The sequence below is a fragment of the Deinococcus arboris genome, from assembly GCF_009755355.1.
In the GTDB taxonomy this organism is placed as follows: domain Bacteria; phylum Deinococcota; class Deinococci; order Deinococcales; family Deinococcaceae; genus Deinococcus; species Deinococcus betulae.
Map to the genome: position 1 here is coordinate 1 of NZ_WQLB01000026.1, position 54,412 is coordinate 54,412.

Annotated in this window: 66 protein-coding genes and 1 other RNA gene (1 of these 67 cut by a window edge); 49 read left to right on the forward strand and 18 right to left on the reverse strand. The window is 66.5% G+C overall.

The features are described 5' to 3' along the window. Positions 1–63: 63 nt before the first annotated feature. From GO986_RS16120 to GO986_RS16260, 29 genes are all read left to right on the forward strand, one after another. The gene (locus GO986_RS16120) at positions 64–279 is read left to right on the forward strand and encodes a hypothetical protein (protein ID WP_157460332.1); all 216 of its coding nucleotides are present in this window, start codon (positions 64–66) and stop codon (positions 277–279) included. Then, positions 276–530 carry a hypothetical protein gene (locus GO986_RS16125; protein WP_157460333.1) on the forward strand — a complete coding sequence of 85 codons (255 nt, stop codon included), beginning with the start codon at positions 276–278 and terminating at the stop codon, positions 528–530. Before GO986_RS16120 ends, GO986_RS16125 begins: the two co-directional genes overlap by 4 nt. Then, positions 527–712: a hypothetical protein gene (locus GO986_RS16130; protein ID WP_157460334.1), complete on the forward strand. Its 186-nt coding sequence runs from the start codon at positions 527–529 to the stop codon at positions 710–712. The genes GO986_RS16125 and GO986_RS16130 overlap by 4 nt, the downstream gene beginning before the upstream one ends. Before the next feature lie 35 nt (positions 713–747). Beyond that, positions 748–1,650 (forward strand): hypothetical protein, encoded by a 903-nt coding sequence (locus GO986_RS16135; RefSeq protein ID WP_157460335.1) that lies wholly within the window; start codon positions 748–750, stop codon positions 1,648–1,650. Positions 1,651–1,726: 76 nt separating this feature from the next. Continuing rightward, positions 1,727–2,056, forward strand: a complete 330-nt coding sequence (locus GO986_RS16140; protein WP_157460336.1) for a hypothetical protein — start codon at positions 1,727–1,729, stop codon at positions 2,054–2,056. Positions 2,057–2,525: 469 nt separating this feature from the next. Continuing rightward, positions 2,526–2,735, forward strand: coding sequence for a hypothetical protein (locus GO986_RS16145; RefSeq protein WP_157460337.1), 210 nt, complete (start codon positions 2,526–2,528; stop codon positions 2,733–2,735). Between the two features lie 144 nt (positions 2,736–2,879). Then, positions 2,880–3,650, forward strand: coding sequence for a terminase small subunit (locus GO986_RS16150; RefSeq protein ID WP_157460338.1), 771 nt, complete (start codon positions 2,880–2,882; stop codon positions 3,648–3,650). Next, a complete protein-coding gene (locus tag GO986_RS16155; protein ID WP_369409424.1) occupies positions 3,647–5,008 on the forward strand; it encodes a phage terminase large subunit in 1,362 nt (453 codons plus the stop codon). The genes GO986_RS16150 and GO986_RS16155 overlap by 4 nt, the downstream gene beginning before the upstream one ends. After that, positions 5,005–6,402 carry a hypothetical protein gene (locus tag GO986_RS16160; protein WP_157460339.1) on the forward strand — a complete coding sequence of 466 codons (1,398 nt, stop codon included), beginning with the start codon at positions 5,005–5,007 and terminating at the stop codon, positions 6,400–6,402. The genes GO986_RS16155 and GO986_RS16160 overlap by 4 nt, the downstream gene beginning before the upstream one ends. Then, the gene (locus tag GO986_RS16165) at positions 6,399–6,680 is read left to right on the forward strand and encodes a hypothetical protein (protein WP_157460340.1); all 282 of its coding nucleotides are present in this window, start codon (positions 6,399–6,401) and stop codon (positions 6,678–6,680) included. Before GO986_RS16160 ends, GO986_RS16165 begins: the two co-directional genes overlap by 4 nt. Before the next feature lie 3 nt (positions 6,681–6,683). Continuing rightward, entirely contained in the window at positions 6,684–8,009 is a 1,326-nt protein-coding gene (locus GO986_RS16170; RefSeq protein WP_157460341.1) for a hypothetical protein, read from the forward strand. A gap of 44 nt (positions 8,010–8,053) precedes the next feature. Then, complete coding sequence (locus GO986_RS16175; protein WP_157460342.1) at positions 8,054–8,416, forward strand: hypothetical protein; 363 nt, start codon at positions 8,054–8,056, stop codon at positions 8,414–8,416. Positions 8,417–8,491: 75 nt separating this feature from the next. Further along, positions 8,492–9,586: a phage major capsid protein gene (locus tag GO986_RS16180; protein WP_157460343.1), complete on the forward strand. Its 1,095-nt coding sequence runs from the start codon at positions 8,492–8,494 to the stop codon at positions 9,584–9,586. A gap of 92 nt (positions 9,587–9,678) precedes the next feature. Beyond that, entirely contained in the window at positions 9,679–10,032 is a 354-nt protein-coding gene (locus GO986_RS16185) for a hypothetical protein (RefSeq protein ID WP_157460344.1), read from the forward strand. A 15-nt stretch (positions 10,033–10,047) separates the two neighbouring features. Next, complete coding sequence (locus GO986_RS16190; RefSeq protein ID WP_157460345.1) at positions 10,048–10,449, forward strand: hypothetical protein; 402 nt, start codon at positions 10,048–10,050, stop codon at positions 10,447–10,449. Then, a complete protein-coding gene (locus GO986_RS16195; RefSeq protein ID WP_157460346.1) occupies positions 10,449–11,177 on the forward strand; it encodes a hypothetical protein in 729 nt (242 codons plus the stop codon). The genes GO986_RS16190 and GO986_RS16195 overlap by 1 nt, the downstream gene beginning before the upstream one ends. Positions 11,178–11,190: 13 nt before the next feature. After that, a complete protein-coding gene (locus GO986_RS16200) occupies positions 11,191–11,559 on the forward strand; it encodes a hypothetical protein (RefSeq protein WP_157460347.1) in 369 nt (122 codons plus the stop codon). Positions 11,560–11,567: 8 nt separating this feature from the next. Next, entirely contained in the window at positions 11,568–11,960 is a 393-nt protein-coding gene (locus tag GO986_RS16205; protein ID WP_157460348.1) for a hypothetical protein, read from the forward strand. Then, positions 11,957–12,334, forward strand: a complete 378-nt coding sequence (locus GO986_RS16210; RefSeq protein WP_157460349.1) for a hypothetical protein — start codon at positions 11,957–11,959, stop codon at positions 12,332–12,334. The genes GO986_RS16205 and GO986_RS16210 overlap by 4 nt, the downstream gene beginning before the upstream one ends. An 11-nt stretch (positions 12,335–12,345) precedes the next feature. Beyond that, the gene (locus GO986_RS16215) at positions 12,346–12,825 is read left to right on the forward strand and encodes a hypothetical protein (protein ID WP_157460350.1); all 480 of its coding nucleotides are present in this window, start codon (positions 12,346–12,348) and stop codon (positions 12,823–12,825) included. After that, on the forward strand, positions 12,825–13,058 hold the full coding sequence (locus GO986_RS16220) for a hypothetical protein (RefSeq protein ID WP_157460351.1): 234 nt from the start codon (positions 12,825–12,827) through the stop codon (positions 13,056–13,058). Before GO986_RS16215 ends, GO986_RS16220 begins: the two co-directional genes overlap by 1 nt. Then, positions 13,055–13,738 carry a hypothetical protein gene (locus GO986_RS16225; RefSeq protein WP_157460352.1) on the forward strand — a complete coding sequence of 228 codons (684 nt, stop codon included), beginning with the start codon at positions 13,055–13,057 and terminating at the stop codon, positions 13,736–13,738. The genes GO986_RS16220 and GO986_RS16225 overlap by 4 nt, the downstream gene beginning before the upstream one ends. Positions 13,739–13,785: 47 nt before the next feature. Next, complete coding sequence (locus GO986_RS16230) at positions 13,786–14,142, forward strand: hypothetical protein (protein ID WP_157460353.1); 357 nt, start codon at positions 13,786–13,788, stop codon at positions 14,140–14,142. A 126-nt stretch (positions 14,143–14,268) separates the two neighbouring features. Then, positions 14,269–14,577, forward strand: coding sequence for a TM2 domain-containing protein (locus tag GO986_RS16235; protein WP_232337851.1), 309 nt, complete (start codon positions 14,269–14,271; stop codon positions 14,575–14,577). A 59-nt stretch (positions 14,578–14,636) separates the two neighbouring features. Next, positions 14,637–22,376 (forward strand): phage tail tape measure protein, encoded by a 7,740-nt coding sequence (locus tag GO986_RS16240; protein ID WP_157460354.1) that lies wholly within the window; start codon positions 14,637–14,639, stop codon positions 22,374–22,376. 14 nt (positions 22,377–22,390) lie between these two features. After that, the gene (locus GO986_RS16245) at positions 22,391–24,019 is read left to right on the forward strand and encodes a hypothetical protein (protein ID WP_157460355.1); all 1,629 of its coding nucleotides are present in this window, start codon (positions 22,391–22,393) and stop codon (positions 24,017–24,019) included. Then, positions 24,016–24,441 carry a hypothetical protein gene (locus GO986_RS16250; protein ID WP_157460356.1) on the forward strand — a complete coding sequence of 142 codons (426 nt, stop codon included), beginning with the start codon at positions 24,016–24,018 and terminating at the stop codon, positions 24,439–24,441. Before GO986_RS16245 ends, GO986_RS16250 begins: the two co-directional genes overlap by 4 nt. A gap of 8 nt (positions 24,442–24,449) precedes the next feature. Then, on the forward strand, positions 24,450–24,803 hold the full coding sequence (locus tag GO986_RS16255; RefSeq protein ID WP_157460357.1) for a hypothetical protein: 354 nt from the start codon (positions 24,450–24,452) through the stop codon (positions 24,801–24,803). Beyond that, positions 24,800–27,280 (forward strand): hypothetical protein, encoded by a 2,481-nt coding sequence (locus GO986_RS16260; RefSeq protein WP_157460358.1) that lies wholly within the window; start codon positions 24,800–24,802, stop codon positions 27,278–27,280. The genes GO986_RS16255 and GO986_RS16260 overlap by 4 nt, the downstream gene beginning before the upstream one ends. Before the next feature lie 6 nt (positions 27,281–27,286). Here GO986_RS16260 and GO986_RS16265 read toward each other — a convergent pair whose 3' ends face one another. Continuing rightward, positions 27,287–27,460 carry a plasmid mobilization protein gene (locus GO986_RS16265; protein ID WP_157460359.1) on the reverse strand — a complete coding sequence of 58 codons (174 nt, stop codon included), beginning with the start codon at positions 27,458–27,460 and terminating at the stop codon, positions 27,287–27,289. A gap of 132 nt (positions 27,461–27,592) precedes the next feature. Here GO986_RS16265 and GO986_RS16270 point away from each other — a divergent pair, with 132 nt between their 5' ends. From GO986_RS16270 to GO986_RS16315, 10 genes are all read left to right on the forward strand, one after another. Next, a complete protein-coding gene (locus GO986_RS16270; RefSeq protein WP_157460360.1) occupies positions 27,593–28,084 on the forward strand; it encodes a hypothetical protein in 492 nt (163 codons plus the stop codon). Between the two features lie 76 nt (positions 28,085–28,160). Continuing rightward, positions 28,161–28,556, forward strand: coding sequence for a hypothetical protein (locus GO986_RS16275; protein WP_157460361.1), 396 nt, complete (start codon positions 28,161–28,163; stop codon positions 28,554–28,556). Then, positions 28,543–28,995 carry a hypothetical protein gene (locus GO986_RS16280; RefSeq protein WP_157460362.1) on the forward strand — a complete coding sequence of 151 codons (453 nt, stop codon included), beginning with the start codon at positions 28,543–28,545 and terminating at the stop codon, positions 28,993–28,995. Before GO986_RS16275 ends, GO986_RS16280 begins: the two co-directional genes overlap by 14 nt. Further along, positions 28,985–29,305, forward strand: a complete 321-nt coding sequence (locus GO986_RS16285; RefSeq protein WP_157460363.1) for a hypothetical protein — start codon at positions 28,985–28,987, stop codon at positions 29,303–29,305. Before GO986_RS16280 ends, GO986_RS16285 begins: the two co-directional genes overlap by 11 nt. Then, positions 29,302–29,916, forward strand: a complete 615-nt coding sequence (locus GO986_RS16290; RefSeq protein ID WP_157460364.1) for a glycosyl hydrolase 108 family protein — start codon at positions 29,302–29,304, stop codon at positions 29,914–29,916. Before GO986_RS16285 ends, GO986_RS16290 begins: the two co-directional genes overlap by 4 nt. A gap of 2 nt (positions 29,917–29,918) precedes the next feature. After that, positions 29,919–30,413 (forward strand): hypothetical protein, encoded by a 495-nt coding sequence (locus tag GO986_RS16295; RefSeq protein WP_157460365.1) that lies wholly within the window; start codon positions 29,919–29,921, stop codon positions 30,411–30,413. Next, positions 30,410–30,754 (forward strand): hypothetical protein, encoded by a 345-nt coding sequence (locus GO986_RS16300; RefSeq protein ID WP_157460366.1) that lies wholly within the window; start codon positions 30,410–30,412, stop codon positions 30,752–30,754. Before GO986_RS16295 ends, GO986_RS16300 begins: the two co-directional genes overlap by 4 nt. Further along, positions 30,751–32,649, forward strand: a complete 1,899-nt coding sequence (locus tag GO986_RS23365) for a collagen-like protein (RefSeq protein WP_157460367.1) — start codon at positions 30,751–30,753, stop codon at positions 32,647–32,649. Before GO986_RS16300 ends, GO986_RS23365 begins: the two co-directional genes overlap by 4 nt. Before the next feature lie 204 nt (positions 32,650–32,853). Further along, positions 32,854–33,141: a hypothetical protein gene (locus GO986_RS16310; RefSeq protein ID WP_157460368.1), complete on the forward strand. Its 288-nt coding sequence runs from the start codon at positions 32,854–32,856 to the stop codon at positions 33,139–33,141. Between the two features lie 97 nt (positions 33,142–33,238). Beyond that, positions 33,239–33,949 (forward strand): hypothetical protein, encoded by a 711-nt coding sequence (locus GO986_RS16315; protein WP_157460369.1) that lies wholly within the window; start codon positions 33,239–33,241, stop codon positions 33,947–33,949. A gap of 73 nt (positions 33,950–34,022) precedes the next feature. On the opposite strand, the gene GO986_RS16320 is transcribed toward GO986_RS16315, so the two are convergent. The 3 genes from GO986_RS16320 to GO986_RS16330 are packed head-to-tail and all read right to left on the reverse strand — an operon-like array spanning position 34,023 to position 35,132. Continuing rightward, positions 34,023–34,244: a hypothetical protein gene (locus GO986_RS16320; protein WP_157460370.1), complete on the reverse strand. Its 222-nt coding sequence runs from the start codon at positions 34,242–34,244 to the stop codon at positions 34,023–34,025. A 31-nt stretch (positions 34,245–34,275) separates the two neighbouring features. After that, a complete protein-coding gene (locus tag GO986_RS16325; RefSeq protein WP_157460371.1) occupies positions 34,276–34,599 on the reverse strand; it encodes a hypothetical protein in 324 nt (107 codons plus the stop codon). A gap of 17 nt (positions 34,600–34,616) precedes the next feature. Then, positions 34,617–35,132 carry an ASCH domain-containing protein gene (locus GO986_RS16330; RefSeq protein WP_157460372.1) on the reverse strand — a complete coding sequence of 172 codons (516 nt, stop codon included), beginning with the start codon at positions 35,130–35,132 and terminating at the stop codon, positions 34,617–34,619. A gap of 26 nt (positions 35,133–35,158) precedes the next feature. On the opposite strand from GO986_RS16330, the gene GO986_RS16335 reads away from it, so the two are divergent. Further along, positions 35,159–35,395 (forward strand): DUF7669 domain-containing protein, encoded by a 237-nt coding sequence (locus tag GO986_RS16335; protein ID WP_157460373.1) that lies wholly within the window; start codon positions 35,159–35,161, stop codon positions 35,393–35,395. Between the two features lie 8 nt (positions 35,396–35,403). Here the strand turns inward: GO986_RS16335 and GO986_RS16340 are convergent, their stop codons facing one another. From GO986_RS16340 to GO986_RS16385, 10 genes are all read right to left on the reverse strand, one after another. Further along, positions 35,404–36,375, reverse strand: coding sequence for an ASCH domain-containing protein (locus GO986_RS16340; RefSeq protein ID WP_157460374.1), 972 nt, complete (start codon positions 36,373–36,375; stop codon positions 35,404–35,406). Then, positions 36,372–36,920: a hypothetical protein gene (locus GO986_RS16345; RefSeq protein ID WP_198170748.1), complete on the reverse strand. Its 549-nt coding sequence runs from the start codon at positions 36,918–36,920 to the stop codon at positions 36,372–36,374. The genes GO986_RS16340 and GO986_RS16345 overlap by 4 nt, the downstream gene beginning before the upstream one ends. Positions 36,921–37,088: 168 nt before the next feature. Continuing rightward, positions 37,089–39,311, reverse strand: coding sequence for a DNA cytosine methyltransferase (locus tag GO986_RS16350; RefSeq protein WP_157460375.1), 2,223 nt, complete (start codon positions 39,309–39,311; stop codon positions 37,089–37,091). 149 nt (positions 39,312–39,460) lie between these two features. Further along, positions 39,461–40,318, reverse strand: coding sequence for a DNA adenine methylase (locus GO986_RS16355; protein WP_157460376.1), 858 nt, complete (start codon positions 40,316–40,318; stop codon positions 39,461–39,463). After that, positions 40,315–40,857, reverse strand: coding sequence for a hypothetical protein (locus GO986_RS16360; protein WP_157460377.1), 543 nt, complete (start codon positions 40,855–40,857; stop codon positions 40,315–40,317). The genes GO986_RS16355 and GO986_RS16360 overlap by 4 nt, the downstream gene beginning before the upstream one ends. Beyond that, a complete protein-coding gene (locus tag GO986_RS16365) occupies positions 40,854–41,141 on the reverse strand; it encodes a hypothetical protein (protein ID WP_157460378.1) in 288 nt (95 codons plus the stop codon). The genes GO986_RS16360 and GO986_RS16365 overlap by 4 nt, the downstream gene beginning before the upstream one ends. After that, positions 41,138–41,884: a hypothetical protein gene (locus GO986_RS16370; protein ID WP_157460379.1), complete on the reverse strand. Its 747-nt coding sequence runs from the start codon at positions 41,882–41,884 to the stop codon at positions 41,138–41,140. Before GO986_RS16370 ends, GO986_RS16365 begins: the two co-directional genes overlap by 4 nt. 184 nt (positions 41,885–42,068) lie before the next feature. Continuing rightward, positions 42,069–42,215 carry a hypothetical protein gene (locus GO986_RS16375; RefSeq protein WP_157460380.1) on the reverse strand — a complete coding sequence of 49 codons (147 nt, stop codon included), beginning with the start codon at positions 42,213–42,215 and terminating at the stop codon, positions 42,069–42,071. Beyond that, positions 42,215–42,469, reverse strand: coding sequence for a hypothetical protein (locus tag GO986_RS16380; protein WP_157460381.1), 255 nt, complete (start codon positions 42,467–42,469; stop codon positions 42,215–42,217). Before GO986_RS16380 ends, GO986_RS16375 begins: the two co-directional genes overlap by 1 nt. Continuing rightward, positions 42,466–43,137, reverse strand: a complete 672-nt coding sequence (locus tag GO986_RS16385; RefSeq protein ID WP_157460382.1) for a hypothetical protein — start codon at positions 43,135–43,137, stop codon at positions 42,466–42,468. The genes GO986_RS16380 and GO986_RS16385 overlap by 4 nt, the downstream gene beginning before the upstream one ends. A gap of 100 nt (positions 43,138–43,237) precedes the next feature. Between GO986_RS16385 and GO986_RS16390 the strand changes: the two genes are divergently transcribed. Together GO986_RS16390 and ssrA are read left to right on the forward strand one after the other, a co-directional pair. Continuing rightward, the gene (locus GO986_RS16390; protein WP_157460383.1) at positions 43,238–44,734 is read left to right on the forward strand and encodes a hypothetical protein; all 1,497 of its coding nucleotides are present in this window, start codon (positions 43,238–43,240) and stop codon (positions 44,732–44,734) included. A gap of 278 nt (positions 44,735–45,012) precedes the next feature. Next, positions 45,013–45,368, forward strand: a transfer-messenger RNA (tmRNA) gene (ssrA, locus tag GO986_RS16395). A 30-nt stretch (positions 45,369–45,398) separates the two neighbouring features. Here ssrA and GO986_RS16400 read toward each other — a convergent pair. From GO986_RS16400 to GO986_RS16410, 3 genes are all read right to left on the reverse strand, one after another. Beyond that, complete coding sequence (locus tag GO986_RS16400; protein ID WP_157460384.1) at positions 45,399–46,043, reverse strand: ribonuclease HI; 645 nt, start codon at positions 46,041–46,043, stop codon at positions 45,399–45,401. After that, entirely contained in the window at positions 46,040–48,967 is a 2,928-nt protein-coding gene (locus GO986_RS16405) for an AfsR/SARP family transcriptional regulator (RefSeq protein ID WP_157460385.1), read from the reverse strand. The genes GO986_RS16400 and GO986_RS16405 overlap by 4 nt, the downstream gene beginning before the upstream one ends. Before the next feature lie 237 nt (positions 48,968–49,204). Next, the gene (locus tag GO986_RS16410; protein WP_157460386.1) at positions 49,205–49,762 is read right to left on the reverse strand and encodes a helix-turn-helix domain-containing protein; all 558 of its coding nucleotides are present in this window, start codon (positions 49,760–49,762) and stop codon (positions 49,205–49,207) included. A 129-nt stretch (positions 49,763–49,891) separates the two neighbouring features. On the opposite strand from GO986_RS16410, the gene GO986_RS16415 reads away from it, so the two are divergent. Then, on the forward strand, positions 49,892–50,152 hold the full coding sequence (locus GO986_RS16415) for a helix-turn-helix domain-containing protein (RefSeq protein ID WP_157460387.1): 261 nt from the start codon (positions 49,892–49,894) through the stop codon (positions 50,150–50,152). After that, positions 50,149–50,655, forward strand: a complete 507-nt coding sequence (locus GO986_RS16420) for a hypothetical protein (protein ID WP_157460388.1) — start codon at positions 50,149–50,151, stop codon at positions 50,653–50,655. Before GO986_RS16415 ends, GO986_RS16420 begins: the two co-directional genes overlap by 4 nt. Positions 50,656–50,947: 292 nt before the next feature. Here GO986_RS16420 and GO986_RS16425 read toward each other — a convergent pair whose 3' ends face one another. After that, positions 50,948–51,916, reverse strand: coding sequence for a tyrosine-type recombinase/integrase (locus GO986_RS16425; protein WP_157460389.1), 969 nt, complete (start codon positions 51,914–51,916; stop codon positions 50,948–50,950). 122 nt (positions 51,917–52,038) lie between these two features. Here GO986_RS16425 and GO986_RS16430 point away from each other — a divergent pair, with 122 nt between their 5' ends. The 5 genes from GO986_RS16430 to GO986_RS16450 all read left to right on the forward strand — a co-directional run. Continuing rightward, positions 52,039–52,206, forward strand: coding sequence for a hypothetical protein (locus GO986_RS16430; RefSeq protein WP_157460390.1), 168 nt, complete (start codon positions 52,039–52,041; stop codon positions 52,204–52,206). Between the two features lie 46 nt (positions 52,207–52,252). Next, positions 52,253–52,615 (forward strand): hypothetical protein, encoded by a 363-nt coding sequence (locus tag GO986_RS16435; protein WP_157460391.1) that lies wholly within the window; start codon positions 52,253–52,255, stop codon positions 52,613–52,615. After that, entirely contained in the window at positions 52,615–53,391 is a 777-nt protein-coding gene (locus GO986_RS16440) for a hypothetical protein (protein WP_157460392.1), read from the forward strand. Before GO986_RS16435 ends, GO986_RS16440 begins: the two co-directional genes overlap by 1 nt. 115 nt (positions 53,392–53,506) lie before the next feature. Then, positions 53,507–53,812, forward strand: a complete 306-nt coding sequence (locus GO986_RS16445) for a hypothetical protein (RefSeq protein WP_157460393.1) — start codon at positions 53,507–53,509, stop codon at positions 53,810–53,812. A 142-nt stretch (positions 53,813–53,954) separates the two neighbouring features. Next, positions 53,955–54,412: the 5' portion of a hypothetical protein gene (locus GO986_RS16450; RefSeq protein ID WP_157460394.1), read on the forward strand. Its footprint extends 79 nt past the window's final position; the window shows 458 of its 537 coding nt (coding positions 1–458); its start codon is at positions 53,955–53,957; the stop codon falls past the right edge of the window.

A 54,412-nucleotide genomic window follows, 5' to 3' on the forward strand; every position in this document is an offset into this window, starting at 1 on the left:
GGGCTTTCGCGTGACCGTCGCCTACACCCTCGACCAGGCCCTGGCCGCCGCTCAGGAGGAACTGTGCGCACCCAGCTATTGATCGTTCCAGCGCCGTTGACGTTGCCCGGTGAATTTCAGGGGACCGTGACTCTACGCGCCACAGCGGAGGGTGGGGCCGAAGTGCTCGCCACCGGGGCGGGCACCCAGTACAACCGCCTTCCGCCTCACGCTCTGGACGCCCTGCGGGACTGGCTGTGCGAATTGCGGGGCCTGCCCAGCGGGGGAGGGGAGAGGTGAAACCCCCTTCTCGACGGCAAATGGACCGTGAATACGAGCAGGCGCTGGCGGCCACCGATGACCCCGTGCTGCAGGGCCTGGTCACGGCAGCGTACCAGCGGCTGCGGCGTGGGTATGTGCGGGCGAACGACACCGCCGGCCACTACACCTACGACATCGGCTTGCTGCCCCAGTTGTCTCAGTCCTTCGAGCGGCCCACGAACCTCCCACCCATCATTCGCACGCGCGCTCGGCGCCCGAGGTTTGCATGACTGACGCTGAGAAGATTGCTTCCCTGGAAGAAGAGAACGCCCGGTTGGGCCGGCGTGTGGCGGCGCTGGAGACCTGGGCCCAGACCGTGGGGCCGCTGGTCAATCAGCTGCAGGGGGCTGTGAAAGTCCAGGCCAACCCGCTGGCGGATCTGCTGAACCTCTCGAACCGGCGGCGCCCTTGACCGCTGCTCACCGCCCTGCCCGCCCTGAGGTGCCCATGCCCAAAGCCAAGACCACTGCCCCTCGCCGCCCGCGCCTGCCGAGTCTGGAGGCGGCTGAGAAGCGTGTGCGGGCCCAGTGGCTCAGCCCCACGGAAGAGGGCCTGCGCGAGGTCCGCCGCAGCCTGGTGCGGGCGATGTGGCGGGCTCGCCGAGCGGGCGCCCGAACCTTACGACGTCAGCTGCGGGCCCTGTACCGCCAGATCCTCATGGCCCAGCAGGCTCAGGATTGGCAGATCAGTCCTCAGGAGCGCGCCACGCGGGCCCGGAATGTGCAGGACCCGGCGCAGTACGCGCGTGAACAGGTGCAGGGCCTGCCCGGGCAGAGCGCCCTGTTGACCATCAGCAGCCCGGGCCGGCGCTACCAGAAGCCGGGGCCGCCCCCACCGCCAGCGCCGCCCCTGGGCCAGACACACACGCGGATCGTGCATGACGAGTTCAGCGGGAAGAACCGCCGGGAACGGGAGCGGGCGGCCCGTGAAGCCGCAGAAGGCTATTACCAGGCCTTGCGGACCTGGCGGGTGTGGCAGGGGAGGCTGGAAGAGCTGCCCAGAGAACGGCGTGAGGGTGGAGACGGCCGCATGCGCCCGGTGGTGGGGAACTGGGCCAGTGCGCCGTATGACCTGCGGGCCAGGGAGGTTGAACTGCCCGGCCGCCGCACAGTGCCTGAGAGCGCCCTGGCGGCGCTGGTGAACGCGGATGAGACGCTGAGCGCGATTCGGGAGGGCCGGACGCTGGCAACGCTGCTGGATCCACGCGGGGGGTGGCATCCGAGCAGGCCACAGGCGGTGCGTTACGCCCAGGCCGTGCTGAGCCTCGCCTTCACTGTGGGTGACCTCGAAGCGCAAGAGCATTTGCGCAACATCCCATTGCACAAATCCAATGGTGACCCCATAATTTAGATAGGCTGGACAACAAAGTCGAAATCACGCGCCGTTCCTTCGGGGGCGGCGTTCTTGTTTGGCCTTTGGAGGTCGTATGAAAAGACTGTTGCTGCTGCCCATCTCCCTGCTGTGCGCTGTCCCCGTTGCTGCCCAGGTGGCCAGTCCGCCGGAGAAGCCGCCGGTCATGACGAGTGCGTGGGATGACCCGTTCGCTTCCTTCTGGTCCGGCTGCGCTCGCCAGGTCAAGGCCACAATGTGCCATTACCAGCTGGCCAGTGACGAGGAGCGCCTGACCCGGAACGACCTGAGCGCGCCGCGCCTGCCCTTGCTGGCCCGGGTGACGCAGCGCCTGACGCGCGTGCTGCTGGACCAGCGTCCGCACCTGCGCACCTTCACCGTGGCCCGCGCCGACTTCGCGTACTGACCGAGCCCCGCTGGAACCACTCGCGCCAGCCGCTGTGCCCTGCCGCCCCAGGGTGAACAGCGAACCCCAAAGACGGATCGCCCGCGTCCACCTTGCGAGGTGTGTGATTCAGAAAGCCGCTCCACAACCTGCTGCGCCCCCCGCGCACGTGGATTCACGCCGACGAGACTGGCGTGCGGCAGCGGGGGACGTTCTTTGACGGAAGCCCGACTGCTCTGACCGCGAGACCCTACGAATGGAGACGCTGACCGCCCGGACAGACGGGCTTGCTGGAGGAAGCGCGCCAGCACCGTGTACGCACGGCCCGAGACGCTTTGCTGGCCAGGGTCTTCACCCTCTGGCCGGTGCGAGTTTGACCCCAGCCGCGCTACCGTGGAATGCGTGCGGCTGGGTTTCTATCAGGGCAGCAGCCTGACGCCGGTGCGACTCCGGCAGCCCTGAGCACAGCGCTTCCCCGTACCCTGTTCGCATGGCTACCCTGACCCTGCACTTGACCGACGACACCACGCACACCTTCACGGGCTCTGACGAGTGGGTCACGAAGGCCGCGCAGCAGGCCCAGGCCGTTCAGGGGCACCACAACCGCATGTTCTGGTTCACCGACACGGCGGTGCAGCCCACGGGGTTCAGTGTGTCGGGCGTGTTGATTCGAGAGATTGCCCACCAGCTGGACACCTGAGCAAGCCGCTTCGTTAACCACAGACCCCACGCGGCCCCGAGTGTTCTGCGTGCCCGCCCCACCCCACCGCCGGTGCACCCCTTCCCTAAACGAGGAGGAGTGCGCCGCTTCGTTTGCTCCGGCCACCCCAGGAGGTGAGCAGCCTTGACGCAGCCCGACACCGACACCCCGAAAACGTACAAGCAGCTGCTCGCCGACCTGACGCCGAAACAGAAGAAATTCGTGCGAGAGTACGTACGCGAACCAAATGGAGCGAAAGCGGCGATTGCGGCTGGCTACAGCGAGGACAGTGCGCGGCAGATCGCCAGCGAGAACCTGACAAAACCGAACATTGCGGCGGCCGTGGAAGCGGGCTTCGAGCAGGTCATGGGCCGCAACGAGGTTCGGGCCCGCACGGCTGAGGTGGCGGCTGGCTCGATGGAGGATTTCCTGACCATCGAGCGCGTGCCTTATCTGGAGCCCGTGCATCTGCCGGCGGAAGAGGCCATTGATCTGCTGAATGACACTATCGCGGAGCTGAGCGAGGAACTCGACAGCGCGAAGGAAGACCGCTCGGACTGGATCACAAAGGAACTGCGCCGCCTGAACCGGGCGGTTCGCAAGTGTGAGCGGGCCCTGGCCAAGGCAGACCCTGAAGAGGGCGATCCGGAAGTCAGCATTGAGGCCGAGTGGAAAGAGCGCGTGGTGGTCCGTATCGATCTGGAGAAGGCGAAGAACGCCGGCAAGCTGCACTTGGTCAAGAAACTCAAGGAAACCAAGTTCGGCCTGGAGATTGAACTCCACGACGCCGCCGCCGCCCGCGAGTTGTTGGGCAAGCACTACCGCCTCTGGGGCGACCGCCTGGCCCTGGAGAACCCGGACGGCAGCCCCCTGCCCATCAAGTTCATCGTGGGCATTCCCCAGGACGCGCTGTGACTGGGGCCGTGCACGTCAGTGGGCAGCAGTACCCGCCGGGCGCCCTGGTCTATGAACCCTTCGGCGCCGCCCGCGAACTCTTCTTCGCGCGGGACCCGGAGGTGGTGCTCGACGGCCCGGCTGGCACGGGCAAGAGCCGGGGCCTCTTGGAGAAGCTGAACGCCCTGGCGCTGAAGTATCCCGGCATGCGTGGCCTGATCGTGCGCAAGACACGGGCCAGCCTGACGGACACCACGCTCGTGACCTGGGAGGATCACGTGCGCCCGGCCTGCGATACGGAAAATCAGCAGCGCAACGTGCGGCGGTCCTACAAGTACCCGAACGGCAGCGAGCTGGTCGTGGGGGGCATGGACAAGATGATCAAGATCATGTCGTCGGAATACGACGTGATCTGCGCCTTCGAGGCCACCGAGTTCCACGAGGAAGACTGGGAGGCCTTCACGACCCGCCTGAGAAACGGCGTGATGCCGTACCAGCAACTGTTAGCCGACTGCAATCCAGGGGCGCCCACGCATTGGCTGAATCAGCGCATGCGACGGGGTCAGACGCGGCGCATCCTCTGCCGGCATGAGGACAACCCCCGCCTCTTCACGCCGGCGGGCCAGTTGACCGAGTACGGCGCGGCGTACATCAGCAAACTCGATCAGCTCACGGGTGTTCGGTACAACCGCCTGCGCAAGGGCCAATGGGTGGCAGCCGAGGGCATGGTGTACAGCGGCTGGGATGACAAGCTGAACATCATTGACCAGCGTGAGCTGCCTGCTGAGTGGCGCCGCATCCGCGTGATCGACTTCGGGTACACGAACCCCTTCACCTGTCAGTGGTGGGCGATTGACCCGGACGGGCGCATGATCCTGTACCGCGAGTTGTACCGGACGCAGCGCCTGGTGGAAGACCACGCCAAGCAGATCAAGGCGCTGAGCGAGGGCGAGCGCTTTGAAGCGACGATTACGGATCACGACGCTGAGGACCGCGCCACCTTGGAGCGGCACCTGGGCGCCGTGACCACGGCGGCCTTCAAAGCGGTCAGCCCGGGTATTCAGGCGGTGGAAGCCCGCATCCGGCCTGCACCGGACGGCAAGCCGCGCCTGATGATCATGCGGGACAGCCTGGTCGAAACCGACCAGAACCTGGTGGAAGCGAAGAAGCCGACGAGCACGCTCGAAGAGCTACCGGGGTACGTGTACCCCACGGTGCGAGGGAAGACAGAGAAGGAAGCGCCCGTGAAAGAGAACGACCACGGCATGGACACCATGCGCTACGCCGTGGCCTACGTGGATGGTTTGGGCCGTGAATCAGAGCCCAAGCCCAGTGCGGTGCGCGCGGCCTTCCGGGGCGGCGCGAGGAGGAACCGGTGAACATCATTCAAAGTGTCCGGGCCCTCCTGGGGGGCCAGCCCCCACCCCAGGCCCCAACGTCCAACGTTGCTCACGCGGCCCTGCGGCGCCTGCGAACGCAGCTGGCCCGGGACCCGAACGCCCGGGTCAGCCGGGACCCCAACGACCTGGCGGGGCTGCTGTCGTTTTTCGAGGACACGCTGGCCGGGTATCCAGGGGACAGTCGCCGTCGGATCGTGGGCGTGCTGCGGGGCCTGGCCGAGAGTGACGACGACGTGGCCGGCTCGCTCGGGGACCTGCAGGCCCTCTGCGGGGCGGGCTTCACGCTGGACTTCACGGGCGGCAGCCGGGCCAGCAAGCAGGCGGAGTTCGAACTGGAAGCCTGGAGTGAAGCCATCTTCCCGGAAGGTGGTGGGCTCTCGGGCCTGATCGCCAACCAGGTGGGCGAACTGGCACTCGCTGGGGCCAGCAGCTGCGAGTGGTATCCCGAGCGCAGCCGGCGGGGCGTGGCTGGGGTGGCGGTGGTGCCGGCCGAAGAGGTTCGGATTCGCCGCGACCGCGAGACGCAGGCGCTGATTCATGAGCAGAGCGCCCCGGGCAACGCGGTGCTGCTGCACCCCCGCACCTACCTGTACGCGGCCCCGCGCACTGCTGGGCGTTCCCCGTACGGCCTGCCGCTCTTCCTGGCCTCCCTGTTCGCCCTGGACCGCAAGCGGCAACTGCTGGGGGCTGAGCAGCGCGTCATCAACCTGATGGCCCGCAGCGCGCTGGTGCGGGCGACGGCTCCCATTCCGCCGCCGCAGGACCTGGGGTGCACCTCAGTCAATGACCCGGGCTATGACGAGGCGGTCAGCGCTTACTTCTCCGATCTGGCCGATGTCATTGTCAGTGGCAGTGCCAATGGCGTGTACGTCGGGCCAGATAAGACCGATCTGCAGGTGGTGCCCATCAATCAGACTGCGAGCGGCGCCCCGGAGATTACCAAGGGGAATCAGAAGCGCGTCTGGGGGGCGCTGCGGACCCTGCCGTTCCTGCGGGGCGAGATGGACAGCACCACGCAGGCCCTGGCCCAGGTCACGCTGCCCATCGTGCACGCACAGGCGGTGGCCATTCAGCAGACGGTGGCCCGGCAGCTTCAGTTCGGCATGAACCTGCACCTGGCTTTGCGGGGCATTCCCGCCCAAGCCTGGGTGCGCTTCACCCCGCCGGCCAGTCCCTTCGCGCTTGACGAGGCGAGGGCGGCTCTCTTCAAGGCCCAGACCGATGAAGCGCTGGTGCGGGTGTTCGGCCCGGCCTGGGCCGCGCAGGCCATGCGGCGCTGGGACGTGGTGACCGAAGACGCCGACCGCGCGCCGGACTGGTGGAACCCTGGTGCCGGCCCCACACCACCCCCTGACACTGGAGGTTCTTCATGACACAGCAAAAACCCAGCCTTGGCCGAGTCGTGCACTTCGTCGCGGGCGACGGCCAGCACCTGGCCGCCACGATCAGTCAGGTCTATACCCCGTACAGCGGCACTGTCCCACGCGAGCCGGAGGAAGAAGCGCGCCGGGCCACCCTGTGCGAGGCCCAGGCGGTGGACGTTCATGTCCTTTATCCGGACCATCAATCCCCGATGCAGTTCGTGGAGGGCGTCCGCTATGACGAAGCAGCCGGGCCACTCTCCTGGCACTGGCCGGAGCGGGAGGGCTAAGCCATGACCCGACATCAAGCCGCGTTCTCGCTCGCCCTGGTCCTCGCGGACGGGGCGAGCACCGCTTTACCGGATGGTCACCTGGAGCAGATCAATGCGCTGCAGGCCCGGCGGGGCAAAGCGGCGCTGACCGCCGAGCAGATCCTCGTGCGGCCCGTGCGCCTGTACGGCAACAAGCTCACCAGCTACTTCACCCGCAGCCCGGACGGTGACCTGCGCCTGCTGGCCAGCCAGATCAATGACGGCGGTGGCCCGGTGCTGAGCGCCCACGTCACCGACAACACGCCGCTGGGCAGCTTCTATACAGCGGCCGTGGTGGAGGGTGCCTTTACGGCCACGCCAGACCTGGGGCAGCCGGCGCAGGAGCTGTGGCTCGACACCTGGTTCTATGTGCTGAACGACGCCGAAGGCCAGCGCCTGGTGGGCCTGATCGATGGGGGCGTGATCAACGAAGCCAGCATCGGCTTCTTCTACGACAAGGCGATCTGCTCCATCACCGGGGGCGATTACTACGACAGCCCTTACTGGCGCGGGCGGGTCTACACCATCACGGACCCGGAAACGAACGTCAGTGTCCAGAAGCTCTGCTTCGTGTGGACGACGGGCAACGTGCAGTTCGGGGAAGGCTCGCTGGTCTACCGGGGAGCGTACCCAGGCACCCGGGTCGGGGGGGACGCCGGTAGCGGCGGCGTCCTGGCCGCGTCGGCACCCTCGCCCATTTCTGCTCCGCCCATCCCCACCCGCTTCCAGCTCGCCGCCAGCAAGGACATGCAGGCGACGTTCGAGAAGGCCGCTGCCCAGCCGGACAGTGGCGCGCCCCCTCCCCCGCCGAGTCTGGCGGCCACGACAGGAGAAGACACTGTGAAACTTCGTCTCAAGCTGCCTGACGGCTCGGTCAAAGAGATCGACGCCACCCCCACTGAAGCCCAAGCCCTGCTAGACACGCAGATTGAAGACGCGGTAACCCGGGGCGGGCAGACCCAACTGGAAGCGCACGCGACGGCCCTGGGCCTTGAGCCGAAAGAGGTGACGGCCATGCGCCTTCAGGCCCTGGCTTCCGAGGCTAGCGACGGCCGCACCTACCGGCAGGACCTGCTGAACGACCTGCACGCGCTGACCCTCTCGGTCAGTGGCAATGACGAGGCTGGGCGCGCGGCGGCCGACCGCACGAAGAAGGCTTTCGGCACCCTGGAGCTGGCGGACATCCGGGCCGAGGTTCAGCGCCTGACCGCCCAGCGCGACGCCGGGCTGCCCAATGTCCGGCTGAGTGAGGACGCGCCCGAGGCGCAGGGAGGCAAGAAGGCCAAAGCCAATTTCGACGCGGTGTAAGCAGCGCTTTAAGACACAAGCATGAATGACACTCAGGAGTTGACATGAAAATCCCCGGAACGAACATTGAAATGGGAGGCCAGCATAACAGCGGCCTCACTTTTGTTTATGACAGCGGTGTCGTGATTGGTGACGCTGTGACGCAAACGGCAGCAGGTACGGCGGGCCGTGGGGCCGCCGATGGGCCGCTGCTGGGTAAGGCCGTCAGCAAGGAATCGGACGGCGTGGGCACCGTGTTTACGCGCGGCGTGATTGTGGTGCCCTGGACCGGCGCCGCTGTATATGGCCTTCAGAAGATCGGAGTGGACGGTACTGGCAAGGCCAAGGTCAGCGCCAGCACGGGCCGCAACGCGCAGGTGCTGGGCGTGGATACCAGCGCCAACCTGGCCGCCATTGACCTGGGCTGAAGACAGCCCGCCCACCCTCTTTCGCCTCGTGCTTGGCCTGCCAGTGGCAGGCCAATGCCTTTTCAGGAGCCATCCATGACGAAAATTACGAAGCTGAGCAATCTCGAACTGGGGTTGTACCAGGATGCCGCCCGCGAGGGTATGACCCTCAGCCAGTACCTGAACGAAATGGGCCGCAAGGGCGACATTGCCGAGGAACTGTTCCAGCCCAACGCGAAGAACAGCCAGGGTGAACCTGTGGACGCCTTCAAGCAGCTGCTGGCCGCTGCGGGCATCCGTACGAAGGGGGAGTTTGCGCAGACGGGCGACGCTTTCCTCTCGGATCCCACCAACCGCGTCCTGTTTCCCGAGTTCATCGTGCGGGAGTACCGGGACGCCGAGCGTGACGCCGTGAACGTGCTGCAGACCAGCGATCTGGTCAGCACTCGCCTGGGCATTCAGAACAACACTTACCGCACTGGTGTCATTCAGGCTGGCCAGGAGAAGGATCTGGAGTTCGGGCGCGTTTCGGAACTGGGCGAGCTGCCGGCCTACACCATCAAGCTCAGCGACAAAGCGGTGAATGCCCAGAAGTACGGGGGCGTCCTGCGCATGAGCTACGAGTCGGTGCGCCGTGCCCGTCTGCCCATCATTAGCCGGTACGTGGCGAAGATCAGCCGCGCGCAGAACCGCCGGAAGACCAAGCAGGCCCTGAACACCGCGCTGAACGGCGACGGCAACAGCAACCCTGCGCCCGCCAGCACAGCAGCGACGGGGACCACCTTCACCCTGCAGGACATCATTGCCCTGCAGATGGACGGCTTGGTCAACGGGGTGCAGTTCGGCATCATCACGGCCGACGCGGCGGACCTCGCAGCGATTCTGAACCTCGACATCTTTACGGGCGTGGCGGCCACGGCGGCCGGGGCAGACTTCCGCGACACCGGCAAGTGGCCCAACATCCTGGGCATGCAGCCCAAGATGGCCATGACCGACAGTGCGCTGCAGGGCAGCAAGAAGCTGCTGGGCATCGACCAGACGAACGGCCTGGAAGAGTTCTACGAGGAAGGCAGCGAGATCGTGGAGAGCGAGAAGCTCATCACCTCGCAATTCGAAATCATCGCCATCAGTGAGGTCGTGGGCTGGGCCAAGCCCGACACCCAGGCCTTCCGCACCAAGGCTCACGCCTGAGCCAGGTGTGAAGAGGGGCGCCTCCAGACGGGGGCGCCTCACCCTTTCGGCAGTGGGACTGGTGCCCAGCGCAGCACCAACAGGAGACCGACATGGCAAAAGCAGACACGATCCGGGACATTGAAGCCGCCAATGGGCAAAAGGTGCCGGACACCCTCAATCAGAAGCAGCTGGACGAGCTGCTGGCACTGGCCAAGCGCGACGGCGCCGAGCAGCGCGACGCCTTTGACGGCAAGCTGAACGAATTCCAGGGCAAAGGCAGCGGGAAGGCTGCACCCAAGGAAAAAACGGTCACGGTGCGTGTGAATGACGCCATTGCAGCGTACGGCGGCGAGTTCACTGATCCGGGCACCCGCGAGGTGATCGGCAAAGAGCCTACCGAAGTGCCCCTGTCGCCCTTCGTGCGCGAGAAGCTGCGCAGCGAAGAGCTGATCGAAGCGGACTGAGCCGTGCAGGCGCTTGTGCCTGCGGACGTGCCCACCCTCATTCCTGGGGCTCCCATTCCTGAGGCTGCCTTCCTCAATTTGGCGGCCATCTGGGCCAGTGGGGAGGCCACCAAGCGGCGAGCAGACCTGGCCAGCCTGAGCGGCCCAGCGGCAGAAGCGGCCCGCACCGCGATTGCGGCTAAGAGCTTGGGCTTCAAGGCTGGCCTGGGCGGGGTGCTCAGTCTGGAGGAAAGTACCGGCGGCGGCTTGAAAGGCATCAAGTTGCCGGGCTTGGAACTGACACTGAACCCTTCGGGAACGGATGTTCATGGACGGGCCACGGTTGCCGCTGAGGAATGGCACGCCTTCGCTGCGCAGTTTCTTGACCTGGCGTTGCCAGGAGCGCCGCGCCGCCGGCCAGTCGGGGTCAGCCGCTGATGCTGGATCTCCTGAACGCCGCGGAGGCTCAGCTCGCGCAGGTGGGCCCGGTCATCACGCAGGTGCTGGCCTCAGACTTGGCCCGGCCGTTGACCCTGACCCGCTTCGGGCAGGCGGGCGTGCCGGTGCGGGCGCTGCTGGGCGAGGAAGAGGACCGGTCGAGCATCGGGCCCGACATCGACGCCCCGGAGGTGGCCAGCCGCACGTTCACCGCCCTCCTGCCGCCGCTGGAGGTGGCGCGCACGCTGGGCTGGATGCTGACGGACGGCACGGGGCGGGTGTTTGTCCCGGTGGCCGTGCCGCTGGACCCTGGCGGCCGGGGCTTCTGCCTCGTGGCCAGAGTGGCGCCCTTGCCTGAGCGCACCCGCGTCCACGACCTCGTGTTCCAGGTGCCGAGCACCGGCACGGTCATCCAGCCGGGCACGGGCAACCAGGTCCCAGCTCCACCTACACCCTTTCCGATTCAGGCCCGCCTGTCGGCCACCACCGACCCGCGTATTCGGGACTCGGTGGGCGCCGATGCGGCCGAAGTCGTCTTGATCGGCCGCTGGGGCAGCCTGACGGACCCGAAATCCCATCCCCCCAGCCTGCGCTGGGGCCTGAAAGCACCCCTGAGCCTGCAAGGGCAAAGCGGGACGCTGACCCTCAAACTCGCCTCTCCCGATGAGGACCTCGCCACCGAAGCGCAATTCGGCGGGCGCTTCTTGGCCCTGTGGTCCACCCCCTGAACTGGAGGTTTCTATGAGCAGAACGAAGAAAAAGACCGAGCCCGCCCCCTTCGCTGGCCTGCTGGAGCGCGTCACCGTCGCCGAGGTCCCCGACCAGGAAGAGGACGTCACCTACGCGCTCGACCGCGAGGCGGGGACCGCCGTGGTCAATGTGCGGCCCGATGTGGACCCCGAGGCGCGCCACACGGCCCAGCTGCGCGGCGCCCTGAAGCTCACCCTGAGTGGCTACGGCGCCTACAACGAGGCCATCACGCGCAAGTACGACCGCTTCCCCAGTGAACAGGACTTGCACGATCAGGCCGAAGCTGACGCGCTGGACGCCTTAGAACCCCTGCTGCTGCAGGTGCATCCGTACACCCCCGCCCCCGCCAGCGAGGCCTGATCGTGGGGGTGCGCGTTACCACCGACCTGCGCGCGCTCGAAGCCCGCGCCAGCCGCGCCTTAGCCGGCACCGCTGAGCAGGTCGCCAAGCGGGCCACGGCTCTGATGAATGCCCGTACCTGGGCCTGGCCCGGCACCACCCACCGCCAGAACGGTACGGTCGTCGGCCGGAAGCGCAACATCGTAGACACCGGCACGCTGCGGGACAGCCTGCAACCACCCCGGCGCGTTGCTCAGCTCAGCGTGCAGCTGACCTGGAATGCCGAGTACGCCGCCGCCGTGTTCCTGGGCGCCGTGTTCCGCAAGCGCCAGTACAGCCTCCCCGCCCGCAATGCCCCGCTGCAGGCCGTCCGCAGCCTGAACATGCCCCAGGTCCTCGCGCGGGCCTGGCGGGACGCATGATCCAGGCCAGCCTCCCAGACGTCCGTGCAACGGTCGCCACGTCGCTTCAGAATGCCGGCATCCTGCTGGGCACGTACATCCTGACCAATGGGGCCAGCACGCCGGCCCTGCACGTGGGCGACCCAGACGAGGGCGTCACCGTGCAAGGCCTGGAAGTGCTGATTGCCCCCACCGCCGAGCCGACCGTCATCAAGACCTTCGCCGGGCCGATCACGATTGACCATTACCAGATTCGGCTGGTCGCGCATGACGGTCAGTCCCTCTCACCGGCGCTGAACGCGCTGCTGGGCGTGTTTCGTAGTGCCACAGACGTGAACGTGCTGCAGGCAACGGAGCGGTACCCCGACCAGCTCGTGTTCACCGTCACGCCTTAAAGGAGCCAGTCATGGCCACATACACGAAAGCTGAACTTCAGTCAAAAGTCACTCTAGGCGCTGCGGCAATCTTTGAAGTGGCGCCTCTGGGCGTGAATGGCGCCATGCCGGCGACGAACGCGTACAAAGTGCTCAGCTTGGGCAGCGAAGTCACCGTGGGGCACGAGAACCGCACGATCAGCTTCACGAATTTTGCGAGCGGCGGTGATGAGGTCGAGATGCCCGTGGGTGCCACGGGCACCGTGGACCTGAGCGAAATGCAGTGGATCGCGGATGACGACGCTCTCGGCATCATGGAAACGTCTGCCACGACGCCGGCACCCATCGCGTACCGGTATAAGCCCAAGGGCAACGGCGCCGGCAAGCCTGTGTACGAGGGCGTGATGAGTGTCAACAGCTGGAAGATCAAGTCCACGGTGGACGGCTTGGTGACGGTCGAGAACCCGACCATCAGCACGGCGGGCAAAGCCACCAAGGGCGTTCAGTCCTAATGCTCTGGCGCGACACCTGGGCGGGCACCCCAGGGGTTGCCGTCATCACGCAGGGGGGTGAGGACCACGGGCAACTGGACGCCGTGGTCCTCGCCCTTCAATTGGACGCGCTTCCTACCGCGCCCGTTCGCCTCACCAATGAACACGGCCACAGCCTGCAGGTATGCCTGCCGCGCGACGTGGACGCCTTCAGCATCACCACCCGCATTCCCTTGACCGTGGAGGTCACATGAAAACACAGAAATTTGCCTTTGGCACCAACTCGCGCCGCACCCTGCCCTTCGACATTGGCGGGGTGACCTTTTTCGCGCACCCCCTGACGGTGGCCGAGGAACTGCAACTCGCCGACGTGGGCGACCGGTATGACCTTGACGCCCTGGAGGGGACCGAGGTCGCGCCGTTCATTCAGGAGCAGATCGGGGTGCTCTCGGGCCTGCTGCGCAGCCGGGTGCAGGGGGACGTTCTGATCAACCCAGGCTGGGTGGAGGTCCACATGGGGACGCTGACGCTCACGCCGCTGCTCGCACTGCTGCGCTCCGGCGAGAAGCCGCAGGGGTCTCTCACCTTGACCTCATGGCTGGATGAGCCGTTCACAGTGCAGGAGCGCACCTTTGACGCCTTGCCTCTCTCATTTGCGGAGCAACTGCAGGCGGGCGCCCTGGGTCAGGACGGTACGAGCCGGGAGATCACGGAGGGGAGCCTGCGCCTGCTGGCCGCCCTGCTGACGGCCCGGGCGACGGACAACGGGGGCAAGGTGACGCCGGAGTGGCTGATGGCCAACCTGGGGACTGCAGACCTGGGGCCGCTGCTGAGCCTCATTCAGAATGGTCCAGAGGTGCCTGACCCAAACGCCGACGAGACGGCCCCGGAGGGCGGCCCAGCGAGCGGGGCGGCCGGGTTGCCCGGGTCCTGAGCCTCGTCGCTGCCTATGCCGCGCAGTACCACACCCCACCGCCGAAGGTGCTGACCCTCCCCATCGCACTGGTCGAAGCGCTGGCCGAGGAGGCCGTGACGCTGCGGTATATCGAGCACCTGCCGCTGCATCAGGTGCTGGCGACATGGCTGAATGCCCAGGGGGGCAAGGACCCGAAGGCGAAGAAATTGCCGCGTGGCCGGGCCTACTCGGCGCATGACCTGATGAGTGACCTGTACCTGCCAGCGGAGTTGCGGCCCTTTCGCTTCACACCTGGAGAGGCCCAGGCCATTCTGGGCGCCCTGCCGCATCTCAGCCCGGGGGGTAGTTGGGTCCTTCAGGCGCTGGTGAACCGGGTGCTGCCGCTCGACCAGATTCAGGCGCAGGCCGAGAGGGAAGCCTAGCTGGCGCCTGGGCGATTGCCCAGGGTAAGCCCAGCGGCCTCCACGCCGTCTCGTCCTCTCGGGTGCTCGCTGAGAGGACGAAGCAGTTCAGCACGCCGCAACAATTTCGACGGTTAAGCTGGCTTCATGACCTCAGACCAGAACGTTGCTCTCGCCCGTCAAATGTTCATGAGCCAGAAAAAAGATTCCACTGTTTATCTGCTGCTCGCCCTCTTTCTCGGGGGTCTCGGTGTGCATCACTTTTATTTGGGGCGCACGACCGCAGGCGTACTTCATTTAGTGTTCTGCTGGACCCTTGTTCCAGTGTTTTTGTCTATTGCGCATGCCATTAACAGCAGTAAGGCGGTGCGTGAGCGCAACATGGAAATTGCTCAGCGGTTGGCCGTTGGACTCAACGTGCCTGTCGATGAGTTGCTCAAGATCGCCTTTCTATAACGGTCTCATTCTCAGGGCCGCCCTTCGGGGCGGTTTTCTTTTTCCCGTCGAGGTCCCCTATGTCCACCCGTGTCGGTGCTGCGCACCTAGATCTGACCATCGTGACCGCCAGTGCCCGCGCTGCGGTGACGGCCTTCGCCAGTGCTGCCCGGGCCGACCTCGCCGGCCTGGCCCGGCCCATCAAACTGACCGTGAAGGCGGACCCTGCGGCCCTGCGCACCCAGGTGGACAACGTCAAGACCGCCTTCCGCGACCTCAACACCGACCTGAAGAACCTGCTCAAGGTCGATGTCACCGCGCTCAAGGGTGTGATCAGCAAGATCGGCAAGCAGATCGTGGACCTCACGGAATTGGAACGCAAACTCCGCGCCAGCACGCCCCTGGGGGGGGGCGGCGGGGGCGGAGCAGGTGGCGGCAGTCCTGGTGTCAACGGCGCCTATGCCGCCCAGCTGCGCGGCCTCCAAGCCGACCTGAAAAACAGTGTCCTGAACACGGCTCAGTTTGAGCAGGCGACCCGTCAACTCAAGACCACTATCGACACGGAAATCGCCTCTCTGAAGTCCCTGGGCGTGCTCTCGCGTGAGCAGCAGGCCCGACTGGACGCCCTGCGTGGGGCCAGCTCTCAGGCGGCTGGGGCGCTGAAAGGCCTGGCCGACCAGCAGCGCCGCGCGGCTGAAGCAGCGGCGAGCGCTTCGGCGACCCAGTTCGCCGCGCAGCTGCGGGGGTATCAGGCCGACCTGAAGAACGGCGCCCTGAACACCGCCAGCTTTGAGGCGGCCACCCGCGCCCTCAAAACCAGCATTGACGCTGAGATTGCCTCCTTGCGTGCGCTGGGCCCACTCACCCAGGCTCAGCAGGCGCACCTGGACGCCCTGCGCGCGACCAGTGGCCAGGCGGCTACGGCCCTAAAGGGGCTGGCGGACGCTCAGGCCCGCGCCGCCCGTGAGGCCGCTCGCGGTGCCGAACGCGCGCAGTCCGACAGCGTCAAGAAGTTGGCCCAGGACGTGGAGAACCTGAAGGGTGCCTTTGACCGGGGCGACATCAAGCTGCGCGCCTACCTGCGTGGCCTCCAAGGCGTTCAGCGTGAGGCCCAGACCCTGGCGCCGACCCTGGCCGCCGGTTCATCGCAAGCGGCCTCCCTGAACCGGGTGCTGGACAGCCTGACGAGCGGGCGCCGCAAACTGAACGACCGCAGCATCACCCAAATCAAGACGGATCTGGCGGCGGCCCGCGCGGAGTTTGAGCGCGCCACCGCTGCGGCCGGTCGTTTCTCGGAAAAAAGAGCGGCCATCCAAGCGCTTGAGACCACCATGCGGGGCCTGGAAGCCCGTGTCAAAGCGGTCGGGGAACGCAGCAACGTCACGGCCGGGCAGATGGGGCAACTCAACCGCCTGAGCACCCAGCTGCGCAGCAACGTCAACACCCTGAACCTGGCCCCCAGTGGGCTGGGCATCAGCGGCAGCATCCTTGCCGCGCTCAAGCAGCTCCCGCAGTTCGCCAGCATGGCCGGGGGCAGCTTGGGTGCGGCGGCCGCCCAGGCGAGTGCGCTTGGCGGCAGCTTCTCTGGCGTCGGGGCCGCTGCTGGACCGCTGGGGCTGGCTCTGGCCGCTGTCGCTGCGGCTGTGGTGGGCCTGACCGCTGCCCTGACCGTCAGCATTCAGACGGCAGCTCAGTTCGAGCAGAAACTCGCAGACATCCGCGCGCTCACGCAACCTACCGCCATTGAGCTGGAACGCCTCACCCAAGCTACCTTTGACATCGGCAAGCCCCTTGGCGTCGGCGCTCGCGAGGCTGCCGGTGCGGTCCTGGAACTCAACCGCGCGGGTTTAAGTGCCGCCGACGCCATCGGAGGCGGCCTGAAGGGCGCCCTAGAGCTGGCCGGGGCCGCTGGCATCACCGCTGCTGAAGGCGGTAAGCTCGCCACCGCCGCCATGACCGCCTTCGGGCTTCAGGCGCCCCAGCTGTCTCAGGTCGCAGACGTCTTCGCCAACTTCAGCAACAAAACCTTCCTGGGCGCGGAAGACCTCAGCCTGGCCATTGCGGCGGTCGGCCCGGTTGCCCGTGACGCCGGCTTGGGCCTGGAGCAGTTTGCCGGCTACATGGCCACCCTGGCCCAGGGTGGGTTCAAGCAGATGTCGGACGCCGGCACCTCGCTGAAGACCATGCTCCTGAGCCTCACCAGCCCAGTGGACACGGGCGCGAAGGCCCTGGACGCCATCAAGGTCAGTGCCTTTGATTCAGCCGGTCAGATGCGCCCGCTCAATGATGTGCTGGGCGACCTGCGCGGCAAGCTGGTCGAGCTGACGCCGCAGGCCCAGAAGCAACTCCTGCGGCAGATTTTTGGGCAGGACGCGATTCGCGCGGCCCAGATTCTGCTGCGCGAGGGGCCGAAAGCGATTGAGGCCAACACGGAAGCCATGCGCAAGCAGGGTGAGGCCGCCCGTGTGGCGCGCGAGCGGTTAGAAAGCCTGCAGGGCGCGGGCAAGCAATTTGGGGCGACGTTCGAGCAACTAAAGATTCAGATTGGCACACCCTTCCTGGCGGCACTGACAGGAATCGTGCGGGGGGCAACCGCCGCGACAGAAGGCCTGATCGGGTTGATCGACCAGGCCCGTGAGGGGCAAGGCGCCCTGGGCACCTTTGCCACGACGTCGCAGCAGGTGCTCGCCGCGTTCGGGCAAGGGGCGGCCACAGTCTTCGCTGCGCTGCGCGTCGCGTGGGACACCGTCCTGTGGCCCGTGCTGCGCGCACTGGGCGCGGTGTGGCTCACCATTCAACAGGCGGCCGTGACCGCGCTCGGCATTCTCCTGAACGTGGCGAATGCCGTGTTCCAGGGGGTCGCGGCGGCTGTTCGCACCGTGATGGGCGTCTTCGGTGTAGGCGCCACAGATATTGCGGGCAGCACGGGCAGCATGGCGGACGCCGTGGTGCGTGGGGCGGGCATTGCTCGCGTGGCCCTGGTGGCACTTGGGCAGTTCACGGCCCAGTTGCCTGACATCTTTGAACTGGCCGGGCAGGGCATCGGCACGATGCTGCGGGGTCTGGGGCAGTTGTTCCAAGCGTTCGGTCAGCGGGCCGGGGCGGTGTTTACCGCTGCCGGCGGGTACGTTGGGGCCTACGTCAAAGCCACGGGCCGGGCTGTGCAGAGCGCGGGGCAGATTCTGCAGGGTCTGGCTGGTATGTACGCAGCCCTGCTCCTCGCGGCCCGCAACGCCCTGGTGACAGGGGTTGGACAGATTCTAGCCACGGGTATCCGGCACTATGGGCAATTTAGTGACGGCGTTCAGACCGTGCTGGCGCAGGTCGCGGGCGTGTTCTTCCGATATGTGGTCCAGCCTGTGCAGGACGGCGCCAACTTCCTGCTTCAGGCGTACAACCGGGTTTCGGGCATCATCAGCAGCGCGGCCAACCGCATTGCCCGGACGCTCGGGCCGATCGGGGATCTGCTTAAGTCCCTGGGGGTCAACATTGGGGCCGGCCTTGCGCGGGTGGCACAGACCGTGGGGGACGGGGCCGCTGACATCATCGACAATTACGCGCAGCGGGCGAACGAGGCGTATGCCAAGGCGCAAGCCTCGGCCCAGCAGGCCAGCACCACCAACGCGAAGTCTGCTGCGGACGGGGTGGCCGCTGCGCTCACCGGTGCCAGTCAAGGCCTGACCGACTTCATTCGGGACAATGGGGCGGGCGAGGCCTTCGAGAAAGCGACCGGCCAGGTCACGAGTGGGCTGCAAGGCGTCTCGGCGGTGAGTGGCCAGTTGCAGCAGGACGTGAAGGGTGTGGCCACCACCCTGAATACACAGCTGAGCACCGCCACTCAGACAGCGACTGCCGGGTTAGGTGAGCTGCGGACAGGGGCCGCCCTGACGGCTGGGGCGCTGCAACTGGCGCAACGGGCGAATGAGGATGCCGCCGCCTCGTTCACAGCGGGCCTGAAGAATATGCAGCAATCGGCGAAGACCACCGCGACGGCTGTGGCGGCGATCAAGCCCCCAACAGTCATGGCGAGCGGCACGAAGACGCTGGACGATATCGGCCTGGGGGACAAGGAAAAAGCCAGCAGCACGAAGACCACTGCCGCTGACCTGGTGAAGCAGGCCGAGTACAAGAAGAACCTGAAGGACCTCACCCCGCTCGAACTGGCTCAGGCGAAGGCGGAAGCGCAGCGCACCAACAACAAAAAGGCGATGACGGCCATCCTGGCCGAGGAAGCCCGGCGCGAACGCGAACGGGCCAGCGCCGCGCGCAGTGGGGCGGCGGCCGACCGGCAGGCCACCGAGGCGCGGGCCGGCTTAGTGCGCGAGATGCGGCAGAGCATCGCCGCGTTCAAGCTTCAGAGCGATCAGGGCAAGGTGACGGCCCAAAGCCTGCTGGCGTTCAACCAGCGGATGGAAGATTTCCAGGCCCGGGTCAAGAAATTGCCCCCGGCGCTGCAGGCGGGCACGCAGGCCCTGTTCAATCAGGCGGCAGCGCTCGCTGCCAATGCCAAGGTGCAGGCCCGCGCGGTGGTGCTCACGGGCGCGGCCCTGACCGAGTACAAGGAGGCTCTGCGCGGCAAGAGTGCCCAGCAACTCAAGGATATGGAAGTCGACGCCCGCGCCGGGAAGCTCAGCACGCAGCTGAACGCCATTCTGGCCGAGCGCACCCGCCGCACCGAAGCCAAAGCGGCCGCAGATAAGAAAGCGGCGGCCGCCGCTGAGCAGCATGCCAAGGCCCAGCAGACCCTGGTGCGCGAGACCGGCCAGCTCAACGACCGATTCCGTCTGCAAGTCCAGCAGGGCAAGGTCACGGCTGAGAGCCTGCAGCGTTATCAGCAGGCCCTGGCCGACACCAAAGCCAAAGTCGAGCAACTGCCCCCCACCCTGCGGGGCAGTGTCACGGCCCTGATCACGCAAGGTCAGACCCTGGCCACGCAAGGTCAGGCCGTGGTCAATCACCGACAGGAGGTGGAAAAGCTCCGGGGTGAGGTGGACCGCTGGACCCTCGCGCAGCTGGAGAATGCCCGCGCCCGTGTCATTGCCAATGGGGCCGACAAGGACAAATTGGCTTTGCTGGACTCGGAAATTGCCAAGCGCAAGACGCTGTCTGACGCGCAGGTGCAAGAGGCCCTGACCGAGAGCCGTCTGAATGAAGCCCGCGCCGATCAGGAGGGCATTGAGGGACAGTACGAAAATCGGAAGGCAGCGGCCCAGGGCAACCTGACCGAGTTGTTGCGTCTAGAGCTGGACTTTGGTGCTCAGGTGCAAGCAGCTCGGGACGCGGCCGCCCGCGCAGCCGCAACCGATGAGGAACGCCAAGTCCGGGACAAGTACGCCAAGCTGCTGAACTTGGAAGGCATCACGCAGCAGCGGCGCACCGAGTTGGAGCAGGCCCGCGACCGTGAACTGGAGGCCAGCCGCACCCGCCTGAGTAATGCCCTGGCCAAGAATGATCAGGACCGCCGCACGGCGGAAACCGACGCCCGCCAGCAGCTGAACGATTCATTAGAGACCCTGGACCGCGAGAGTGCCGAGCGCATCCGGGCGGCCACCCTGAAAGACTTGGAAGCCCGGACTCGTGATGTCGAGGCCCAGCTCGAACGGGAACTGGACGTCGAGGACCTGAGCGAGCAGGAGAAGCTGGCCCTGCGCAAAGCCTTTCAGCCCCGGCTGCTGGCCGCCAAGCAAGCCGAACTCGACCAGACCCGCGTGATTGAGGAGGCTGCGGAGAAAGACCGTTACACGGCGGCCGTGCAGGAGGCTGAAGCGCAGGGGCTCCTAGACCAGCAGCGCCTGCAGGCGGACGGCCGCACCCTGACCGTGCGGCAGGTGCTGGAAGAAGCCCATCAGGTTGAGCTGGGGCGCATCCGGCGCGAGTCGGTGGACGCCTACCGCGATTACGAACTGGAGGTGAAACGCGAGACTGGCAAGCAGGTCGTGGCGAGCGAGAAAGCGACCACGGCAAGCCTGAAAGAAGAAGCGGAGAGCCGCACTGAGACCCTGCTGGACGGGCTGGATGACTTCACGGCGGCCCAGCGCCAAGCCGCACGCGAGACCCTCGCCGCGTGGCGCCTGACCTACCTGGCTCAGGGGGCCAGCGGGGCCGCAGCGGTCGCCCAGATTGACGCCGCGCTGGCCAAGCTGGAACGGGCCACGGGCAAAGCGCGTTCGGAAGCCGCCAAACTGGGGGTCAGGCCAGCGGACGCGCAGCGCGACTTTGGTGACCGGCAGGCCCGCCTGGGCGATCAGGACGATGAGGCTGGGGCTCGCCGGGAGGCTGAAGGCAAGTTCAGCAGCGACCTTGACTTTTACGAGCAGAAAATCAAGGACCTGCAGGCGGCTATCAACCAGTTTGGGGACACGCCCCTCACGCCGGACGAAGCCGCCACCCGAGACGGTCTCCTGGGGCTGCAACAGCAGTACCAGGGCTACTTCGATCAGCTGACCCTCGCCAGCCGGCAAGCCGGGGACAAGGCCGCCGCGACCTACACCCAAGCGCAGCTGGATAAGGCGGCAGAAGGGGAACTGGCCCTCGTGGAAGCCCGACATACGCAAGCCGAGAACGAGGGACGGGATGACAGTCCGGCCTACCTGGCGGGTCTAAATGCGGCGCTGGCCTACTGGCGGGCGCGGTTGTTGGGCCTGGAACAGGGGACGCCGGAGTACCTCGCTGCCCTCCAGAAGATCGTGGAACTGGAGGGCAAGGTCAGTACAGAGAAGGGCAATCCGGTGGCCGACCGCCTCTCGAACCTGGCGGGTGTGGTTGGCAAGGGCGGGAAGCTGCAGGGCACCATCAGTGCTGGTTTGGACGGCCTTGCGGCTTATTTCAAAGCTGGAGGCACCAAGGGCGGGAAGGGTAGCCTGATCGCCGGCGCCCAGGCCCTCGTCTCGGGGCTGGCCGGCGTTTTCAAAACCGGGGATGAGGACATTGACCAGGTCGTGGATACCTTCGTCTCTGGCCTGCAAGGCACCCTGGGCGCACTGGCCAAGGGCGACTGGGTGGGCGCCATCGTCGCGGGCGTGGCCACGCTGGTCACCACCCTGATTGACATCTTCAAAGGAGGGGCAAACAGCGCCAAGAAGGCAGCCGAGCAAATCGGCGCGGCCACGAAGGATGTCCGGTTCTTCGACCTTGGCAAGTACGCGAAGGTGGAGTCCAGGGGCGGCTTCTGGGGCTTCCTGGGGTTCAAGAAGGCGACCATTGACCAGGAAGCGGTGGACATCGCCAAGAGCCTGGGCGACGCACTGTATACGGCGGTGAGCAGCGCCCTGCTGGACGGGATTCAACAGGGCAAGCGGTCCTTTTCTGAACTGGGCCTGGATGTTCGCAAAGGGCTGGGGCAGCAGATTCTTCAGGGCCTGGTGGACGGGTTCCTGAAGGGCGCGGTGATGCAGGGCCTCCTGCAACCGTTCCTGGATGGGTATATCGCCGCCATGAAAAGCGGTAACGCTCAGGCACTCGCTCAAGCGGCCAACGGGTTGCAGAACGCGATTGCGACCGGGAACGCTGCGCTGGCGCAGTTCTATGAGACCGTGCTCGTCCCAGCCGCTGAACAAATGGGCCAGTTCGGCAGTGAGGGGTCGCAGGGTCAAGGCACTGCGGCGACGGATCTGGGCCTAGCCAGTGCACCGACGGGCGTGATGGCCGCGCCGGCGTATGTGCTGGACCAGACCGCCGCCATGAACAAGTTCACGCCCGCCCTGTTGGCCGCTGTCCCAGTCCTTCAGCGCCTGGCCGATGAGGGCCTGCACGTCACGTCCCAATCCGAAATCAACATCATCGCGCCGCAGAGCGACCTGCGCGCGTACGCCGCCCGCTAAGGAGGTGAGGCATTTTGAGCTGGCAACTGGACTTGATCGCGCCCGACGGCGTGACCGCAAAAACCACCCGCACGCAGACCAACCCCGGCGGGGTGGTGGGCGGCTTCAGTTGGAAACAGTCCCGCTTCCGGGACTGTGTGCAGGCCAATCTCCGCGTGCACACGCCCACCCTGGGCCTGCGCAACCGCGATCTCGTGCGCCTCACGGTGGACGGGAGCGCGGTCTTCTACGGCCCGGTCGTGGAGTGCCCCCACCCCCGCGACCCCAGTTTCGGGGACGTGGCCCTGATCGGCGCCAGCACCCTGCTGGACAAGCGCGTCATCGGCAGTGACAGCTTTGCGAACCAGGACGTCGCCCTGATCGTGCGGGCGCTCGTGCAGGCCTACAAACACCCGGCCATCACTTATAGCGAGGCGCATATTCCCCTGACGGGCAAGGTGCTGACCACCTTCAGCCTCCCGTTCCGCACCCTGCGCCTCGCGCTGGAGACCCTCGGCAAAACCATCGACGGGGAACAGGGGGTGCCGTTCGGGGTGCTCCCGGACGGCACCTTCTTCTTCGGCGCGGACCTGGTGCCCGGCCAGAGCTTCGCGGCCGCTGACCTGCCGGGGTTGACGCTGCTGCGGGTCAGTGGGGACGACGTGGTGACGGCCGTGACCCTCATCGCCCTGAGCCGCCCGAGTGGGGCCAGCCCGTACCGGGCCGACATCTATCCCCCGGGCAGCACGGACCGCCTGCCCTACCGCCCAGCCACTTACACGCTGAAGGTGGCGGACAGCGCCTCCGCTGGCTACGGATTGGAGGCAGCTGCCCTCGCCCCAGCTGGGCTGGACGTGTTCAGCACGCCACTCGTCGGCGCGGAATACGTCAACGGGTTCGACAGCCTGGTCCCGGCCTCAGATGGTGACCGCGCGACGGCCTCGACCAACACCGGCAGCGTACAGTTCGTGGAATTGACCCGCAGCGTGGCGCCTGGAGCGAACACCGACCCCATGGTGGGTCTGCGGCTGCTGTACACCCTGGACCTGAGTGGCCTGGGGACCGCCTACGAGGCGCGCCTGGAGGTGCAGTACGGCGTGACCACGGCCGGTGGGCAAACGGGGGTGGCGATCTTTGCCTACGCCCTGCCAGCCACGACCGACGTGCGGGAACTGGTGCTGGTCCAGCCGGTGCCGCAAGACCTGCTGGGCGCCGTGCAGACAGAGCCGTTCGGGTTGACGACCCTGACCCCGTATTACGGGCAACTGCGGGTCGCGGTGCGGGGGGCCACCTCGGCCGACCTGTTGCCAGCTGGCCGCCTGAAGGTCTACGAGTTCCAGCCCATTGGCCTGAGCCGCACCAAGCTGGACGCCTACGCCCGCAAGCTCCTGCGGCCCCCTGCGCAGGTGCCCACCGAACTGACCGTGCACGGCCTGGTCGGGGCCATGAGCAGTGTCACGCTCACCGGCCTGCCGGGCGGCGACCTGACTGGCGACGTGGTGGAGATCGAGGGTCAGCACGATCAGGCCGGCCTGACCGTCTCCAAGATCAAGCTCGAACAGCCCGGCGCGAGTGAGGGGGCCCGCATGCTCCGTTTGGTGGCCCAGGAACGTGCCCAGCAGGCCCAGACCGACCTGCGGGGCTATCTGGAGGCCAGCCCGTGACCACCTACCCCCTGACCATTGTGCTCAGCGTGGGGCAGCCCTTGGTGCTGAACAAGGTCGAGCCGCAGGACAGCGAGCTGGCCTTCGCCGATGAGGTGGCGCGCGCCGTTGAATCCGAGACCCAGCAGGTGGGCGGGGACGGTGAGCGCGAGCCGCACTGGAAGGTCTTCGACACCTGGCTGCCGACCCCCACCCGACCAAAGGACCGTGGCGCGGCGCTGGGGGCGTTCGAGAACAGCCTCCGCTTTGCTATCCGCGCTGAGATGGACGGGCTGCGCTACGACATCAGCCGTATCCGCGTGGTGGGCCGGGGGCCGTATGGCAGCGGCTACCGCCTGAAACTCAAGATGATCGGTCCCCGGCCAGATTTCTACGAAGTGAACGGCAGCGGCGTCTTCGTGCAGTACGCGCCCCTGTGGTGAGGTGCCCCATGAGCAGCAAGCCCGCAACCATTGACGAACAACTTCAGGCCCTGAATCAGCGGATGAACACGCTGGAAACCGACGTGCGGGCCAGATTGACCCAGCTTGACGCTTTTCTGGCCTCGCCTCCAGCTGGCGCCCGAGGTCTGCAAGGGCCAGCCGGCCCCCAGGGTCCACCAGGCCCCGTTGGCCCTGTCCCGGACCTGACGCCACTCCAGCACCTGGAGGCCGAACTCCGCGCGACCCAGGCGGCGCTCACGGCCGCCCAGGCCCGCCTGAATCAAGTGGCAGACGACGGCCAGGCCCGCATTGAACGCGCCATCACCCAGGTGAATCTGGTGACCAAAGGACGTGACTCTTGAAAGCCAAAGTGACGGGCGTCTCGGCCTGGCAGGGCACGCCCACCGGGGGCACGCTGAGCGTCCGCGTGCCCCGCTACGCCGACAGCAGCGGCAACGCCTCGGTCAGTGAGTACAGCGGGGTGCTGGACCCCACCCACAGCCCGCCGCGCTGGCTGGACGCGCGGGACCCGACCAAAGAGCTGTGGCTGGTGGTGCAGGGTCCGGATGATCCGCCCGCAGTGCGCGCGACCTTTTACGAGGTGCTGCACTATCCCAGCAAGGTGGTCACCACCGAGTTCAGCCGCACTCTGGTCAGCAGCGACCTGCAAGGCCTGCTGTTCGATTACGCGGCGCCGGAGCCGAGCAGCCTGCCGGCGGGCTTCGGGGACGCGCCCCTCACCATGCGCGCTGCCCAGCAGCTGCTGGATGATGGGGTGAGCCTGGTCGCCGGCCTGGACACGGCACTGGATGACGTGGCGCAGGCCACGCAACTGGCCCTGAGTGCCGCTGAGACCGACGACACGGTGGCGACCGAGGCCGCGTTGGCTGGGCGCCCCGCCGGGGTCTACACCCTGCTGAGCACCGGGGAACTGGCCGTCTGGACCGGCGCGGCGGTGACGTTCCGCCGTCAGGTGTGGGCCACCATCCAGACCAGCGTGGGGCGGGTGGCCGACCTCGTCGCCCTGCGCGCGTATGCAGGGGGCGCCACCAGCATGATGGTGAGTGACCAGCGCCGGGGTGGGCTGTTCCGGCGGGAATTGTCCAGTGCGGCGCCTGCTGTGAACGACGGCACCGTGTTCGCGCACAGCAGCGGCAGCTACGTGTGGGTGCGGGTGCATGACCCCTTTGTGCTGCACGCCGACTGGTTCCGGGAGCCGGTGGCCAACACGGCGCCCCAGCTCCAGCGGCTGTTCAACGCTTGCCCACGGGGCGGCACCATCATCGGCGGCAGCAAAGCCACCCCGGACGGCCAGCTCAGTTACTGGCCAGTGGCCCCCTGGACCCGCCCAGACGGCCGCACGGACGTGCTGCTGACCCTGGACCGGGCCGTCACCCTGCGCTGGGACGCCAACCAGTACGGGGGCTACATCGGCTACGACACCGCCACGCCCGGCACCACCAGCATTCTCGAAATCAGCTCAAAGATCAGCGCGGATTTCCCAGGGAACACCACCGAGTACGGGTACCGTCTGATCGACCTGGCCATCATCCCGACGACCGGACAGCCCTGCGCGAAGCACGCGCTGATTCTGAAAGCCACCGCGCAGAACAACCTGGCGGACTTCGAGATTCGCGGCGGGCAGTTCGTGGCCACCAACCCCGATGGGCGGGCCATTGAGCACGACAACGACGGCAACAACGGGTTGTTCGGCCTGCGGGTATACGACGTGAAGGTGCGGGGCGGCGGCCGGTTTAAGAAGCTGGGGGACTCCTGTGAATTCATTCGGGGCTTCTGGGCGGGGCACGCGAGCAGCCCCGCCGTGTACATCTCACTGCTGGACCCCACCAACCCGACCGATGCGGCGAGCCAGCTGCATGTGCGGGCGCTGAACATCAACGCGCTGGGCGGCGGGTTCGTGCTGGAGGACGCGGCCACCTTTGTGGTGGACGGCCTGAACCTGGAGGTGCGCAACCGGCACGAGGGCGGGGCAGCGAACTACGGCCAGTACGCCGTGATCTTCCGCAACTGCGGCACGAGGGGCGGGCTGGCCGGGCAGTCCGCACGGGCGTATGGGGGCGCGCGGGTCACGGGCCTCAAATCGTTTCCAGCGGACGGCGGCACCTACGACAGCAGCAGCGGGGGGTTCGCGGTGCTGTTCGACACCTGCCGCGCCACCTACTTCGGCTTCGGGGCTGTCGGCACCAGCCAGGTCCTCTCGCCAGATGGCACGCCGGCGGCGAACGGCCTGGGGGCCACCCTGCGGGCGTGCGACGACATGACGGTCGATCTGCCCGATCTGCAGCTGACCACCAACGCCATCGGGCTGGACATCGAGGCCACGACCAAAAACACCCGGCTGCGTGGGGCGACGGTGAATCCCATCGTGGCCAGCTCCTGGACGGCCATTCGGGACCTGGGGCTGGGGACGATGGGCCTGCTCAAGGTCCTGACGCCGAGTGCCGGGCTGGAAGTGCCGCCCGGGGCGCCCCCGCTTCAGTACGTGAAGGACGAGAGCGGCGTGGTGCACCTGTTCGGCAGCGTGCGGCCGGCAGGAGGCAGCGGGGACATCGTGCCCTACCTGACGCTGGGCACCTTGCCCAAAGGGTTTACGCCGGCGGCGGCCGATATCGCGCGGCGGGTGCTGCACTACGACGTGACACCGGGGGGAGCGGATCCTCAGCCGACGATCCGGCACCTGTACATGCGGCTGCTGGACAACAGTGCGGGCGCCTGCCTGGCGCAGCTCAACGCCTGGAGCAATGGCGCCCAGGACACGACGGCCGCCGGCGTGCGAGACATGCACATTGACACCCGCTGGCAGGCGGTGCGGGCGTGAGGCGAACTAGGCCAGGTCTTTGCTGCTCTGCTTGAGGCCCACCATGCGGAGGTACTGCGACACTTTGAGGCCAGCCAGATCGGCGGCGGCCTTGATCTGCTCGTGTTCCTTGTCGCTGAGGCGGACGCCGACCACCTTCTCGCGGTCAGTCGTCATGGGGGTGCGCGTCTCTTTGGCCACCTCCGGACCATACGAGGCGGTGAAACGGGATGCTCTAGACCGTTGAGAAATTGAACTCTACCGTTAACGGTAGTAAGTTGTGACACCAGGGCCAGCCGTTAAGGCGGCCCCGCTGTTTCTGGAGGTGTGCCCATGCGTCAACGACTGCTGCTGTTTCTCCTTCCCTTCCTCTCTGGTTGCAGCTTCACGGCCCCACCCCGCGACGAGGCCCAGTGGTCGAGCACGGTCCACGGCGTGGCCGTGACCTGGCGCTGGACCGCCCCCGGCGCCCTGTCTGGTGCGGACCTGCACCCGGGGCAGGTCACGATGGGGGCGACGCACGCGGCGCCCGGCGGCACGTCGTGTGTGATCGACATTGACCCGGCGGCCAGCCGTTACCAGCTGCCCCGCGTGGCGGCGCATGAAGTGGGGCACTGCCTGCAGGCCCGGTACCTGAAAGTGGGCGGTGATCCCCGGAGCACCGACCCGTACCTGAACCAGACCCTTGAGCGCTGGCCTGAGGCCTACGCGCAGGCGTACCTGACGGCCTGTGGACCGAGCCTGGTGCCTCTGGGATGGCGGGACGCCGCACCGGCCACCTGCACCGCCCCACCGCATCCGGACGACGTGCCCGCCGGCCTGTAACCCCCGCCCTTCCTGCACCGCCCCAGCCTGCCGGCCTGGGGCGGTTGCCATTGTCCTGCTGGCCAAAGGAGGCCCTATGCGCCGTCTGCTCTTACTCCTGATCCTGCTGCCTAGCGCGGCCCTGGCCCTACTGACGGTGCCCCCTGGTCTCCCCGTCTGTCGCCTCCAGGTGGTGCCTGATTACACCCTGGGCGTTACCTTCCGCGCCGCCCTCCGCCTGGCCCCAGCCTGCCCGTTCGGCACGGTCCTGCGCGTGCGCAAGTCCAGCACCACCAGCACCCGCAGGACCGGCGCCCCCTACCAGCCCATCAAGCCCGAGCAGGGCGCCTGGGAGGTTGGTGCACCGGGTCAGCCGTTGAAGTCGCCCGTGCCCGCCTCGGAGCGTTGGACGCTGCGGTCCTGGCGCTGGGAGTACTTCGATGCCGCTGCGGCGCGCTGGCGGGGCGGGGAGGTGCTGCGTGCTGCGCCGTGATGGCGGCCGGTTCCGCCAACCCCTCTTCTGGGATGGCGTCGCCTGGGCCCTGCGTCTGGTGTTGGTTGGAGGCCACCTGCTGTTCGGCATCATCGCCATCGTGCGGCCGAATCTGCCCCTGCTCTTCCAGGGCTACAGCGCCTTTGACGACAGTTTCGGGTTCAACCTCTGGGGTCTGTGGCACCTCTTCGCCGCCGTGCTGCTGTGGGAGGTCCCCACCCGGGTGCCCTTCGGCCTCATCAGTACCCTGTTCAGCGCCTTCTGGCTGTTTTTCACCGGCGCCATGTTCTGGGCCGGGGCGGAACTGGTGTTCGGGAGTGCGGTGTTCTATCTCTTTGGGGCCTTGAGCCTGGCCCTGTTCGGGCGGGCCTTGTGGCTGTACCTGGTACGGGTCGAGTGGTTCCAGCGGCGCGTGCTGCGGTGGCCCGATGCCGGCTGATGACACCACCAAGGACGCGGCCACCACCGCGTTCACGATTCTGGGTGGTGGCGGCCTGCTGACGGCGCTGGGCGTTTTTCTGCGCGGCATGCTCTCGGGCGCGACCGGGCAGGAGAAAGACACGCGCGACGGCCTGGCGCAGCGGAACAAGGTGCTCGAAGACCAGCAGGACCGCAATGAAACACGGATGGCCAAGCAGGCCGAACTGATTGACGCCTGGCGCTACCGCGCGCTTCAGGCTCGCCTGGAGGCGGAAAAGCTGGGCTATGACCGCACGCTCTGGCCACCTGACCCCACGGAGGGACCATGACCGACTTTAACGAGGCATTCCGCATCATCATCGGACACGAGGGTGGCTACACAGCGGACCCGCACGACCGGGGCAACTGGACCAGCGGTGTGATTGGTCAGGGCCAGCTGCGCGGCACGAAGTGGGGCATCGCGGCCCACGCCAACCCGACACTGGACATCAAGAACCTCACGCTGGACGACGCCCGGCGCATTTATCAGACCCGGTACTGGTCTGCCATCGGGGCTGAGCAGCTACCGCCGCCGCTGGCCCTCGTGGCGTTCGACACCGCCGTGAACAGTGGTGTGGGTCGCGCCCGCGAGTTCCTGGCCCGCACACGGGACTGGCGCCAGTTTCTGAACCTGCGCCTGGCCTTTTTACGCAGCCTGAGCACCTACGCCCGCTATGGGCGCGGCTGGGAGAACCGCGTAGCCACCCTGACCCGGCAGGCGGCGGCCTGGGAGGCGCGGGGCACGCCCGTCCCGCCCAAGGCCGCCCCACAGGAAAACATCGTGCCGCTGCTACTGCCGGACGGCACGCCGCTGCCGGGCTACAGCCGGGCGCGCGTCATGGTGCGCGCGAGCGGGGACGGCCTGAAGATCATCGCCATTCCCGACGGGAAGGAGGTCTGAGCATGGAAGCATTCGATCTGACCGGGCTGGGCGGCACGTTCGTGACGTTCGTTGGCATCCTGGCGACGATCACGCAGTTCCTGAAGGTGCAGTTGGGCCTCAAGGGCAATGTGGTCAAGGGCATCTGCCTGGGGCTGGGCGTGCTGCTGGGCGTGACCGGCCTGGAGGAAGCAGGCCGGGATGTGCTGCCGCTGCTGCCGGGCTGGCTGAGCGGTGGGCTGCTGGGGCTGCTCGCAGGCCTGGTGGCGAGCGGCGGCAAAGATCTCATCACAGGGGTGCAGCTGAACGGGGCCAAGGCGCGCGTTGAGGCGGAGATTAAGGCCACAGGCAAGCGCCTGGAAGCGCAACTGGATGCCCTGCCACCAATGGTCGGGAGTCAGGTGGCCCTGCCCGATGACCTCGTGCCAGCGACCATTGAAGATGTGTTGCGCCATACAGGGGAGTGGCCGGCTGTGCCAGGCCTGGACGACGCGCCGCTGGACCGGGGCCACCCATGACCACGCCACGCGCTTTAGGCTTCAAACAGGGGCAGGACGCCACCGTGACCTTCAACGTCGGCGGCGTGACGTTGCCGAGCGGGACCACCGTGCAGGCGCAGCTGCGCACGCGGCTCCAGAGTGAGGTGCTGTACGACATGGGGCAGGGCGCAGACATCACTGGGCAGAGCGTCACGCTCAAGATTCCAGGCGTGCAGAGCAAGACCTGGACCCCGAAAGCCATTGAATTCGAACTGGACAGCACGGTCATCTTGATTGGGCCCGCACCACAGCACGCGCACCTGGCGGCCTTTGACCTGGTGCTGGTGTGGCAGGCCAGTTACACCCGGAGCGGGGCATGAGCGACATCGTCGTGAACGTGACGGTGCAGCCGGGGCCTGCGCTGACCATCGGCGTGTCGGTCACCCCTGGGCCTGCCGTCACGATCGAGGTGGACCAAGGCGGCGGTGGTGCAGGTTCGACAGGCCCTACGGGGCCACAGGGACCGACTGGCGGCGCAGGCGCAACAGGAGCCACCGGGCCTGCAGGGGGGACGGGCCCGACCGGGGCTCAGGGGCCAGCTGGCGCTGCTGGCTCGCCAGGCCTCACCGGGCCACAGGGCACCCCTGGAGCTGTGGGGGCGACTGGGCCGCAGGGTTCTCCTGGCGTTGCTGGTCCCACTGGCGCCCAGGGTGCCACTGGTCCAACTGGAGCCGATGGTGCCGGTGGCAGTGCTGGCCCGACCGGGGCCACCGGGGCTCAGGGTGCAGCCGGCGCCACTGGCGCGACAGGCGCTGCGGGCTCAGCAGGCCCAGCTGGGGCAACCGGCGCTACTGGAAGCCAGGGACCCACAGGTGCCACCGGTAGCCAGGGACCCACCGGCAGCACCGGCCCTGGCGGCGCCACCGGGGCCACGGGTGCGGACGGTGCTCCGGGCGCGGCAGGCAGTGCGGGAGCGACTGGGCCCACCGGCCCGACTGGGGGCACTGGTCCACAAGGCGCACAGGGGGCCACTGGCACCCAGGGCAACCCCGGCGCCACGGGCAGTCAGGGGCCAGCAGGCGCCACAGGCCCGCAGGGTGATCCCGGCTCAGCAGGCAGCCCAGGCGCGACTGGTCCCACAGGCCCGACCGGGCTAACTGGGCCCACAGGCGCGACCGGAGCCACGGGCGCGCAGGGCAACCCTGGGGCGACCGGGAGCACGGGGGCCACCGGCCCTGCTGGGAGTGATGGTGCAGCAGGAACGGCCGGCCCCACCGGCGCGACTGGGGCCACCGGCACCCAGGGTCCAGCGGGGGCCACAGGCGGCGCAGGACCGACCGGCGCCACTGGGGCTCAGGGCAATGTTGGCGCCACCGGCCCGACCGGCCCGACCGGCCCTGCAGGCGCGGACGGCACAGGGGGCGGCTCGCTGTCCCTGTTTGGCCCAGGCACAGACGGAGCAGTCACGCTGGCCAGCAACACCACGCTGGCCCGAGACATGTACTACAGCGCTCTGACGGTACCCTCAGGCATCATCCTCACCACGAACGGGTACCGGGTGTTCGTGGCCGGCACCCTGACGGTCAACGGCACCATTCGGCACAACGGCAACGGCGCCCAGAACGCCAGCAGCGGCAGCGTGGGCGCGAACGCGGGCACCCTGGGCAGCGGCACCACCGGGGTGAGCGCGAGCACCGCCGCCGCCGTGGCGGGGGCCGGTGGGACGAACACCCTCGGCGGTATGGGCGGGGGTGGGGGAAGCGGCACCAGCAGTGCCGCCAGTGGGGCCAGCCTGAACAACCCCACAGCGGCCCTGGGCGGGCACGAACTGCTGTTCAGTCCGCTGTGGGGGCTCTATCCCCTGCCCATCGCTACGACCACCCGGCATAACGGCGGGGCGGGCGGCGGGGCGGGGTCAGGCGACGGCACCAACTCAGGCGGCGGCGGTGCGGGTGGGGCGGGCGTCATCGTGATCTACGCGCAGACCGTGACCGGCTCAGGGCGAATCGAAGCTCTGGGCGGTGTAGGCAACTTCCGCACGGTTGGGAATGTGGGCGGCGGTGGCGGTGGGGGCGGCGGCGTCATCTACCTGGTGAGCAGCACCGTCAGCGCTTTCTCGCATCTTCCCAACCAAACGTCCCTCCAGGCGCAGACGACGACCCTGGGCAACCTCACGCTGGATGTCAGCGGGGGGAACGGCGGCTCAGGGGCAGGCACCGGGACGGCCGGCACCGCCGGGAAGGGTGGCCGCATCCTGCTGCACAAAGCCGCCTAACCCCCACGGACAACCGGCGCCAACTCCCGGCCCCCGCTCGCGCTCTGGCGCTGGGCGGGGGCGTTTTTGCATGTCGGAAGGTGGCTAGAGAAACGGATTCAGCGAGCAGGCTTATAGGTGTTGACATATAACCTCAAGTGTTGTATCTTTATTTCAGGCAAGGGGAGCAACCAAAATCCCATCCCCGACACCTAGGAGCACACCATGACCTACAGCATCGAAATCGCCGACTTCAACAGCAGCAACATCCGCCAGATCGCCGAGCAGGTCGGGGTGACCCACATGCGCGAGATCGGCAGCGGGTACGCACGCGGGATAGACGAGAACGGTGAAGCCACCATCGACAACACGGGCAACAGCGAAGCTCAGATCACCGCCTACGAGTTCAGCAACGGCACCCGCGTCATCAACACCAACGGTGACCCCGTTTGGGAAGACGAAGACGCTGAAGTGTTCGCCGAACTGGCCGCCAGTGCTGACATTGAACTGTAAGTGAACCAGGCGAAGGCCCCCAGCAACCAAGTTGGGGGCCTCCGTGCGGTGAGCACACCGTTTCAATCCTCTCCCAGTTGCCTAGGAGGCCCTCAGTATGCCACTTGACCCCATCCTCTACCCCCCGCCCCAGGTCCGGCCTGGCGACTGGCTGGACGATGAGCTGCTGGGCCGTGTTCAGGTGGGGGGCTATCACGACGGCCCCATCCCCTGGCCCTACCGGCGCCGCACGGGCGCCCACAGCCTCATTCTGACCCCGGCTCTGGTGCGCGCCGTACGCACCGAGACCGCAGGCGATGTGCAAGAGGCGTTCGGGGTCAGCGAGGGGACCGTGTGGGGCTGGCGCAAGGCCCTGGGCGTGACCCGTGACAACAATCCCGCCACCAAAGCAGCCTACGCCGCCACCCGCAACATCCCCCCCGAGGCCGCCGCGCGCGGCCGGCAGCACGCCCTGAGCCCCGAGGCGCGCCAGAAGGCACTGGAGAGCATCAAGGCGGGCTGGCAGGACCGTCAACCCCACCCCGAGACCATCACCTGGACGGCGAAAATGGACGCACTGCTGGGCACCCTGCCGGATGAGCAGGCCGCCCAGGCGCTGGGGGTCAGCAAGACCAAAGTGGCGCAGCGTCGCCGCCTGCTGGGCAAACCCGCCTGGCGGGAGGGCCACACGGTCACTTGGACACCAGAAATGGAAACTCGGTTAGGCACGGCCTTTGACGGCGTGCTGGCCACCGAATGGGGCATTAGTCGTTCGGCGGTGACCCTGCGGCGCCAGGCACTGGGGATTGCCCCACTCAGCCGCCCATAACACAACAGATGACGCCCCCGCCTGGCTTGTGCCGGAGCGGGGGCGGGTTGTGGTTGATTCAGGAGAGGGCCAGTCATCCTAGTGTGCGAACGCGGCCCAAGATCCGGTGGGCCTCCCGGAGTAGTTCGTCGGCCTCGCTCATCACGGTGACCTGAGTTGGCGTCCACGGGTACTCCAGTTCCACCTCGTGCAGCCGGTCTCGAACCAAACTCACAGCGCTGAACACCTGGCGCAGGGCTTCTGTCTGCGGGTCAGGGTCGCGGTAGTCATGGGCGTACGTGATCTGGGTGGTCATCTTTCACTCTCCCCGTCTGCGCCACAGCGGCTCAGGCATCCGCTTGCACCAGGTGTTCGAACTGGGTGTACAGGTCCTCAAATTCCGCCCCACACGCCACATACGCCGCATTGGGCATGAAGTCCAACCCCGACGCCGCTCGCACCTCAGCGGCCATATCTTCCATCCGCTCGTCATGGGCTAGGAGGGCGCGGTGCCGCTCATCCAGCGCGTACAACTGGCGCCCCACGGCTTCCCAGCGCTGCAGCCTGAGCACCTCCCGCCGGACGGCGATCAGCAAGTCAAACGGACTTTCAATCTGGCGCCGGTCGTTCTCACCGGCCAGAGCGTAGTCCAAGCGTTCCAGGACCGTCATTGTCTTAGGATCTGCGTTCATGCGTCCCTCGCCTTCCACGCCGCCCGCACCTTCGTCAGCTTCTCCGGTTCCAACGGCCAGAGCCCCTGCGCGCCCTTATGCGGAATCGGCTCCGGCAGCGTCAGCACGTCCTCCAGCAGCCAGTGGTACTGCCCCCGCGCCGCCCACGCACTCGTGCTGGCCTGCGTCACCGCCGCCAGCTGCGCGACCGCCACAATCCCCGGCGTGAAGTACCGCTCCTCCCCTGCCACATACAGCCCCATGCTCAGCGCCAGCCGCTGCTCGGGCGTGAAGGGCACGGGCTGCCCCAGCCGTTCCATGATCTCCAGTGCTGCGGCCAGGTCCAGCCGGGCTTCTTCCCGCTTGCCGCTGTTCTTCCCCGGCACCACGCCTCCATGAATCGCCAGGAACATGCCCACGCGCCCGCCCTGGCGCGCAGGCGGCCAGCGGCGATTCTCAACGTCCTTCGCGGCATGCGCCACGCAATAGGCCCAGGGGTGGGTCAGGGTCAGGCCACGGATCGGGGCGGTCATGCCCGCCGCCCTGTCACAATGGCCAGATGACGTGCCGAGACGACATCCTGACGGTGGCCCGCACCCTGACTACCGGCCACCCTGAAGGAACCTTCTCGATGCAGGACGTAGTGCAGGCGTTGCGTGCGCAAGAAACGGCCCACACGGACGCGCAGATCCGCTTGCACGTGCGGGCGCTGATGTGCGTGAATAGCGCTGAAAAGGGCGCTGGACAGTTTCGAGACCTGGAACGGGTGGGGCACGGCCGCTTCAAGCTGCTGTAGAACGCGGCTCACGGCGTCACCACCCGGACGCCCACGCGCCACACCCACGGGTTGCTGTCCCAATCGGTTCCCAGCGCCGTGTGCAACTCACCCCAGAGCGCTCGGAACCGCTCGAGCGGTGATGGCCCAATGGGCATGGGCTCCAACCCAAACCGGATGCCATCGGCTTCCAGCAGCGCATTCCGTATCTGCACCCGTTCGTGTTCCGCCCACCAGTCGGGCCAGTGCTTGGCCAGCCACTCGTCCGGCAGGCTGGTCATGCCCTCGCTGATCGCCTCATCCTCGGTCATCGCGTGCAGCCGCTCGGGCCACACGTCCGTCACTTCCAGCGTCAACCGACTGGCCACCCTCGGCATGTAACGCGGCAGACGCCAGCGCGTGGGCGCTTCACCCATGGGCCAGTGGTAGCGGCCCTTGCCGTCCATCGTCAGGCCCGCCTTCTCGCAGTCGTCCGCACTCTGATGCGCGAGCCTTAGCCACTGGTCATCCGGCAGCGGCAGCCATTCCCGGCGGGCGTGTCCATCCGCCCGGTAGTCCACCGCAATCACACCCTCGTCCCAGCTGCCGACGCGCCAGGCTTCGCGCACATAGAGGCGCGCCGCAGGCTTGATGCAGTTCCGCTCGCTGCCGAAGGGTGATTCCAGGCCCCCAGGTCCATATACGCCCTCGTCAGCCGGCGAGATGGAGTGCGGGTCTTCGCCGGGCCAGAACAGCGTCTCGTCCTCAAAGGCTTCCTGGGCTGCCGCTTCATCTTCGAAGTTGTCGGCTTCTGGTGGCCGGTTCGTCCAGAAGTGGCGCGGCTCATCCACACCGGAGTAGGTGCCCACGGCGCCCCAGTAGTGCGGGTAAGCGTACCCGTCTTCCGGCAGCGTGGGTGGCTGCACCGTCAGCAGGCGGCGGGTGACGGTCTTCTTGCCGGTGAGCAGCGCGCGCACCATGTGATCGCCGAACGTGATGCCTCGGGTGTTGGCAACCGTCATTCCTGGGTCCCTTTGACCTGCCCAGGCAGGGGGGAGCCTTCAATCCGCGCCGCATTCTTAGCACGGCACTTCGCCAGGATCTCAGGCGTGCTGACTCTGGCCAGCTCCGCTTCGCCGGCCGCCATCAGGTCTACGCCGTGCGCCGCCGCGAAGGGGGCCAGGGTCAGCAGCACGCCGCCCGTTTCCTGCGTGACGTCGCCTGCGGGCCGTGCGAACACGTAGGCCACCAGCTTCAGGACCTCTTCTTCTGAGACGCCAGCCGCCTGCACCAGTTCCAGGGCCTCTTCGAGAAAGCGGTGGGCGCGTTCCTCGCGGCACTGGGCGGGTTCGGTGCCAAAGGCCTCGCGCACCCACGCCACGCTCCTGACCTGGAAGCTGGTGGCGTGCTGGGCGAGAGCTTCAATTGCGGCTTCAACGGCATCAATGAGGCGGGGTTGCCTTGGAGCCTCTTCGCCATCCACAGCGACAGCCAGGCGCTTGGCCTGTGCCAGCACGTCTTCGGCAGCAATCCAGCGCCCTCCGGCCAGCGCCTCTTCTTCGCTCACCGTTGGATACCCTGCGATGTCTGCGCCTGCGGAAGCCTGCTGCTGGGCAAGAGTGACCTGTGGGGTGGGCTCAGTGGATACGTCAGTGGATACGTCAGTGGATGTCTCAGGGGTCATAGGTCTCCAGTGCGGGGGCCAGCGCACCGGCCAGCCCCAGGGATGAGGGGGTTAGTCGGCGGCTTCGCGCAGGGCTTCGCTGAATTGGGCGCCCACAATGGCGGCCACCAGTGGCGGCGGCACGCTGTTGCCACACATGCGCACCTGCGAGGCCTTGCTCAGGGGCGTGCCCTTGATCGAGAAGTCAATGCTGTAGGTGTCCGGAAACCCCTGGCAGCGGTACAGCTCGCGCGGTTCGAGCATCCGCATCCCGATGTCCCAGATGACATACTTCTCGCCGCCCACCACCAGCGTCACCAGCCCCTGCGCGCGGTCCTCTGCCAGCACCTTCTCCAGCGCCTTCGGGCAGAACTCGGCCAGGAAGGCGTACACCCGCCGGGCGCCGCGCCACGTCTCTTCGTCCAGCCCTGCCACCAGGTGCGTGCTGATCACGCCGTCCTTGACGCAGCTCGTCAGGCTGCCCAGGGGCGCGTCTACCGGCCGGGCGTCACTGGTCCCGAACTGCCGCAGCACGTGCACGGTTGTCAGCGCGTGCCGGTTGCCCGTGGTCACCGTGGCTGCTGGGGCGTCCAGGCCTTGCCCCCGCCCGTCCCCCTCGGCGCTCTTGTCGCCGTAGTAGGTGCTCAGGTGCGCGGTCATCAGGGCGTAGCGGTCGCGCGTGCTCACCGTGCGGCAGGGCTCGGCCAGCGACTGCGCGTCGTTCGCGGCGTTGTATTGCACCAGGGCGGCACTCACCAGTGCCTGTGGGCCACCCTGGGCCAGGATGGTGCGCGCGGGCTCATCGGCCGCATATCCCGCGTGTTCGGGCTTCAGACCTCCACCGTTGTGCCGCACGATGTGCGCGGCCACCACACCGAAGACACTGCTGGCGCCGGGCCGCTCGGTCTGGCCACCGGCACAGATGGTCCCAATCGGCGCGTCTGCTGGGTTGCCCACGGCGCCGGTCACAAACTTCGTGATGTGCGCGACCGCCAGGCGGGCTCCATTCGCCCCCGTCGTCACCGTGGGCAGGGGCGCGTCCACTGTGCCGCAGCGGGGCGCCTGCCCGTCGCGCTCGCCGTACCGGGGGGCCAGCAGGGGCGCCACCAGCAGGTGCCGGTTGCCCTGGGTCGTGATGGTGCTCAGCGGCCCGGTGACGGCCTCTGCCCGGTTGTCGAACGTCATGGGCGCCAGAAAGGGCGTGACGACCCCGGTGCCGTGCGCGGCTGTGACCGTGATGCTGGGCTGGGTCACAGGCTGCTGGCGGCTGTTGTGGCCCCCGTGGTTGCACTGCACCAGGAACGGTGTCTGGGCGCCGAGCACGAACTTGTTCACGCCCATCGCCACACGGGTCAGGGTCTTGGGTTCCAGGTCCTTGCGGCGCCGGGCGTGCTGCTCGAAGATCGTGCGGGTGGGAATGGACCAGTCAATGCAGCTGGCCGCTGTCTTGACCGGCAGACGCCCCTGGCCGTGGGTGGGCTCGGGCCAACTGATCGCCTTGCCGTCGCGCCGGGCCACGAGGAAGAAGCGCTCGCGGATGGTGGGCACGCCGTATTCGTCGGCGCGCAGGGTGCGGTACTCCACCACGTAGCCCAGCTGCTCTAGGCCGCGCACGAAGTGCCGGAAGGTGCGGCCCCGGTAGCGGGGGCGCTTATCGGCCACCAGCAGGGTGTGGCCGTCGGCGTCGGTCATGATCGGCCCGCGTGGGCGCTGCTGCTTGGCCATGCCGCGCTTGAAGCGCCGGCACTGCTTGCCGCGCCGCTTGGGCTTGTTTGGCCAGGGCGCCTGAATCTTCTTGACCTTGCCGTCGGGCTGCACTTCGGTCACGCCGCGCTGGGCGACCAGCCTTCCCCAGTGCTGAAAGTCAGGGACGTTTTCGAGCACGATGACATCGGGCCTGACCTTGCCCGCCCACTTCTGGCCCACCCAGGCGAGACTGCGAATCTTCTGGTCAAGCGGGCGCCCGCCCTTGGCGCGGGAATGGTGCTTGCAATCGGGACTGAGCCACAGCAGCGCGACCTCTGCGTCTCCAACCGCTTCTTTCGGGTCCACCTCGAAGATGTCGCTCTGGTAATGGCGGGTGTTCGGGTGGTTGTGCTGGTGCATGGCGATGGCTTCTTCGTCGTGGTTGATGGCCACGTCGGGGCTGCGGCCTAGGGCCAGCTCAATGCCCAGGGAGACGCCGCCGCCACCGGCAAAGAGGTCCACGATCTTCTTGCCGGCGATGTCGTCACTCCCCAGTAGATAGGAGAACAGGGTGTCGCGGGCGCTGGGCGTTTTCGGTGTCTTCTTCATGGGACCTCAGGCGACCTTCGGGTGGTGGGGGGCGCGGGCCCGGGCCAACGCCTGGCGCTCGGCGAGACCGTGTTCGCGTTCACTCCGAACGACCCATTGCTTGACTGAAACTGCCGTTTTGGACAGTTGATGAGAGAACAGGGCTGGGATCACAGGTCGCCGCCTTCGAACAGCGAGACCTGCTGCCGCGCCTGCTCGAGCTCCAACGCCGCTGCCGCCCGTGGGTTAATCCACAGCACTTCCACCCGGCCTTGCCCCTTCTCCGCCGTCGTGCGCCGTTCCACTCGCGCCCAGTCCACCAGCAGGTCGTCATACAACTCGCTCGCATACCCACTGAGCAGCACCAGGCCTTGAAACGACAAGAGCGTTTCCAGCAACTCGGTGTGGCTCGCCTCGTCAAACATCTCTTCGGCGTAGAACTTCTTCCACTTGCGGGTCTTGCCGAGGTAGGGCGGGTCCACGTAGGCCAGGACATCCGGGCCGTTGATGCGTCCCAGCAGGGTCACAGCGGGCAGGCAGTCAATCTGTGCGCCACGCAACCGGGCGGCCGTGGCGCGAATCCGGTCTGGCACCCCGTCCCACTGCCGGGTCACGTTCTTGGTCGCGCCGCCTTGGGGCCCGGTATGCCGCCAGCCGCTGCGGTACGTGCCCCGGTGGGCTGTACCCCCGTAGGCTTGCCAGTGCCGCACCAGAGTCCGGCGGGCGCGTTCCAGTGGATCCGTGGTGAGGTCGTAGCTCTCGTTGTATTCCTCACGGGCCCAAGGCGTCAGTTCGATCAGTTGCGCGAGGGCTTCGGGCTGCTCGCGCAGGGTGCGGAAGAGGTGGACCACCTCACCGTCCAGGTCATTGAGGTACTCGCTGGCACTGGGCGGCTTGTTGAAGAACACGGCGCCGGAGCCGAAGAAGGGCTCCACATAGGTCTGGTGGGCGGGGATGTGGTCAATGATCCAGCTGGCCAGCAGCCATTTCGCGCCGGGATAGCGCAGGACGGGGGCGGGGATGGTCATTGGCCACCACCAAGCGCCTGACGGCCGACCCCGAGTGCGGGCCGCTCCGGCTCGCCCAGCACCGCCACGCTGGCCATCGCGCGGTGCAGGCGGGCAACTTCCTCCGCCGTCATCGCGCTTGGGCGCCCACTGGGTGGCCCGGCCAGCTCATGGGCCAAGCAATACGCCCTTGTCGCCTCCTCCAAATGCTTGGCCAGGCCCTTGCGGTGCCGCGCGAACTCCGCTTTCAGCTGAACGTGCTGCTCGGCTGTCGCCTCAAACCACAGCGCCCGGCCTGACTCCTTCCGGTAATTTGCGACGCCGCTGGTCTGCGTCACCATCGCCCACAGCTGAACCAGCAGCGTTTCCTCGTGCTGGTTCTTGATGCTGTACGTGTCGTAGACGCGGGGCTGCGGAAAGACGTCCTGCTGGGTCAACCCGAACTCCGCCAGGAGCCGGTCGTACTGGGCCTGCGCCGCCCGCTTCTCGCCCCCCACGCCCCGTTCAGCCAGCGCCTTGAGTTTCTGGAGCTTGGCGCGGACGTCCTCGGGCAGTTTCACAGCGCCTTCACCCGGCCCTTCTCCACGCTGCCGGGCATGGTGCCCAGGCCCAGCAGGCAGACCAGCACGCTCAGCACCAGCAGCAAGGCATTCACCCCCAGCCAGGGCCGGCCCGCTTCTACCAGGCACACGGGAAACACCAGCACGCCCGTCGCCCCCAGGCCCGCGCAGGCCTCGCCATACGGACGCAGGGTGCGGCGGGAAAACACCCGCAGGCGGCGCACGAATCGCCGGGGCCGGTGGGGCAAGCGGGCATGGGTCAGTCGTGGGGCAACGGTGGTCATGCGCCCACCGGGGTCAGCGATCCATCCGGCTGCACGTCATAGACCGCCACATGCCCGGCATATGACTGGGCATCCTGCGACATGGTGGCGCTCAAGCGTTCCCGCAGATCTGCGGCAAACCCCTGCGCCTTCTCCTGAGCGACGCCGCTCTCGACCAACGCGTTCACCAAGGTCAGCAGCGCTGCGTCCTCAGCCAGCACCACGATTTGGGTGTCATCGCCGCCCGCCAGCACGTCCTCACGGGGCACGCCCCAGTCGGCCGCCGCCTGGCCCACGATGTCGTCAAGCGAGACAAACGGGCCGGCCCAGTTGCCTTCCCCAATGTTCAGCAGGCACCACAGCGGCCCGGTGAAGCCGGGAGCCAGGGCGAGGATGTCGGCGGCGGTCACAGGCTGAGCAGGCAGGGTCGTCATGGTGGGGTCTCCAGGGGTGAGGGGGCGAAGGGTCATCGGCAGCGGCGGCAGGGGCGTGAACGGGGCGAGGTCCCGGCCCTCGATCAGGGCCAGGCGCTCGGCTTTGAGGTGCATCAAGTCGTCGAACAGCAGCGCCGCCTGAGCCAGGGTGGTGTCCGGGGCACTCAGGGCCGCCTGCGTCTCGCGCAGCTCGGCGGTGAGGGCTGACAGCGGGCTGGGAACAGCGTCCGGCAGCGCCCGCTCGGCCAGCCGCACCCCCGCCTTACGAGCAGGCCGGCGCAGGCCCAGGGCCAAGAGCAGGGATGAAAAGTGGGGCAGAGAGAGGGTCATGCCGAGCCGTCCGTGCGTGTTGGGGGCAGGACATGCGCGACGGGGCAGCCGTCCACATGTGTAAAGCGTCCGCTCCAGTCATTGCCCTGGCAGATACGGCAGAACACGCTTCCCGTCTGCCGTTGACCGAGCACACGGTTCATCAAGCGGTGCTGCATCTGCGCGGGTGTCAGCGGTTTGTCGCTCACAGCGCCACCACCAGGGCATGCGCGTACAGCCGCTGCACCCGCTGACTCAGGCGCCAGTACGCCCGCGTGTGCGGCTGGGTGCGCGCGAGCAGGCGCTCAGCGGTGCGCAGGGCCTCCCGCGTGGCGTGCAAGGTGCGCGGCATCAGCCGTTCACCTCGTCTTTCAGCCGTTGCCCCGCGTGCTCCTGCGCACTCTCGTAGGCATCCCGCGCACAGGCTGCGCAGGTGGCCGCCGTGTGCGTCTTGGCGGTCTCACCGGGGGCGGTGACGGTCAGCGTCACGTCGCGGCCCCGCCCGCCCCAGCGCACGTCGTAGCCCCGCTCCCGCAGGTCCTCCACCTTCCGGTCCGCACTGGCGCTCGCCGGCAACCAGGGGCCGGGCGTGCTGGGGCCGGTCACGCCGCTGCCCCCAGCTGCCACGTGTCCAGCGCCCCATGCCACGCGCCCCTGGCCACCAGGAACCGACTGTGTGCCCGCATATACGTGTCCCAGGCCTCATCGGTGTCCTGTCCGTTGTGATGCGCGTCCAGGTACCCCAACCACGCCTGCGCCCGCGTCGTCGCAGCGGCGGTGTAGGTGGCCTCGGCTTCAGTAGCAGCCACCTCTAAGGGGTCGGGGGTGGGAGCTGGTAGGGCGCCCAGACCGTCACTGGCAATCTGAAGATCACGGGCAAAGGCTTCCCGCATTTTCTTGTAGCTCTTGGCCACGGCCTTGATGTTCCTCGGCATCCGGCCCACGCGGAGAATCCCGTCCTCGCCCCGGTTGATCTCGATGCCCAGACCGCGCAGGCGCACGACCACGTTGTGACCGGCACGCAGCAGGGCCTGGTCGGTGGTATCGGGTTTGACGTGGCGGCCGTCCACCCACAGCAGGGCATCGGCCAGGGTGCTGAACTTCAGGACGCACTTGGGACCCACGGGGCCGATGACAGGCACGTCGTAGCCTTGGCCGGTGGTCAGCTCGATGCCACAGCAGGCGCAGGCGACAGCAGCGACTTTCGGGAAGCGGCTGGGCGCCTTGACCGTGCGGGCGCGGGGGGCTTGAGCAGGGGATACGGGGTGCGGCATAGTGGACTCCTCGTTCCCCCCTCCCCTTGGATTCGCTGACCGGCGTTTTGGGGTGGGGGGATCGCCTTTGGGTGGCCCCATCGGTTGACGAGACTATAAAATGATTTTATATTTATTTCAAGTTCTTAAAACTGGTTTAGAGGATGAAATGTCTGACGCAAACACCACATTCACTACCCCAGCGTCCTGGGACCGTCTCCTCAACACGACTGACCAGCCGTTGAATTTGGCTGAGATGCTTAGTTCGGTTCCAGCTGCTCTGAAGGCTCGCCGAACGCTGCAACTTGTGATGACCACGGGCAACCCCGTGGCCATCGCAGACGCCATTTCAGAACTTGAAAAGTTCAAGGACGAGCCTGTTGCTGGGGTGCGTCTAATGGCTGCGGTTGCGCTTCGTCACTACCCTCACGTCCTCGCTACACAAGACGCGCCATTAACCAGCCTTGACCCACTCGCTATTGAAGACACCTGTGACGCGGCCTTTGCACGGGGCATGGCGCTGGGTGAAGCACAGCAGATCACCGAGGCGCTCGCCTATCTACTGACGGCGCTCAAGTTTGCAGAAGCCCTACAAATGGAATACCGTGCTCAGCACATCGAGATGGAAATTGGCCGCCTGCACACTGTGTTAGGTGACCCTCAGCCCGAACGGATCATCAATGCGATGGGGCGCCTTCCGCTCTCGGCCCGTCGCAAATACTGGGGAGAGCGCCTCCTGGCGTCTGCCTACATCGCGCAGGGCGACTACGCGGCAGCAGCTATCCAGCTGGCGGGTCAGAACAGTGATCTGGGGGGATTTACTGCTGTCCTTTTAGGGCACGAGGGCTCCTGTCCAGACGGCCCGTTTGCAGGACCGACTACAGCTCTTGCTGCCTTGCGCAGCGGAAAGCCATTCTCTGCGCCACCCATACCAGGACACAGCCTGCAGGCGGACTACAGCGCCTTGTTCCGTGCATGGGCCATGCTGCGCACCCGCGCCATGGCCAGTCAGGCGAGAAATCTCCTCATCCATAGGCCCGTGCGGGTAGCCGATCAACGAGCGCACCGCGCCGCCGCACTCATTCAGGCCAATGCAGTGCAGTCTCTGGACGACGACATTGATCACCTCATCGTTGAATTCAACAATGCTCTGGCTCAGATGCCAGTTCGAGAGCACTTTCTCCGACTATTGCGAGCAATACAGCCGGATGCCTATGTGCTGCTGGGAATGCTCCCAGGTATTCACCAAGAGGTCGCTGAAAGCTTGCCTGAAATTGCCATCCTTACGGGGACAGCGATCACCTACCGCCATACCATCCATAAGCTCCCTGGTCGAGATGGCGGAGGGGCTGTCCTTGTCCGCGCCGCAGCCACTGGGCAGACTGGTCCTGAATCAAGACCTCATCCCAACGCACATCAACGTATTCGGGCCACAGTTACGTCGCTGGAAGTTAGTGGATTCGTAAACCTCGGGCATGCCATTAGGGCCCTCGCTGCATTCCGGTCTGGTGCCCGTACCAGTCGTCAGTCCGTCTGGACTGAGGCGCTAGACCGCGCGCTCTCATGGGTGGATAGCACGGCGCTTCGCGAAGACCTACGCCCCCACCTGGGGCTCTAAAGTCACTTGCCATCGCATTTTAAGTGCAGGTCACCTACGCTTGAGCCGTGAAGAACTTCCTGGTTATGGCCGCTATTACGGCCCTGCTTAGCGGCGCCGTCCTGGCAAAACCTACGGCTCCCTTTCAACCCAAACCGCCCAGTCATCACCTGAATGACCCGTGCGCTGAGTGCTGAAAGAGGTGACGAGATGCGCCGGTTCCACCTGCGTGGGAACTGGCGCATCGTGATGCATGTTCTGGTCTAAGCCTAGGTCCGTGCTAAACTACGTGTCCCAATGGGGATGACCCGGTTTCGACGGGGTTGGCCGAGCGGGACGTTGCGAGCCGAGGATGATCGTGGGCCTCGTTAATCATCGATCAAAGCCTTTAACTGGCAACACCAACAGCACCACCTACGCCCTCGCTGCTTAAGTGAGGCAGTGACCAGAAAGCCCGGCTATTGGCGTTCTGCGAACTTCTAAAAGATAGCTAGCTTGAGCCGACGCACCTGAGCACAAGCGAAATTTAGGCGCTGGGGTCAAAGGAAGCGTGTTCTTGCGCGTCTGAGACCTGAGATCTAAACCAAGGACTACGCTCGTAGAGACCAACGCCAGGTGACTTCGGACGGCGGTTCGACTCCGCCCATCTCCACCACCCGCACCAGACCCTAGGGTCTGGTGCTCTTCATGTGGCCAGCGTCCGGCCCAACTCGGTGGCCAGCGCCTGGAGGGCGGACGCAAGGGCCGGCGGTGACTCCTGAACGAACAGTGGCACTGGTGTTTCGGGCAGCTCAGCCAGGACCGCCCGGACTGTCGCCTCATTGGCCAGTGACCCCTCTAGCACCACCACCCAGCCATTGCGCGCCCGACGTGTGGCTTGCCACACCTCCAGCGTGCTCCCGGCCAGCTGGACTGACCAGCCCTCTTCGCCTTTGCCGCGTACCCGACCAGCCACCGCCAGGTCGTGGGCCACCTGCTGCATTGGGTCAGCGCGCGGCGCCCACAGGCAAGTCAAGGCGATACCGCGTTGCTGCGCTCGCTTCAGAATTTTGCCGGTCAGGTCCCGCAGATCTTGCCGGTTCCAGGTGGCGCCTGCCTGGTCGTGCCGCCCCAGCAGGCCAGGCAAGCTCTGCGAATCGGTATGGATCTCCAGGCCCGCACCATTGGGGGTGTGCCGCAGCGCCATTTTTACGGCCCAGAGTTCGGCCACCATCACGTCACCGGTGTCGAGCATGCCCGAAAAGCGCCGCTCCGGCTGGCCAGGCATGATTACGCCCCAGCCCGCGCCGCCGGGCACCACCGCCCCGTCCGTATGTGCCACGACCGTCACGCTGGCTCGCCGTACAGCGTGCCGGCTGGGAGGTCTCCGGCAGCGATGTCCCGAAGGGCGGCGCGGGCCTCGGCCGCCTCGGCCACGAGACCCAGGGCCTCACTCAATCGCAGCCGCGCGTCCCAGAGCGCTGCATTCCAGGGAGTGAGTTGAACGGCGCGCCGGTACCAAACCAGAGCGTCGTCCGGCGCGTTCCCTTCCAGTTCGGCCGCGCGAGTCTCGTACACGGCGGCGGCCCGCTGCGCCAGGCGCTCACGCATCTCGCCGGCCCAGCCCTCTTCTGCCGCCCCGGACAGAAACGGGCCTCGCATCAGGGAGAGGACCATCTCGGCATCTGTCGTGCTCAGCAGCCCCCGAGCGTCTAGCTGAATGTCGGCGCTGTCAGTCACCCGGTACAGGCCGCCCTGCGTGTTGGCGTCAGTGCCCAAGAGCGTCAAACCTACGGCCTTTTGCAGGTCTGCCTTCGCCCGGTGAATCCGCGCCCGGCCATCATGCGACCGAGGGGCCAGCAGGGCGCCCAACTGCTCAATACTCGTGGGCCCGTTGAGCACGAGGTAGACCAGCAACTCAACGGCCAGCGACGGCGCTTTAATCGCTATCCCGTCCACTCGAATGGCCCAGGCGCCGAGCGTGCGTATCTGCACACGTGGCGCGGCAGGCTGTGCGGGAACCTCAAGTAAGGGTTTAAACACGTCGGGGTGAATGCCCAGGCGCAGGGCCTCCCGGGCCGCGCGCCGGAACTGGGGAGGGCAGAAACGCAGCACTGCGGCTGTCCCTAGTGGGTGCCGGCCATCGCCCACGCGCCGGAGGATGTCTGCGACCGGTTGGCCCAGGCGTAGGCGCGCCTCAGCCTCCAGATAGTCGAAGAGGATGCTGCCCCAGAACATGCGGATGTCGTTTGCCTCTCGTTGGGTGCGAACGCGATCAAGCGCCTCCAGGGCAGCGTCCGCATCGCCCCGGCAGAGGCTGCGAACCGCATGCGCGGCCGCCGTCCAAGTGACATTGAGGTCGGCCTCGGAGGCTGTGGCCAGCGCCTCCTGCAGTGCCGCCTCAAACCGCTCTGCCTGGTTGGCCGCGACCGCCGCCAGGTACTGGCAAATCCGCACCCTGGCCCATGTGTGATCGCCCCGTGCCTGAAACAGCTCGGCTGCGCGCTGATACTGGTCAATGGCGTCAGCCGGTCGGCCGTCAAACACCAGCTGGTCGCCCGACTTTTGCGCGGCTTTCCCCTGCAGGTACGGGTAGGCGTCCGCCTGCGTCTGAAGTTGCGCTACCAAGGGACGCGCGTCCTCGGTCTGCCCCAGGTCAATCATGGCCTCAATCAGACTGTCGAGCACGATCAGGCCCTTGTTCACGAACCCCATTGAAAGCGCCATCTTCAACAGGCGTGTGCCGAGGGTGACAGCCTGCGCGGTCGTGTCCAAGTGTTGGGCCAGTGCCCAGAATTCGACGGTCTGGGCTGAAATGAGCAGTGACGGATCGTTGGCTGTTTCGGCCATCGCGCTCGCCTGCCGAGCGGCCGTCATGGCGTCGGATACGCGCAGCGTTTTCAGATCGAGGGTGGCCAGCACCCTGAGGAGTTGCGCGCGCTCATAGGGCGTTTGCGCCGCCCGCAGGCCCTGTTCGGCCATCGTGCGGGCTTGGTCGAGACCGCCCTGCCGGAAAGAGGCGAATGCCAGCCCTAGATACGTGATCGCTGTTTCCTGGCCTGTGCCGAGTTGCTGGCTGAACAGGGCCTGCGCTTCCTGACCACGGCCGATTTCACCATAGGCGAGGCCCAGGAAGGCCGTCAGGTCGGGTGGTAGGCGATCTTCAGGAAACTGTGCCAATGTCTCGGCGGCCAACCCCCACGCGGAGTGCCGCGTCCAGTTGAGCAGCAGATGGTCACGCACCAGCTGAGCCGCCCAGGCGTCCTGCCCAGCCCGGAGGGCGTGATTCAGGGCGCGGTAATGGTGGCCGGCCTCCGCCGCCTGCTGCGCCGCGTGCTGATGAAGACTGGTGTACAGCGCACCGTCCCGAGCCAGGATCTGGTCAAGGGCGTCGGTGACGAGCCCGTGGGGCCGGACGGCAGCGCCCTCGGTGGTCACAGGAAGGCCGGCCCGGCTCACCTCGCGCAGCCAATCTGGCGCCGGCGCCAGCCCCAGCCACTGGGGCGTCTGGTTGTCCCACAACGGCACCACGGCGGCGCGCAGCACCAGGTCGCGCAGCGGAGGCGTCATGCGGCTCAGGAGGTGTTCCACCATGTCCGCCGTATCGCCCTGCCCACCTCGCGCGGTCACCAATGCCAGGGCTGCGGCCCAGCCGTCCGTCTGGTCCTGCAACTGCTGCGCAGAGGACAGATCATGCGCCCCAAGGTTGACCAGAAAGGCCTGGGTATTGTCCAGATTGAAGCGCAGCGAATCAGCGCCCAGTTCCCAGGCTTGGCCGGCGGCAATGAGGCGGATAAGGTTCAGGTGACTGCCGGGCGTGGTGCTGACGACTGCGCGGTGCCAGGAGGGCAACTGCTCAAGAACCGTGGCCAGCAGCGCCGCCGAGCTGGCGCTGAGGTGCTCTGCGTTGTCCAGCACCAAGAAGAGATCATCTGGCACGGCGCTTAGGTCAGCCAGCAAGGCGTCTGAGAATGAGTCCGGCCCCAGGTCGGCCTGCCGCGCCGCTGCCCACTCTGGCGCGGCGTACCCTGCACCCTGGAGCGCGCGAGCCACGAGGTCCCCCAGGGTGCGGGGGTCGGCCGCGTCCCGGGTGACCCGCACCCAGAGAGGCACCTGCTCGGCCTGCCGGGCCAGCTGTGCGCTCAGCACGGTTTTGCCGTAGCCAGAAGGGGCAATCAGCAGCAAAATCTGCGCGTCACTTCTGACGCGGTCAGTCCGGGGAATCTCACCGCGAACCGGAGAGGGAAGCTGACTCCGGCGTCTGGAATGGGGCATAGCTGAAGATAGGCGAGGGCGAGGCGAAAAACCATGTCCCACACCCACTTTCAGCCATTTTCAGCGGGGGTATTTAGGGTGGGTATACCCTTATGCCCCTAACCTTGAAGACTGCGGTGACGGCCAGTGAACTACAGTTTCTCCGAAAGGTAGCGCCGTTCGCGGCACAGCCATTCTTCGGGCGGTATAAGTTGAAATTTTCCTGTGAATCGACATGTGTCAGCGTGGCGAATGCGCTTAGAACACTGCGGGAGCGGCCGTTCTGAATTGACCAAGAATTACGGCAGACGCAGGTAGAGCGTCCTGTTCAGCAAGCCAATATCGCTTGCCAACCTGTGCGAGTAGCAGGCCGGCGCGCTCCTGAGGGTCAACTGTTATCAGTACGGGGGGTGAGATGATCCACTCACCCTTAACAATGGAATCAATCGTATGTGTCGTGTAATGAGCCATGCCTTCGGCAGGTGGCCCCATTGGTGCAGGCCGAGTTGATCGCCAGGATTTGCGATCCTCATCGGGAATTTCAAAAAAGCGCCACGCCCATGTGTCGCTGACATGCATGGCATCCAGTAATTGCGTGATGTTACTCGGTCCCATCTTGCCAATATCGGTGGTACCTCGTATGTAGTTACCGAGCATCGCCGCGGAGATGCCAGACAGTCGAGAAAACTGGGCAGGCTTGAACTCATGTTCATGTAGCCAAGCCGACAGACGCTCTCCTCGGCGCTTTGCGATTTCCGGAACCTCGGTCGCCTGTGCAACTCCATCTGATTTTTGCCCTGCCCGACGACCTGCCATAGTCGCACTATAAACTGATTTTATATATGTGCCAGAAAGTACAAGCGAATTGAGCGCTGATGTGACTATATTTGGCTGAAAGGATTTTATGCTCTTGCGCTGAATATAAAATCATTTTAGTATTAGGACATGAAAGCTCCGCGCCAGATTGACCCCGTCAAGCTGAAGGAGGCCAGAGAGAATGCCGGTGACGGCAGTAAATCTTCAGCAGCAACTGCTGCAGGGTTAACGTGGCAGGGCTACCACCTTTGGGAGCAAGTGCCTGGCCGCCGCAGCTTTGACTGGAACAAATTTAGAGCCCTTTGTGACTATCTCGGCGTGAGCCCTGAGGCAGTCACAGTGGAAATCGAACCAGAACCCGCCTCACCCCCCGCGCAGGCCCTCGCATGAGCGGGGCGCCAGAGCCAGCTCTGAGCCTGTGGGAGGCCTCGCGCCAGTACCGGGCCGCCGTCGAACCCTTGTCCGGCTTGCTGAAGGCCGCCGAGCAAGCCGTGCGGGACGCCCGGGCGCGGGGCCACCAGAACGGGACTCACGGCATGCTGCGCGCCACGCACAAGACCGACGAGGCCGTGGCCACCCAGAAGGCGCTGATCGAGCAGGCCGCCCGTGCCCTGCGTGTGGCCGCCCTGGCCAGCGAGGACCGGGCCGTCGCCCCCACGCCGGCCCCAATCCCCGTGACGGATTACGCGGCCCAGGCCGCCGCGCTGGAAGCTCAGGGGGCGGCATATCTGGCGGACATGAACAGCCAGCCCACCACCAAGGACGGCCCCTGGCGTGCGCTGCTGGAACTAGGTGAAGCCTACGGCGAGCAGGCCAAGACGTTGCGGCGCATCGCTTTCTGGACCACCGAACTGGAGCGGTGCCGGGCGGAAGAGACGGGGGCCGGGGCATGACAGCCACTCGGACCTTCCTGATCAATGCCCAGGGGCAATGCCCGTACTGCCTGGAACTGGTCAGGAACTGCCACTGCGCTTGGTGCACGGTGTGCGGGCGCCATGACAGCCGCTGCCGGTGTGGCACCTGCTCGAGCTGCGGCGGCCCCGCCTCAGACTGCCTGTGCGAGGCGCCTGTGTTCGCGGTGACCGGCAAGCACTTCGGCTACGGTTTCGAACTGATCGCTCCCAGCGTGCCGGCCAAAGCCCTGCTGCTAGGCCGCGCGAAAGCCAAGCGGGGCCAGCCATGACCTCACCAGTCGCGGTTCGTGGGCTTCTTCTTGTTCCGGGCGTATTGCACGTAGACCTCGGTGGTCTGCGCACTGCTGTGGCCCAGAAAGTCGCGGGTTTCGAGCAAGTCCAGCGTCTCTTCGTACAGGCGCGTGCCCGCCGTGCGGCGCAGCCCGTGCACCGTGCGCTTGGCGTACTCCACGCCCGCTTGCTTGCACAAGCGCTTCATGGTGTATTCCGCCCAGTCCGGACTCGTGGCCCCCAGCAGCGCCGGACCCCAGCCGGGCGTCATGTCCAGCCAGCGGCGCAGCGCGGCCTCTGTGCGGCGCGAGAGCGGCACCTCTCTGGTCTTCGCCCCCTTGCCCAGCACATAGACGGTCGGCGGTTCCTCCGTCATATGCAGGTGGCTGCGTTGCAGGCCCATGATCTCGCTGACGCGCAGGCCACAGTCGGCGCCCAGGAGCACCACGACGGCCTCTTCGGCATTGGCTACGCCCAGCAGGGCACTGATCTGGTCCTGGGTGTAAAGGCGGCCCTTCTGGTGCTGGGGTGTGGCGTCCGCGACCGGGCGCACGTCGCGGAAGGGGTCACTCTCTGTGGCGCTGCACCAGCGCAGGGCTTCGTACAGGGCCTTGCAGCTGGCGAGGTGCCAGCCCACGGTGCTGCGGACGCGGCCGTTGGCTTCCAGGTACCGGATGTAACTGAGCCCGGCGTCTTTGTGGGGCCGAGTGATCATCACGCCCGCCTGTTCGGTCCAGGTCCAGTACATCTCGTAGGCCTGGCGGTACTTGGTCAGCGTATTGGCGCTGATCTTGGCGCCGCGGCGGCTGTGCAGGACCAGGTGGGCGAGGACCAGAGCCCAGAGGCTGTCGAGGTCCCGTTCCTGAATGGCCCGGAGTGCTCGCCGTCGCTTCTCTTCGGCCGGAAGCCCCGCCACCTGCTGGGCGTTGGCCTGGAGATGCATCCGGGCTTGCATCAACGCGAGGGTCATGGAGGGGAGGGTAACACGGGGCTTTGGAAGAGTGCCGGGCTTACCAAGTCCGGGGAAAGCTGCATTTCCCCGCCCCACCTGATTACTCGAAATTCACCTTCTTTCTCTCGGAGGTCCACCCCATGAAACCCACCTGGCTCCTCCTGACCTTCTGCCTCGCCTTCACTCTCGGCACCCGCTTCGAACGCCGCCGCCTCACCACCGCGAACGACCGCGAAGCCGACGCCCTGATCCGGGCCATGCCCCCCAGCTGGCGCCAGCACTACCGGCCTCAGCCCTTGCGCGCCTAACCCGTCCGCCGCCCCCTTCCCCGCCCTCTCACCCCAGGAGCTCCAGATGTCCGACAAAGCGCCCGCACTGAATCACAAAACCCTTGGCGAACTGGAAGTCGGCGGCATCGGCTACGCCATCGACATGGCCATCGCCGAAGCCATGGCCGACTGCGCCCGCCGGCCCACTCTCGACAGCGCCCGCACCGTCACCATCGTGGTCAAGTTCCGCCCCAAAGCCAACAGCCTCGACCAGGGCCGCCCCGGCCTGAACAACGTGGGCGTGCAGGCTGCCGTGAAGCTCACCAAGCCCGCCCAGTCCGGCAACGAAGAGTTCCTCAACGTCCACAGCGGCGTCAGCACCACGGGTGAGCCCATCACCGAAGCCACCTTCTCGCAACTGCCGCTGCTGCGGCCTGGGAGCAACTGATGTCACACCTCGACAAGAACGCCATCACCGAAGTCGAACGCCTCACCAAAGAAGCCAACAGCATCCTGAGCCCCTCTGTCCGGCCCGGCCAGCTGCTGCTGGTGCGGGGCCTAGACGGCACCCCCTGCACCTTCCGCATTCCCCTGGACGTTCAGGACACCGCCCTGTTCGATCTGGCCAGCCTGAAAGCCAAAGCTGACCACGAAGCCGCCGAGTACGTGCAGGCCGCCTATGTCAGCGACGATCAAGCCATCCTGGTCTGCGAGGACGGCGATCACCGCTGGACGGCCACGCTGAAACTGCCCCTGCATCCCCTGTATCAATACGTTCAGGCCTGGAAGAAGCCCACGGGCTATAGCCAGAAGCAGCTCGTGCGGCTGCTGAGAACAGAACTGCATGACCACATCGACCCCAGCCTGGCCAACACCTTCGCCAGCCTGAAGTTCACGAACAACCAGGAAACCGCCGTACAGGTCCGGCCACTGAGCAACGCGCTCGACAGCCGCATCCGCCAGCAGGTGGCCCAGGACAACGGCCAGGACGCGCCGGAGACGATCACGCTGCGCGGGCCGGTCTACGACATCGTGGAAGGGCGCGAGACCGAATACGAGTTCACCGTCTACGTGGAGTACGACCACGACAGCAGCCAGTTCATCTTGCAGACCGTGCACGGCGACTTGAGGGAAGCCCAGGAGCAGGCAATTCAGAACCTGATCGTGGACCTGACGCTGCATGCGGACAGCCGCTGGCCAGTTCTCTACGGCCTGCCGAAGTAAGGCAGCCTCTCATGTTGGCGGGGTGAGTCGGGCGCCCGCTCACCCCCGCCCCAAACTGACCCCCTGACCTCACCCCACACCTGCACGAGCCGCTGCGGCGGCAGAGGAGTAAATCATGACCCAGCCAGCCACGTCCCCCATCCATACGCCTTACGCCGGCCCGCTCCCCATCAGCCTGGAGGACTATCTGGCGGGCAATTCTCGCCGACATATCCGGGTCCACCGCTACACCCCACTCGAACCCCAAGAGAACGGCGAGCAGCGGTATGTGGCCTTTGTGTACAGCGAGGAAGGCTGGGCACTGTCCTCACACCGCGTCGCTGGTGACACCCATCAGAAGTGCGTGAACGCCCTCTACAAGCGCGGCGACCTGCTCCACGTCACCCCGCGACTGAACGAAGACAAAACCAGATTCGTCTGACCCCGCCGCCGCAGAGGCCCGGCCAAGGCCTCGCTTGGGGGTCCACCTCCACCACCGACCCAGGCGCGCAGGGTCAGCGATGCGCAAAGAGAAAAGGCCCGAGGGGTCGAGTCCCAGGGGCCGCCTGCGTAAGGAGCAGAACGTGACCAGCATACAGGACACCGGCAGTAACGACTACATCCTGATTGAGAAGCTGGAGGGACCAGCAGGCACCGCCTACCGCTGGAACCGCCCCGGCCGCGATGAAATCGGCCTCAGCACCGACCGTTGGCTGATCGGCCTCCCGGAACTTGATGAGCGCAGTGTCGAAGATGACGAGAACCCCAGTACGGGCGTCTTCGTGTTGGAAGCCATCCTCAGCGACCATAAGGTCTGGGCGCAGTTCAAGGGTGTGCTCCCCCGCTACGACAACCCCTACCAACTGACCCTTTGCGAAGCCTGCGAGCCGGATGCGGACGCTAGCAACCCTGAGAGCGCCTACAACTTGGCCGACCCCTACCTGGGTGATTACGGCTCAGACCTTGCCGTTTTACCCCATTTGCTGAGGATCTGGGCCGAAGAGCTGGTCCAGGGTCGCCTTGACCCCTTTGGCGGACCAGT

Bases quoted from the DNA above. Each gene is read 5' to 3' on its own strand.
- GO986_RS16130 (WP_157460334.1), top strand. From the start codon at position 527: ATGACTGACGCTGAGAAGATTGCTTCCCTGGAAGAAGAGAACGCCCGG.
- GO986_RS16135 (WP_157460335.1), top strand. From the start codon at position 748: ATGCCCAAAGCCAAGACCACTGCCCCTCGCCGCCCGCGCCTGCCGAGT.
- GO986_RS16140 (WP_157460336.1), top strand. From the start codon at position 1,727: ATGAAAAGACTGTTGCTGCTGCCCATCTCCCTGCTGTGCGCTGTCCCC.
- GO986_RS16145 (WP_157460337.1), top strand. From the start codon at position 2,526: ATGGCTACCCTGACCCTGCACTTGACCGACGACACCACGCACACCTTC.
- GO986_RS16165 (WP_157460340.1), top strand. From the start codon at position 6,399: ATGACACAGCAAAAACCCAGCCTTGGCCGAGTCGTGCACTTCGTCGCG.
- GO986_RS16170 (WP_157460341.1), top strand. From the start codon at position 6,684: ATGACCCGACATCAAGCCGCGTTCTCGCTCGCCCTGGTCCTCGCGGAC.
- GO986_RS16175 (WP_157460342.1), top strand. From the start codon at position 8,054: ATGAAAATCCCCGGAACGAACATTGAAATGGGAGGCCAGCATAACAGC.
- GO986_RS16180 (WP_157460343.1), top strand. From the start codon at position 8,492: ATGACGAAAATTACGAAGCTGAGCAATCTCGAACTGGGGTTGTACCAG.
- GO986_RS16185 (WP_157460344.1), top strand. From the start codon at position 9,679: ATGGCAAAAGCAGACACGATCCGGGACATTGAAGCCGCCAATGGGCAA.
- GO986_RS16195 (WP_157460346.1), top strand. From the start codon at position 10,449: ATGCTGGATCTCCTGAACGCCGCGGAGGCTCAGCTCGCGCAGGTGGGC.
- GO986_RS16200 (WP_157460347.1), top strand. From the start codon at position 11,191: ATGAGCAGAACGAAGAAAAAGACCGAGCCCGCCCCCTTCGCTGGCCTG.
- GO986_RS16210 (WP_157460349.1), top strand. From the start codon at position 11,957: ATGATCCAGGCCAGCCTCCCAGACGTCCGTGCAACGGTCGCCACGTCG.
- GO986_RS16215 (WP_157460350.1), top strand. From the start codon at position 12,346: ATGGCCACATACACGAAAGCTGAACTTCAGTCAAAAGTCACTCTAGGC.
- GO986_RS16220 (WP_157460351.1), top strand. From the start codon at position 12,825: ATGCTCTGGCGCGACACCTGGGCGGGCACCCCAGGGGTTGCCGTCATC.
- GO986_RS16225 (WP_157460352.1), top strand. From the start codon at position 13,055: ATGAAAACACAGAAATTTGCCTTTGGCACCAACTCGCGCCGCACCCTG.
- GO986_RS16235 (WP_232337851.1), top strand. From the start codon at position 14,269: ATGACCTCAGACCAGAACGTTGCTCTCGCCCGTCAAATGTTCATGAGC.
- GO986_RS16240 (WP_157460354.1), top strand. From the start codon at position 14,637: ATGTCCACCCGTGTCGGTGCTGCGCACCTAGATCTGACCATCGTGACC.
- GO986_RS16255 (WP_157460357.1), top strand. From the start codon at position 24,450: ATGAGCAGCAAGCCCGCAACCATTGACGAACAACTTCAGGCCCTGAAT.
- GO986_RS16270 (WP_157460360.1), top strand. From the start codon at position 27,593: ATGCGTCAACGACTGCTGCTGTTTCTCCTTCCCTTCCTCTCTGGTTGC.
- GO986_RS16275 (WP_157460361.1), top strand. From the start codon at position 28,161: ATGCGCCGTCTGCTCTTACTCCTGATCCTGCTGCCTAGCGCGGCCCTG.
- GO986_RS16285 (WP_157460363.1), top strand. From the start codon at position 28,985: ATGCCGGCTGATGACACCACCAAGGACGCGGCCACCACCGCGTTCACG.
- GO986_RS16290 (WP_157460364.1), top strand. From the start codon at position 29,302: ATGACCGACTTTAACGAGGCATTCCGCATCATCATCGGACACGAGGGT.
- GO986_RS16295 (WP_157460365.1), top strand. From the start codon at position 29,919: ATGGAAGCATTCGATCTGACCGGGCTGGGCGGCACGTTCGTGACGTTC.
- GO986_RS16300 (WP_157460366.1), top strand. From the start codon at position 30,410: ATGACCACGCCACGCGCTTTAGGCTTCAAACAGGGGCAGGACGCCACC.
- GO986_RS23365 (WP_157460367.1), top strand. From the start codon at position 30,751: ATGAGCGACATCGTCGTGAACGTGACGGTGCAGCCGGGGCCTGCGCTG.
- GO986_RS16310 (WP_157460368.1), top strand. From the start codon at position 32,854: ATGACCTACAGCATCGAAATCGCCGACTTCAACAGCAGCAACATCCGC.
- GO986_RS16315 (WP_157460369.1), top strand. From the start codon at position 33,239: ATGCCACTTGACCCCATCCTCTACCCCCCGCCCCAGGTCCGGCCTGGC.
- GO986_RS16320 (WP_157460370.1), bottom strand. From the start codon at position 34,244: ATGACCACCCAGATCACGTACGCCCATGACTACCGCGACCCTGACCCG.
- GO986_RS16325 (WP_157460371.1), bottom strand. From the start codon at position 34,599: ATGACGGTCCTGGAACGCTTGGACTACGCTCTGGCCGGTGAGAACGAC.
- GO986_RS16330 (WP_157460372.1), bottom strand. From the start codon at position 35,132: ATGACCGCCCCGATCCGTGGCCTGACCCTGACCCACCCCTGGGCCTAT.
- GO986_RS16335 (WP_157460373.1), top strand. From the start codon at position 35,159: ATGACGTGCCGAGACGACATCCTGACGGTGGCCCGCACCCTGACTACC.
- GO986_RS16340 (WP_157460374.1), bottom strand. From the start codon at position 36,375: ATGACGGTTGCCAACACCCGAGGCATCACGTTCGGCGATCACATGGTG.
- GO986_RS16350 (WP_157460375.1), bottom strand. From the start codon at position 39,311: ATGAAGAAGACACCGAAAACGCCCAGCGCCCGCGACACCCTGTTCTCC.
- GO986_RS16355 (WP_157460376.1), bottom strand. From the start codon at position 40,318: ATGACCATCCCCGCCCCCGTCCTGCGCTATCCCGGCGCGAAATGGCTG.
- GO986_RS16365 (WP_157460378.1), bottom strand. From the start codon at position 41,141: ATGACCACCGTTGCCCCACGACTGACCCATGCCCGCTTGCCCCACCGG.
- GO986_RS16370 (WP_157460379.1), bottom strand. From the start codon at position 41,884: ATGACCCTCTCTCTGCCCCACTTTTCATCCCTGCTCTTGGCCCTGGGC.
- GO986_RS16375 (WP_157460380.1), bottom strand. From the start codon at position 42,215: ATGCCGCGCACCTTGCACGCCACGCGGGAGGCCCTGCGCACCGCTGAG.
- GO986_RS16385 (WP_157460382.1), bottom strand. From the start codon at position 43,137: ATGCCGCACCCCGTATCCCCTGCTCAAGCCCCCCGCGCCCGCACGGTC.
- GO986_RS16390 (WP_157460383.1), top strand. From the start codon at position 43,238: ATGATTTTATATTTATTTCAAGTTCTTAAAACTGGTTTAGAGGATGAA.
- GO986_RS16405 (WP_157460385.1), bottom strand. From the start codon at position 48,967: ATGCCCCATTCCAGACGCCGGAGTCAGCTTCCCTCTCCGGTTCGCGGT.
- GO986_RS16410 (WP_157460386.1), bottom strand. From the start codon at position 49,762: ATGGCAGGTCGTCGGGCAGGGCAAAAATCAGATGGAGTTGCACAGGCG.
- GO986_RS16415 (WP_157460387.1), top strand. From the start codon at position 49,892: ATGAAAGCTCCGCGCCAGATTGACCCCGTCAAGCTGAAGGAGGCCAGA.
- GO986_RS16420 (WP_157460388.1), top strand. From the start codon at position 50,149: ATGAGCGGGGCGCCAGAGCCAGCTCTGAGCCTGTGGGAGGCCTCGCGC.
- GO986_RS16425 (WP_157460389.1), bottom strand. From the start codon at position 51,916: ATGACCCTCGCGTTGATGCAAGCCCGGATGCATCTCCAGGCCAACGCC.
- GO986_RS16430 (WP_157460390.1), top strand. From the start codon at position 52,039: ATGAAACCCACCTGGCTCCTCCTGACCTTCTGCCTCGCCTTCACTCTC.
- GO986_RS16435 (WP_157460391.1), top strand. From the start codon at position 52,253: ATGTCCGACAAAGCGCCCGCACTGAATCACAAAACCCTTGGCGAACTG.
- GO986_RS16440 (WP_157460392.1), top strand. From the start codon at position 52,615: ATGTCACACCTCGACAAGAACGCCATCACCGAAGTCGAACGCCTCACC.
- GO986_RS16445 (WP_157460393.1), top strand. From the start codon at position 53,507: ATGACCCAGCCAGCCACGTCCCCCATCCATACGCCTTACGCCGGCCCG.